The organism is Rhizobium sp. No.120 (assembly GCF_054558365.1).
Genome location: NZ_BAAJNQ010000014.1, coordinates 56,868 through 113,271, shown reverse-complemented (window position 1 = coordinate 113,271; position 56,404 = coordinate 56,868). Strand labels below are relative to the sequence as shown.

Here is a 56,404-nt window from a genome sequence, read left to right as displayed (position 1 = left end):
GTCGCTCCTGCAGCTTTTCGCGGTCGTAGTCGGAGGTGGTTTCTTCGATCTGTGCCTTGATCTGGGCAATGCGGCATTCGATATCCGCTTTGTTGCCCGCACCATCGACGACGGTGGTCGCTTCCTTGGTGATCGAGACCTTCTTGGCGCGGCCAAGCATGTCAAGCGTGACGGTTTCCAGCTTGATGCCGAGGTCTTCGGAGATGACTGTGCCGCCGGTCAGGATGGCGAGATCTTCGAGCATCGCCTTGCGACGGTCACCGAAGCCCGGAGCCTTTACGGCGGCGATCTTCAAGCCGCCACGCAGCTTGTTGACGACGAGCGTCGCAAGCGCTTCGCCTTCGACATCCTCGGAAATGATCAGCAAGGGTTTGCCGGTCTGGACGACAGCTTCGAGGACCGGCAGCATAGCTTGAAGATTGGAAAGCTTCTTCTCGTGCAGCAACACGTAGGCATCTTCCAGTTCAGCGACCATCTTTTCGGCATTAGTGACGAAATAGGGGCTGAGATATCCACGGTCGAACTGCATGCCTTCGACGACCTCGAGTTCGGTTTCAGCGGTTTTGGCTTCCTCGACGGTGATCACACCCTCATTGCCGACCTTCTGCATCGCATCGGCGATATATTGACCAATTTCTTTTTCGCCGTTCGCCGAAATAGTACCAACCTGGGCGATTTCCTCCGACGTATTGATCTTTTTGGCCTTGGCCAGCAGATCCTTGACGACGGCTGCGACGGCAAGGTCGATACCGCGCTTCAGATCCATCGGGTTCATGCCGGCCGCAACGGCCTTGCCGCCTTCGCGAACGATAGCTTGAGCAAGAACGGTTGCAGTGGTCGTGCCGTCGCCGGCAACATCGTTGGTTTTTGATGCCACTTCGCGCACCATCTGGGCGCCCATGTTCTCGAGCTTGTCGTCGAGTTCGATTTCCTTGGCGACGGTGACGCCGTCCTTGGTAATGCGCGGCGCGCCGTAGGACTTGTCGATCACCACGTTGCGGCCCTTGGGCCCCAGCGTCACCTTGACCGCGTCAGCAAGAATATCGACGCCACGCAGCAGCTTTTCGCGTGCATCACGGCCGAATATGATTTGTTTGGCAGACATTAAAAACTCCTGGGCTCTTCGCCCTATGGACTTCATGAAAAAGAAAAAAGATGCGGCCGAAGCTCAGGCTATCACGCCCATGACGTCGACTTCCTTCATGATCAACAGGTCCTCGCCGTTGAACTTGATCTCGGTGCCGGACCACTTGCCGAACAAGATGCGGTCGCCGACTTTCACGTCAGGCGGGTTGAGGTTGCCCCTTTCGTCGCGGGTACCGGAGCCAACGGCAACGATTTCGCCTTCAGCTGGCTTTTCCTTGGCGGTGTCTGGAATGATAATCCCGCCCTTGGTTTTATCTTCGGCCTCAATACGACGAACGACGACCCGGTCGTGTAACGGCCGGAAAACAGTAGTTAACATTTTGGGATCCTTCGACGGGAACGAAACCCAATGGCCGCTCCCGATAGTGTACGTTAGCAGTCTAATGATAAGAGTGCCAGAGAATTCGCATGTGGCGGCTAGCCGAGAGCAATAAATCGCCCGGCACGGCCGAACTGTATGTTACTCGTTCCTAGCAGAATATTTTGGAAGGATATGCAGCAACTCCTCGCCTGCCATAACAGCAAACGCGACGAGGAACGTCGCCCTCCTTCAATGAAGGGATCGCCATGAAGGACCGCTTGCAAAAGCGGAAGCGGCGACAGCGATAGCCGGATGATCGACGCGGTCGAGTGGCCATCCGACGATCGATTGCGAACGGCGGTGAGTAGACCGCTGGATGAACGAAGGCCGGGACGGCAGGCAGACCGCAGCCGTTGGCGCAGCGCCGTCAAGGAGGCCGAGCAGAAAGACTGAGCGCCGCCCGAGCCGATCCCTGTCTTTCATGCTGACGAGCTATTGGCCAACCCGCTGGTGGCAGCATCGTTCAGCAGAGTGGTTAATGCCGTGACGAGCTGCGCATGCACGAAAGGCTTCTGAAGCAGAATGCTATTCGGAACGCCCTGAGCTGCCCATTCCTTGGCGCTGTCGCCTGTCATGTAGATCACTGGCATGAGGGGTTGTAATTCTCGCGCTCGGCGAGCCAAATCCCAACCGTTTGTTTGTCCTGGCATCCTCACGTCGGTTATCAGGGCGCAAAAGCGAGCAGAGTCCTTTTCCAAAGCACGGATAGCCTTACCCGCATTCGATACGGCCATATGCTCGAAGCCTGCTTCCGTCACGACCTCTTCGAGGTTTGCTTTGATGAGGAATTCGTCTTCGGTGATAAGAACAAGCAGCTTGCTCCCGTCGCCGCTGATGATTTTCTGAGATGTCTCGGCTGAGCCATCGACCATGAGCACGTCCTGCATTGGCAGGCGGGAGCTCTAAGCCCTCAGCCGCCAGCGCCTACGAATTCGTTTGCTGACGATGACGAACAGATAGAGCTTTGATGTGATAAGTCCATCCTCAATCCCACGGAGCTTGGGGATATTGGCCAGGGCATTAGGCAGCGTCCTGAGCCGCCCATTCTTCCGGCACCAGGTTTCGACACACGCGCGTAAACGGGGGCGACGTCCACCAAGTAGGCGGCTGATGGTTCTCGTCCCTTCGAGATCGAAGAAGCGGCACAACGTGACAATTGAGCCACCTCAGTCCGATCATTCTATAAGCGCGCGGCCTGCGGCTCGGTCCGCTACTTTGACTTCTACGGCTACGTTCATCGATAGGAAGGCGTCCGTCCCGCCCACGAAGCTTCCTGAAATCGGAACGGCTTGGGCGATATCGCGGGTCACAGCAATTGGGATGAGGTTGGCGCCGCCCATGCTGCGGTTTGTCGGATCGAATGTGATCCAACCGGCACCCGGAACGAATACTTCAGCCCAAGCATGGGTTGATCCACTGTCCATCGAGCCGGTGAGTGAACTGTCCGGGTTGAACAGATAGCCCGAGACGATCCGAGCGCCGAAGCCCAGACTGCGCACCGCCTCCACGAATAGTAAGGCAAAGTCTCTGCAAGAGCCCCAACCCCGGTCAAGAGTGGTCAGCGGCGATTGTGTGCCTTCTTCTTCCCGGCTTTGGTAAGCGATAGAAGATGCGATGCCCAGACTGATATCCTTGAGAAGGGACAGCGTATCCGTTGGCCTTCCCGCGACGAAGCCGCGCGCCCATGTCGCAAGCCGCTGCTCGACGTCTTCATACTGCTGAACCGTCAGCGCTCCGAGGTCAGTCCAGTCGTTGTCGGAGTACAGGAAAGGATAGTTGATTGCCGACGCCGCAATGTCGAAGACGGGCCATGCCGATGCCGTCAAATCGACGGTTGCCATGCTGTCCACCACCAAACTATCGCTTGGGGTCTAGAATGTCGCTGAGGCGATCGCATTGCCGAATACGTCGTTCGACCAGGTCAGCTCAGCCTCGGGGGAAATGGAAATCTCATGCCTCAGCAGTCTGAGCTCGCGGCCTTCACGTGGCCTGAGCATCAGGCGGTGAGGCGACAGCGACACGTTCTTTCGAAAGCTGTAGGTCGTAAGATGATGAATGTTGAGCATCGGCATGAAAAATGACCCTAAAAGTTGATGGCGAGGCCGCCGCCCCTGACACAGGACAAAGGCGTATCTCTCGCGCGCCGCGCCGGCTGATTAACGCATCAGGCCCGCTGCACGAAGCGCATCGTTGATCACCTTGCCGACGCCTCGATCGTCTCGACCTACGGCGTTGTGGGCCAAGCCGGGCTTTGCAAATGCCATTGCCTTGGCGATAACCGCTTCAATGCTTGACGGCGCCCCGCTGTGCTCCAGGCCAAGCTCGAACGCCTCCTCGGCGATGGCGACATCGGCGTCGTCGGCAAGGCCCCATGACCTGGCAATACGTGCAGTAGAGGAAATGCCTGCCTCCAGCATAAACGGCCCCGAATTTCCCAAAGGAGCTTTCGCTGTAAACGACAAGGGAACGCCATGGGCCATGGCCTTGATGAGATTGACCTCGATGACCGGTTTGCCGCTTTCGTCGAGCCAGACCTTACGACTATGGCGATTGATGGACCCGATCACATACGGTGTGTCGGAGACATGGTGCACGCCTGCCCATTGATGGACGATCTGCTCGGCATTGACTGGCTTTACCGTCTGATCGTGCGTGCCATGCCAGACAGAGATGCTTGGGAAAGCCCCCCAGCTGGACGCTGCGGTCGTGAGGGCCGACTGCATCTGACTGACGCTCGGGGCGTTCTGGCCCCGCATCCGCTCGAAGGCCTGCCCCACACCTGAAGCGGTCCCATAAGGAAGCCCGCCGATGATCGCGCCGGCCGCAAACAATTCGGGATAGGTCGCCAGCATGACGTTCGCCATCGCGCCTCCGGCCGAAAGTCCGGTGATGAAGATTTTGCCAGGATCGATCCCGTGCGCCTCGACGACGTGGCCGATCATCTCACGGATTGAAAGAGCCTCGCCTGCATCGCGCCGGATATCGCCCGGCTCAAACCAGTTGAAACACAGGTTGGCGTTGTTGGCACGCTGTTGCTCCGGAAAGAGCAGCGCAAATCCCTTCTCTTCCGCCATCTTCGACCAGCCGGTTCCATGGTCGTAGGTCGCCGCATTCTGCGTGCATCCGTGCAAGACGACGACAAGCGGCGTTTTGGGAGCAAGGATGGTCGGCAGGTAAAGCCAGCACTTCAGCAAGCCGGGGTTGGAACCGAAGTTTCTCAGCTCTATCAGCCGGCGCGAATTCATGTGCTCTGGCACATCCGTCTCCTTTGCCCGTCATGGGCACAAGATCATACATAGGTACGAATGCTGCACTGCACAATTTCTTTGCAAAGATTTCGTGATCGGTGCTGGAAAGATCTCAGGGAGCTTCCCGAGTGAGCCGTGCGATAGAGGCCGCTTCACGAAACGAGACCAATCGCCGGCTTCCTTCGTCCCACAGGACCAACTTCACGCATTGCAAACTTTGCCACAGCGTGATCCTGCCGATTTCGCCGAGTTCCGGATGGTTTCGAAGGACTTCCGGCAGGCGATAGTAGGGAACCTTGCTGGAGAGGTGGTGCACGTGGTGAATGCCGATGTTGCCGGTCAGCCAGCGCAGAGGCCGCGGCAGATCGTAATGCGAAGCTCCTTGCAGGGCGGCTTTTGGAAACTGCCATTCCGGCTCCTTCGACCAGTGTGTCTCCTCGAATTGATGCTGCACGTAGAATAGCCAGACGCCGATCGAACCCGCCAGGAGGACGATCGGCAGATGAACGACTAGAAAGGAGACAGGGCCGATCACCCAGATCAGGAGCGCGGCGATCACCATCACCGCAGCGTTGGTGGCCATCGTGGACATCCAGGGAAGGATACCCTCGCGCATCATACCCATCGGCAGGCGTTGCTGAAACAGGAAGAGCCAGGCAGGGCCAATTCCAAACATCACCAGCGGATGCCGATAAAGGCGATATCCAATCCGTCCCCAGCGCGACCGACCATAATATTCCGTCACGGTGAGAGTGGTAATATCCCCGACACCCCGCTCATCGAGATTGCCGGCCGAAGCGTGATGCGTGGCATGCGCCCTGCGCCAATAGTCATATGGGGTGAGCGTGAGGACGCCGAGGACACGGCCTGTCCAATCATCGAAGCGTCGCCGGGCGAAGAAAGAACCGTGCCCGCAATCATGCTGGATCATGAACAGCCGCAGCAGAAACCCCGCCGCTGGGACGATCAGAATCAGGCCCCACCAGAAGCCGAAATGAACCGCCAAACAGGCTAGCGTCCAGAAAGCTGCGAAAGGGATCGCTGTGACCGTCAACTCGAACAAGCCGCGGCCCGCATGCGGCGTGCGATATTTGGCGAGGATCTTGAGCCAGGCTTTCTCGTCCGAACCATTATCCGTGGATGACTTTGTTTCCACGATCATTGATTCTGGCCGGCTTTCTGCAGGGCTGCCGTGCGATAGAAGTGTTCAGCGTGCTGATAAAGGTTCTCCGCCTCGACCCGGTCACCGGCTTGGGCGGCTTCTCGAGCTGAAACCATATATTGCTCATATCGTCTCATTAGGTACTGCGGGCTCGATATTACTATCGTATCCGCGGTGGCCCGAGCACGGCTGCTGGCAGACGGAATAGAATTTCGGCGAGGTGATTTCAAAAGAATAATTCAAGCCGTCATGAGGCTTGCTCCATAAAGGTCGTGATTTCGGGAATGATTGACGGCGACTAACGCAAGCGAACTCGCCAGTGGTTTCGCCCCTTGGGGCGGCGTCGCAGTCGATCAAGATTTACCCCGGCATTGCGGCCGTTTGATGTTGCCTGGCCTCCCGTGTCGGCTCCAAAGGATGCTAACCCCATGCAGAGAGAGTCAGCCGGTCAGGGTGCCCAGCAGGTCGGCGATCTTGATCGTCGAGAAGTTCGAGAACGTGTCACAGATGGCGTAAGGTAGCACGATCTGATCGTTGTGGCGCATCGCGCCGCATGTGTAGACGACGTTTGGAACATATCCCTCCCTTTCCGACGGCTCCGGGTGAACGAGCGGCTCTTTCGAGCGGGCGAGAACTTTGGACGGATCGCGCTTGTCGAGAAGGGCTGCGCCGATTGCGTATCTTCGCACGGGGCCGACCCCGTGTGTGAGAAGTAACCAACCCTCGTCGAGTTCGATCGGCGATCCGCAATTGCCCATTTGCACGAATTCCCACGGAAATTTCGGGCCGAGAATGATCTCGCCGCCATTCCAGACGTGGAGATCGTTGGAGCGGATGAGATAAAGGTTTTCATTGTCCTGGCGACCGATCATCGCAAATTGGTCGTCGATCTTTCGCGGGAATAAAGCCATTCCCTTGCTCTTGGCGGCTGTCCCGGCGAGAGGCGTCATCCGAAACGACAGAAAATCTTTGGTCTCGAGGAGCTCGGAGCGAATGTCTCTGCCATTATACGCCGTATATGTGGCGTAGTAGGTTTTCCGCCCCGCCTCTTCGAACTCGACGAAGCGAGCATCCTCGATGCCGTTTGACTGAGCGGCGGTCATCGGAAATATCACCCGCTCACTGATTGGCTGCTCGGAGGAAAACGTCAGTTCCAAAGGCTCGTCGGGCGATGAAGGTGAGGGATTGTCGAACGAGGGAATGGACGCAAGCCGCGCCGTGGGTTCGATGTCCACGGTGCCATTCTGATCGACAATTCCCGATCTGAAGGTGAGAGACGAAACATGTCCTTCGCCGACTGCACGCAGGCTTAAGATAAAGCGCTTGCTGCCGCTCGGCACGCCCGACTGATCCGCGTGGGCGACTATGCTCGGGTTGAACAAAGCGGATGCCTCGAAGGAATATTCGTGCATGAAGTATGCGCCGACGAGTTGGCGTTGCACCTTGTTGAAAGTAATGTGGGGCGCGAACGCTTCCTCCATTTCGATAGCGCGCTTTTCGAACGTCGCCAGCAGATTGCGGTGTCGGCCCTCGAAGTTTTCAAGGATCTCGGCAAGTTGCTGCTCTGCGGCCTCGATCTCGAGGCCGAGCACACGATCAACGATGTGATTGGCCCGCGTCTTGTCTGTCGGTTTCAGATCTCGCGGTTCCGTCGCGGGTTTGAAGGGCCGCACCACGACGCGTGTGGGATCGGGTCGTAGGAAAAGTGCCTGGCGGTTGAGAAATGCTGTCTGTGACAAGATGATCTCGATCTGAGTTGAGGCTGCGATGCATTACGCGGTGAGCGCGCGAAGCGGAGCGAGTGTCGAAGGATGACCGCTGGCGCGCGAAAGCTTACGAAACTCCACAAGGCCGAGGAGATAGCAGACCACGGATTCGCCGCCTCTGTTTTCATTGAGACGCGTGGGATGCAGACCGTCGCGGCAACTGCCTGTTTCGAGATCCACGACCGATAATAAGAGATCGTTGCTGCCGAGGAACCAGGCGAAAGCCTTTGCAGCCTCTTCTTTCCATGTGGTGTCGTGGCTGACCCGCCATGCGGCATGACAAGCAGCGATCGTCGCTGTCGCCTCCAGGGGCTGTTGGTCGAAGAGCTTCACCTTTCTCGTCCGATCTGTAAATCCATCCGTGCCGACAGGCCTGAACAGTCCTTCAGGGCTCGTCTGTATCGTCATCAGCCATCGCAAGGATTTGAGCCCTGCTGCCACGCAATCGGGGCGTTCAGCACTCCATCCCGTCGCGATCAGGGCCTGAGACAGTCGGGCATTGTCGTAGGAGAGGTTCTCCTCGAACCAGCTCCAGCCCATTCTCTCGACACGATGGAAGATATCCACCAGCCGGTCGGCCAGTGTCGAACGGATCTGATGGGCGAACACGTCTTGAGGGGAGGCTGCGCAATATCCCACCAGTCCCAGCAGCGCGAACGCCCAGGCGCGTGGCGAGCCGAAACCTTCAACGGTAGGCAATGCCTGCGCAAACAGGCTCGCAGCCCACGCGCGCCGGGATTGGCTTGCGTCGCTACGGGCGCATTCTCCAAGAGCCCAGAGCGTTCGGCCGTGGCTGTCCTCCGATCCCTTGTCTTCCAGCCAGCGTCGGTCGAAACTCATGAAGTTTCTAAAATGTTTTTTGTCGGGGTTCCAAGCGTGCTGCACGAAGGACGCGAAGCGCGCGGTGAGTGCCTCCGGCAGCAGCCGTTCGCCGGGCTCGTTAAGGGCAACCGACAAAAGAAGCGCGCGGGCGTTATCGTCGACACAGTAGCCGTGCGTCCGATCAGGTACCGAATAGACGGCATGCTGAAACAGCCCGGTATCGTCGCACATCGACATGAAGTAGCCAAGCTGCGGCTCGGGGAGGGCAGGGGTCTTTCGCATCACGACATTGATTGGCGGTGCGAGCTGCCGTGCGGGATTTTGAATTGCGACCTGTGAGAACAATGCGAGATAGCGCTCGGCGATCTTTTGCCATGTCATCGGTCGACTGGTTTGGTAGGCGCGCCGACGCATTGCGTCGCGTCTTGCGTCCTCGGTGAGGAGCGACGCGATCTCGCGTCCAATCGCTGTCGCGTCGCCGAATGGGACTAGCACGCCGCGTCCCTCGGCCAGCAGTTCGCGCGCATGCCAGTAAGGTGTAGAGACGACGGCTTTCCCGAGACCGAAGCTGTAAGCCAGAGTGCCCGATGTCATCTGGGCCGCATTGAGATAAGGTGTGGCATAGACATCGCACATGGAGATGAAATCCAGCAGGGTTGCCTTATCGACGAAGCGATCGAGAAACACCACGCTGTCCTCGATGCCAAGGTCATTTACCCGCGTCACGAGGCTCTCGCGATAGGCCTCACCTTGGTCGCGTACGAGATTGGGATGGGTTGCTCCGAGGATCACGTAGACCGCATCGGGCCGACTTTCCAAGATCAAGGGCATGGCATCGATCATGACCTCGATGCCTTTGTTTGGTGAGAGAAGCCCGAACGTGAGGATCACCGAGCGCCTGTCGAACCCCAGGTCAGCTTTTGAGGCTGCCGGTTCCGAAAACGGCATGTCGGGAATTCCATGGGGAACGACCTCTATCTTGCCGGCCGGCACATGATAGACCTCCGACAACAAAGTCCTGCCCTTTTCCGCCATGACCACCACTTTGGCAGACAGGTCGATGATTTCGTTCAGGACGCGGCGCTGGCCGAGACTTGGCTCCGCCAGAACCGTGTGCAGCGTGGTGACGATCGGCATCTTCAACCGCGACAGCAGCGCAACGATATGATCTCCGTCCTCGCCGCCAAAAATTCCGAATTCGTGCTGCAGGCAGGCGACGTCGAAATTGCCGGCGTTCAGGACGTCCGCGGCATGAATATAATCGTCGCGGTTGTTATCGGCTATCGCGAGACGGACCTCCGGCGGGTAGTCGTAGACATGACCATGATCCGTCATAGCCACGATCGCCGTGGCGACACGGGCGGGAGATTTCGAAACGGCCTGCTGCAGATCCGTCGTGAAAGTGGCGATACCACAGCGGCGTGGTAAAGAATTGCCGATGAATGCGATATTTTTGAGCTGATTCATAGCGAAGCTCCTGACGAGCGGAATGGAATGACGCTTCGCCCTTGGCGACCACTTTCCAGCTCAGAACGGGGTTGCGATCGGCCTTCGGCCGGGAGCTGCCTCAGGAGTCCGATCGCGGGCGAGCTCGCTGCGGTGGCAATGAGCAAGACAATTCCGTCAGGCCCGACACGGATGTCGGCACGATCAGCTTCCGCGAAAAACCCATCGCCGATCCTCGCTGTCAGCAATCCTATTGTGCCGCCTCCCGCGACGACCAGAGCCCAGCTTTCGCGGCTCGCGGTCAACTCCCAAACGGTGTCGGCAGGGAGGTCCAACCGTTCGAGGGTGAAGAACGGACAAGACATGAGCTCGGCGCGCTCGACGGTGATATGGCGTGGTAGCTTCCTGCTGCTTGCTGGCTCCAGCCGTGCCACGGCTATGGCTTGGTCGATATGCAGTTCTCGCGAACGTCCGTGATCCCAGATGCGAAACGTCGTCTCGTTGCGTTGTTGGATCTCAGCAATGACCAGACCTGCACCGATGGCATGCACAGTGCCAGCCGGAACATAAAACACGTCACCGGCCGCCGCCTCCTGCCAGTCGAGAAGGCCCTCGATTGATCCGCCGAGCGCAGCCTTCCTGAATTCGAGCTGTGTCAGTGGCCGTTTGAGACCTACGGCGACCTGCGCCCCCTCTTCCGCTGCCAACACATACCAGGCTTCGCTCTTGCCGCTTTTCATCCCCATCGACTTGGCGGCAGCATCATCGGGATGAACCTGTATCGACAGTGTTTCCCCTGTAAACAGGAGCTTCAGGAGGAGTAGACGGTCCGGCCCTCCCTCTTCGCCACAGTCAAACGAGATTTCGCCGACTGGGCTATCCTGATGGTTTTTCGATGCCCATGGCCCGAGATCAAGACGACCCCATGGCTTGAGAATTGTTCTCACACTGGCGCGGTCGATTGTCATGGTGGTCTCCTTGATCTCGCCGCTAAGATCGGGGTGACCTGAGATCGGAGTGTGTTATTGCCGCTGCAGCGCTGTCCGTACGGATCTTGGAAACAGCAAGGGCTGCGAACGTGTCTGCGGCGCCGTGATCTTATCCTGGCTCGGCTGCGACAATTACGCAGCATCCGTGACTCAGCGGGTATGCAGCGGCCTCATGGGTTTCGGCCCTTGCCGGTCGTATCCTGCCCTTGGTTGAGACAAACTTGGCTTGCACGATAAAATTTTCGACCGTTACCAGTTCGTCGGGTCTGACGAGTCTTGAGGTTGCTTAAGGAGCGATAGACGGCGCCAGCGTTTTTTCAAATTCCTCCCTCGACACGGGCCACGCCTCGGTGCGCCCGTTGGAGCTAAGGAGCAAGGTCATTGTCGTATGATAAGCCTCCCATGTGACGTCGATGGGCTCCTCATCAATCTGAAGCTCGAAGACGCCTGGTGGATGAGGTTGCGCCATCCCGGGAAGCTGGAACGGTCGAATGATAGCGATGCTTTTCACTGTTGTCTTCATGACGGCACCGTTCCTGTGGGGAGAATGCTGGAATGCTCTGTGGCGGGCAAGGAGAGCGGAAGCGGCGATAATACCGCCGATCCCTTTATCTGCCGGCATTTCTGAGGAGGTCTATTTCCTTAGCGATTGGGCCCAGGAGCTTCCGCAATCGGTTCTCCTCCACCTGACCGAGGCGAAATCTTTTTGCAAACTCGCTCACAAGCACAGTTTTCGCTGTTCCTGGTTGGAGCGGTGGAGCTGATTTGGCTGGATGATGCACGATCGTATCCTTCAGGATCACGGTATGCTTAACGAAAATGCGCGAGATCCAGCGTAATCGCGCTGGATCGAACTTTGGAATAAGCAGAGGTCGCAGCTTTCAGAATTCTTGGGCGCAACGCATCGAACGCCGTCAAATAATCTGCCTCGGTGGCATTTCGGTGCGATTTCTCGCAGGCCAAGACTTCAGTCGCCAGATAGAATTTGATCTCGAACATCCCGTCGTATCCGGTGAAACGGACACAGCGATTTCTGTCGTCAAAACTACGAGCTTCGTTTGGGAACGAGATTCCCATCAGCGCCCACCCTCATCTTGCCACCGATCAACAGCGCAACCCTCGGGTTGGGGATCAAGGCTTGCTCGTGTCGACGATTGTTTGCGGTTGGCGAGAGAATTCAGGAGAGCCGATTTTGTCCTCACACCCCTGCGGAACTCGGTTGACAGAAAGAACGAGGCTTCACGTTTCGTGTCGGAACTCGCGTCCGACTCAGATCCCCGGAGGCCGGCCGATCTTAAGACTTCCCTGATCAACTTGAAGCCGGCGGGTTCGAGATGCGAGGCTGCTGGATTGGAAGACATCATATCCTCCTTTGTTGGGGCAAGGTTTTGCACCCTTGATGACAGCGCCCTGAATTCGAGCCGTCACTAACATCTTAAGTCGTGCTGAATTATTGGATTACAAGGGGAGGCCGGGTAAGGAGGTTTGGAGCCATAACCAACGACCGTTGAGAACAACTCTCGAAACCAAAAAAGGGGAGAGGATTTCTGGCATCGACGCGCGAAGAAATAGCCGTCCAGAAGTTCAACTCCCATCAAGAGCTGTAATTCACGACGTCAGCTTTCGGCGGCGTCACCTTCACCACTGACACATATAGAAGATGCAGATTCAGTTTCAGCTGGATATCCGCAGAACTGCAATATCGACTTTTGCGGAACGTTCGTTGAATCTCATCTGCCGGCAATGTCGACCGAACCACTATCTGATCGCCAGCACTCGCGCCGGACCGCCAGTCCCGCCACGGTGCTTCGGAGCGCCGACGACAATCGTCGCGCCATGCGGCGGAACCTCGTGGAGGTTGGCGACGCACTCGAGACCCCAGCGCCCCGCCGGCAGCCAAATGCGGTGGGTCGGAAAGTCGGTCGCGTTGCCTGCGTCCAAGGAGAGCGTATCGACGGCAAGGCCAATTACGCTCGTTTCGTCCAGCAGGTATTGAGCGGCCTGTGCGTCCACGCCAGGAAAGTGAAGTTTCCCGTCAACGTCGGCATTTCGGAACTTGTCGTCGCCGACGAACCTTCCCCAGCCAGACAGCATCGCCACGCAAGCGTTGTCAGGGATGGGCCCGTGACGTTGAATCCAAGCCTCAAGGTCCGAGATAGACAGCCGGGCATCAGGATCGATTGCCGCCTTTTCACGGATATCGATGACGCACAGTGGCACGACGAGCTGAGCGGCCGGGACCTCGCTGGCCGATCGCCCGTTTTCGGAGAAATGTAGCGGCGCATCAAAATGCGTCCCCACGTGCTCCGTTGATGTGATCGTGTCGATGTTAATGCCCGCCTTTTCGAAGGCGAGCTGCTTGCGTCGCGAAAACTGCTTCTGCCCGATGAATGTCGGGAAATCCTCGTGCAGCTCGTGCGTCAGATCAATCACACGCTCCGCACCGATCGCCAAGAAACTCATCGCCAATCTCCTGTCACTCCGCCGTCTCCGGTCTTGCGAACCGTCAGCCCAGCGCCGCTCTCTCGGTTTCTGCAGCATGCGGGCCGCACACCACACCTCACCGGACGTGCCTTCCCATGAAGTCGAGGATCAGGCGTGCAATCTCGTCCGTCTTTTCGTCGAGCGCGAAATGACCGGCGTCCAGCAGGTGAACCTCCGCGTCGGGAAGATCCCTCTTGAACGCCGTGGCGCCTGGGGCCACGAATGACGGGTCGTTTGCGCCCCAAGCCACAAGGGTCGGAGGCCGGCGCTCGCGGAGCCAGGCCTGCCACGTCGGGTAAGATGCAACGTTGGTTCGATAGTCGTACAGCAGCGCCGCCTGGATCTCGCGCTGCCCGGGTTGTGAAAGGTGGGCGAACTCGTCGGTCCACGTGTCCGGATTGTAGCGCTCCGGATGGGCGCTACCCGCCGTGTGGCGCTGCTCTGTCGCGGCAAGCGACAAGAAGGCGTCGAGCACCTCCGGATGGCCCTTCGGGTTCGCCCAATATTGCGCGATCTGGGACCACTTCGGGCCGAGCCCTTCCTGGTAGGCATTGCCGTTCTGGGTGATGAGCGCCTGCAGCCGCTCCGGATGCGTCAGCATCATCCGGAAGCCCACCGGGGCGCCGTAATCGTGGATGTAGAGGGTGTAACGGTCGACCTTCAGACTCGTCAGAAGGTCATTCATCACCTGCGCAAGATGGTCGAAGGTGTACGCGTATGCCGAGACCACCGGTGCGTCGCTGTGACCAAATCCCGGGAAGTCAGGAGCGATCACATGATAACGAGGGGCCAAAAGAGGGATGAGCGTATCGAACTCGCGCGACGACGACGGAAAACCGTGTAGCAAGACAATCGTCGGGGCATTGGCAGGCCCGGCTTCGCGATAGAATATACCGGTCCCGTCGACCTGCACGCGGTGATATATCGTGGTCTGGGTGGTCGATTCCAGCGGTCCAGCATAGACCGGCGTGGCGAGAGCAAGCGCCACCGATGTCACGGCGGCCGCGGCGGCCAAGCGGCCCTTTATGCGATCGAATAGTCTTTTGGTCATAGCGAAACTCCACGCGAATCCGCGTTTGCGCTTTGGCGCTCTTGGAAAATGAAGGCCGTCAGAAGCCCAGGTCGGTGAGGCCCGGGTGGTCGTCCGGGCGACGGCCCAATGCCCAGCGAAACCGCCGCTCAGCCTCGGCGATAGGCTGTTCGTTGATGCTCGCGTATCGAACGGCCATCAGGCCGTCGGCGTCGAACAGCCAATTTTCGTTGCCGTAGGCCCGAAACCACCGGCCACCATCGTCGTGGTATTCGTAGGCAAATCGGACAGCGATACGGTTGCTGGTGAATGTCCAAAGCTCCTTGATGAGCCGATAATCCAGCTCGCGCGACCACTTCCGAACGAGGAAATCCTCGATCTCCGTACGGCCGACCGGAAACTCGGTGCGGTTTCGCCACCGGCTATCAGGCGTGTAGGCGAGTACCACGCGGGCCGGGTCACGCGTGTTCCAGGCATCTTCGGCGGCGCGAACCTTCTGGATCGCTGTTTCCTCGGTAAAGGGGGGTATCGGTGGACGGCTCATGTTCATCTCCTGGCGTTGCTTCGCATCGATCTGGCCAGGCGACCTCCGCTCCGACCGTAGATTGCCTCAATTCATCACCGCCCGCCCGGTCACGGAGACCCGAGCGGGCGGGGTTTATGGCTTCAGACGAGTTTTGATTCCCCGCCATCGACCCGAAGGGCGGTCCCGGTCATCCAATGGCTCTCCGGCGCGAACAGGAAAGCTATAGTATTGGCGATATCATCGGGCTCGCCATAGCGAGCGATCCCGATCTCGACCGCAAACTTCTCCGTCGCCTCGTCGAGCCCCAAACCATGCGTATCCGCATATCCCTGCAGCATGGACCGCCGGCGATCGGTCATGACCGAACCCGGAAGGATTGAGTTCACCTGGATCCCGTCCTTGATGCCGCGATCGGCGAATGTCTTGGCGAGTGCGACGATCGCAGCATTGATGGTTCCAACGGCAGCGAGCGAGGCCTTCGGAGTGTAAGCCGATGTTCCCGACGTGATGACCACCGAACCCCGCGACGCCTTCAGCGCATCCCATGCAGACATGGTGAGACGACGCGCGGAGTGGAACTTCAATGCGAGGCCGTCGTCCCATTGTTCGTCGGTCAGCGCGAAGAGGTCGGCCTGGGCGACCGCGCCGGCGATGCAAGCCAACGCGTCAATACGTCCGAAATGTTCGAGCGTTGCCTTGACGACCGCACCGCTTGCTTCGGGCTCCCTCAGGTCATGGGACAGCGCGAGTGGTTCGGCACCGGCCGAGCGAACGAGGTCGGCGGTCTCTCCCAAGGATTCGGCCGAGCGGGCGACAAGCGTCACCGCCGTGAAATCTCGCGCCAACCGGATGGCCGTGCCGCGGCCGATGCCCCTGCTGGCGCCGGTGACGATCGCGACCCGGCTCATGACCGAGCCCCTTCCACAGCCAGGGTGTCGATGTACTGACGAAACCGCGCGATCTGCCCATTCTTGATTGTCCAGACGTGCGCGTAGCGAGCCCGAGCTTCTTTGCCCGTCGTTACGTGTGTGCCGGTGAAATCACCGAGAGACACCACCGTGTCGCCGTCAACGATGAATTCTGTCGGGACCAGCGAATGCTGTGACCACTCCGCCATCAGCGGCTTAAAAATTCCATCGACGATGCCGACCAGGCCAGGGCCCTTGACCTTGTAGTGCCACATGGTCGTCCATTGGATATCCGGAGCGATCAGGTCGAGGACGCCGGCGACATCACCGGCAGCAAGCCTCTCGTAGAAGCTGCGAACGATTTCTTCGGGGTTTTGCATGTCAGTCTCCTAGGGCGGTCGCGATGCCGCCATCTCATTGGTCCAAAGCAGGGGCGCCGCAAAAGCGACGCCCGGCGCGCAGTGACGGTCTCAGCCGACGTGCTTGGCGAGGAATTCGCGCATCGAGGCGCCGATCTCAGCTGCGTGGGTTTCCAGCGCGAAGTGTCCGCTGTCGACGAACCGCACGTCCGCTGACGGAACGTCGCGCTTGAAGGCCTCCGCGCCCGGCGGGATGAAGAACGGATCGTTCTTCCCCCAGACGGCCAGCACAGGCGGCTGATGCTTGCGCAGATAGGCCTGGATCGTGTCGTACAGCGCCACGTTCGACTGGTAATCGAGCAGGAGATCGAGCTGGATTTCATCGTTGCCCGGCCGAGACAGGTAGAAGTCGTCGAGATTGCGCCCGTCGGGCGACACGAGGCTCGGGTCTGCGACACCATGGGTATATTGGAACAGCGTTGTCTCAGGAGCCAGGAAGCCCCGCAGCGCATCGCGATTGGCCTGGGACGGATCGTTCCAGTAGGCCTGTACCGGAGCGAAGGCACTGGATACGCCCTCAAGGTAGGTGTTGCCATTCTGGGTGACGATCGCAGTGATACGCTCAGGATGCTTGACCGCCAGGCGGAAGCCCACAGGAGCGCCGTAGTCAAAGACGTACAGGGCAAACTTATTGAGACCGATCACCTCAGTGAAGCGAGCGATCACCTTGGTAAGATTCTCGAAGGTGTAGTTGAACTTGTCCCGCGACGGCTGCTCGGTCTGGCCGAAACCCGGCAGATCGGGAGCGACGACGTGATATTTGCCGGCGAGTTCAGGGATCAGATCCCTGAACATATGGCTGGCGCTCGGGAAGCCGTGCAGTAGCAGGACAGTCGGTAGGCATGCGTCGCCGGCTTCGCGGTAGAAGAGCTTGAGGCCGTCAACATCGGCGGTCTTGAAACGTACAGTCATGGTCTTTCTCCTTATTGAGGGTGTGCGATAGGTTTCACAGGCGCGCCTTTGCGCCTGTGCTGTTGAGGTCAAAATGTCAGGGTCGTCAGGTTGGCCGACGAGCACCAATTCTTGGGAAGTCGATTTCCGTCCTCAGCGCCTCGTTGACGAAATTGGTGAAGACGTTGAGAGCGACATGCGCGATGATCTCAACGATCTGGGCGTCCGAGTATCCGGCCCGTCTCACGCCGTCGACATCCTGTTCCGTTACATGCCCGCGCTCGCGGACAAGTTTCCTCGCGAACCCAAGAGCCGCATCGACGACGATATCGTTTGATGCGCCATTTCGGTTTGCCGTGATCTCGATGTCATCGAGCTTGCCGAGTTTGCGAACCCGAAAGGTCTGGGCAGACAAGCAGTAATCGCAGCCATTCGCCTCAGCCACCGTCAGCGCGATCCGCTCAGCGACGAGGCTATCCAAAGCGCCGCAATCAAGCGCGGATTGGAAGCTCAGCACCCCTTGAAGCGCGGCCGGGCTATTGGCAACAACGCGATAGAAGTTCGGGACGACGCCGAGCCGACCTTTGACCTGCGCGAGCAGCGGTCGAGACTGCGAGGGCGCTTCATCCACACTGGGCCTCGGTATCTGCGACATTGGATTGTTCCTGACCACGTTCATTCGATTTAGCTGACAGAAAAGAAGTATCGCCTTCCACATTCTGCGATTAGCCACTAAGATTGAAAGCCATACTTCCGCTTTACGAGAGGCTTTATGGATCGATTTGAGGCCATGCGAACCTTGGTTGCCGCCGTGGATGGCGGGAGCCTGACGGCCGCCTCACGCGTCTTGAATATCCCGTTGCCGACGGTCAGCCGCCGTGTTTCCGACCTGGAGACTATGCTTGGCTCGCAACTGGTGGTGCGCACAAGCCGGAAGTTGCTCCTGACCGAAGCCGGATCGGCCTATGTCGCCTCTGCTCGCCGCGTACTTGATGAATTGGCTGAAGCCGAACGGGCCGCCTCGGGCGAGTACCGGGCGCCGCGCGGGGAGCTGCTGATTACCGCGCCGATCATGTTCGGCAAAATGCACGTTGCTCCGGTAATCCATGATTTTCTTGGCGCCTATCCCGAGGTCACGGTCCGGCTGGCCCTGACCGACGGCGTAGTCGATTTGGTTGAATCCCATGTCGACGTCGCGATTAGGCTCGGTAAGTTGCCGGACAGCGCTCTTGTCGCTAAGCGCGTCGGCGAGGTTCGTTGGGTGACGTGTGCAAGTCCTGACTACCTAGCTCGACGGGGTTCGCCTTCGTCTCCGGACGAACTGGCCGAACACGACTGCATCGCCTACGAGGGGCTGGAGCTATGGCGGGATTGGACCTTCGCCGGTCCCCTCGGCGAACATACGGCGATCATTCGTCCACGTTTTTCCGTAAATACGGCTGACGCTGTGATCGCCGGCGCTGCCGCTGGCCTCGGCATAGCCTACATTATTTCCTACCAGGCAGCTGACAGTGTCCGTGACGGGGTCCTGGTGCCAGTCTTGCGCGATTGGGCGCCGCCGCCTTTCCCGGTACAGATCGTGCATACGCCCCGTCCGCACCAGCCTCTGAAACTCAGGGCGTTCCTGGAATTCGTCGCGCCCCGGCTGCAACAGCGGCTACGCGCCATCGGACAGATATACGAGCAGGATGATGGAGCAGTTGTCAGCCAAAGGGCTTAACTGAAAAACGGACGTTATCTCGCTTCCGCCTAGGGCCACGCTGGGCCTTATGTTCACCGCTTGGTCCGGTCACACGTCAGAAGGAGCGGGCAGCCTCATCGAGGCTGCCCGCTCCCCGCGGTGGCGGCGACAGGCGGGCCGATCCCGCTAGCCTCGCATGCCTGCCGCAATCGCCTTCATCCGGTTCGGTGTGTCACCCATCAGCTCGCCCATCTGGGCCATCACGGAATAGCGGATGTGGGTCGGAGCGGTATGCGCATTGCCCGCATTGAACGGTGGGGCCGGCTCGTATTCCAACGCAAGCTGAACGCATTGGGCTGCATCTTCGCCACGCAATTCCGAAATCAGTGTGAGGGCGAAGTCGGCGCCGGCCGTCACGCCTCCACCGGTGATAATATTACCATCACGCACGACCCGTGACTCGTCGGGGATCGCTCCGAAGTCGGGCAGAAGGCTCCGCCACGCCCAGTGGCAAGCTGCCCGGCGCCCCTTAAGGACGCCTGCGGCGCCGAGGATCAACGAACCTGAGCAGACCGAGGTCACATAGGTGGCCCCGTCCGCCAGGCGACGAACCGCAGCCATGAAACGCGCGTTTTCCATCATATGGATGGCGCCCAGCCCCCCAGGCACGCAGAGAACGTCGCACGTCTCAATGGCTTCAAGATCCGCCAACTCTCCAAAAGACAGGCCCTGCGAAGTCACTGGGTCGCCGCCAAGCGATGCGACTACGACCTTGATGTCGGGGATCATCGTCAGAAACTGATGCGGAGCTGTGAAGTCGAGCTGCGTGACTTCGTCGTAGACGGGAATGACAACTGTAGTCATGGAAGTTCTCCTCGAAGAGGTTGGGGTTCATTCACAGTGGAGTCAGGGTTAAGGCAGTGGTTGCTGGTCGTCAGATTCAGCGCCGTAATTGGTCTCGACGACCGGGAAGTCGATCTCAGTCTTGGCGACGGTATTCAGCAGATTGGTGAAGCCGTTTTGAGCCACGACCGCGACGATTTCGACGATCTCGGCATCGTCGAAGCCTGCACGCTTCACGGCTGTGATGTCTTCGTCGCTAACGCGGCCACGATGTCTGGCCACCTTCGCAGCAAAGTTTACCGCTGCGTCAGCGCGTAGATCCTTCGATGCGCCTCTACGATTAAGCGCAATCTCTTCCGGAGCCAGTTTCGCGAAGTTGGTGGCGATGTAGCTGTGTGCCGACAAGCAGTAATCACAGCCATTCACTTGTGCGACCGCGATCGCGATACGTTCCCTCGTCTTGACGTCGAGAGCCTTGGAAAGGCCCGCCTGAAGTGCTGTGAAGGCTTCCAGCGCGGCGGGGCTGCTGCCGAGCAACCGCGCTTCGTTGGGCACGACGCCCAATGTTCGATAAACGGAATCCAAAATTGGCTTGCTGGCGGCTGGCGCGTCGTCACGAGCTGATATTCTGAGGCGTGGCATTGAAATGCTCCGAGTGGCAATGCGTCCGTTCGCAGCCAGCGCTAGTCGTCTCTAAGGGTGCCCCAGCCGAACACGCGTCCCTCAAAAGAGGCACGTGTGGCCGGCCGGTGGCATCTGGTTGAAGGGTGTCGCCGCTGCTTACTGGACGTTCGTCAGGTACTTCTCGAACGGAACAGACGCGCTCTTACGGGTCTGAAGCGGCGGGAAGGTCGCGTCGATCTCGGTCTTGAAGGTGTTGTTGAAGATGTTGGTGATGAAGCTGAACGCGGTCTCGGCGACGATGTCGACGATCTCAGCCTCACTGAAGCCAGCGGCTCGAACCGCCTCGACATCTGCGTCCGAGATGTGGCCGCGACCAGTAGCAACCTTGTAAGCGAACTGGAGCGCAGCGTCGGCCTTGGGGTCGGTCGAGTGACCTTCGCGGTTCAGTTCCATGTCTTCAGCGCTCAGGCCCTGGAGCTTGGCGCCGAGATAGGTGTGCGCCGAGAGGCAGTAGTTGCAGCCGTTCACCTCGGCGGTCATGACGTGGATGCGCTCGCGGGTCTTGTGGCCGAGGCTCTTGCCGAGCGCTGCATGCATATCTGCGATCGCCTTCAGCGCGTCCGGCGACTGTGAGATCATTGCAAAGAAGTTCGGGACGAGGCCGAGCACCTTCACGTAGTTCTGAAGGATCGGCTGAGACTTGGCGGGGGCTTCGTCGATGGTGGGGATTGCGATGCGGGCCATTTTCATTCTCCTTTGTTTCCGAGCCACCTCGGCTTCGGTGAGGAGAATATGCGGCATTACATTCCATCGAATAATGCACCGATTTCAAGAGTGTAACTTCCACCCAGCGTAAGGTTCGCCATCTTGCCTTTCACTTCAGCTTAGACAGAACCGAGCGTAACTGGTTGGCCGCAAAGTCGAGGAACACCCTCATTTTAAGAGGCAGCATTCCGTGTGCCGCGTGAACAAGGTGAACCGGTATGGGGGCCACATCGAATTCCTGCAACACTTGAACGAGCGAGCCGGCTCTCAGCTCGTCGGCACAATGATAGCGGAATACTCGCGTCAGGCCGGTGCGCCGCAGCGCCGCCTGGATCGCCGCCTCTGCTCCTGTAACCGATAGCCGAGGCGTGATGTTAACCTCGAACTTCTGCTTGGACTCTGGGTCCTGAAACGACCAGGTGGTCGTCGACGGGCCCGCAAACACGACGCAGGGAAGTGCCTCTAGATCTTTAGGATGCTTCGGTACGCCATGAGCGGCGAGCAGGTCCGGCGATGCGCAGACTAGGGTGTCCATGGAGCCGACACGGGTCGCGATCATGCTGCTGTCTGGCAGTGCGCCGAGCCTGACCGCCATGTCGACATGGTCGTCGTAAAGGTGAAGGTTCTGGTCGGAGAGGAGCAGCCGAACGTTGATCTCTGGATACGCAGCGAGGAAGTCGGTCACGATCGGCAGAATATACATCTGTCCGAACAGCATCGGCGCCGTGAGAACCAGTTCGCCGCGTGGCGTCGTATATTCGCCCGACGCGGCTCGCTCGACTTCGTCTATATCCTCCATGATGCGCCTGACCCCGCTCACATAGTTTTCACCGGCGTCGGTCAGCGTCAACTTTCTGGTGGAACGTTGAAGCAGCTTGGTGCCGAGATAGGCCTCCAACTCGCTGACCTTCCGACTTACAGTCGGAAGCGGCATGTTCAGCGCCTTCGCCGCAGCCGTGAGGCTACCTTTCTCCACCGTCAGCAAGACGATCGACATCGCCTCCAATCTATCCATCGCTCCTTCCGCCCTTTGGAAATCAGTTGGGGTCAGGCGGCACATTATTCCTTTGAGCGGAACATCGCAATTGATCGGCAGCCCACCCCAGTAGAGAGCGCGGGCAATATCCTGCTTCCGCTTTGCGGAAGTGAGACTGTCAAAATCCCCGTCTTATCCGTCGCGGTCCAATGCGCAATTTTTGGCGACGCAACTCAATTGCCACCAAAATGAAAGCGAAAGATAGTGTCTCACGAAAACAATCAGGCCGCCGCAGCCGATGACGAGTTAAAGCTGGACAACCAACTCTGCTTCGCCCTCTACGCGACGGTTCACTCCTACAACAAAATATACAAGCCTCTGCTTGATCCCATGGAGCTAACCTATCCGCAGTATCTGGTGATGCTGGTGCTGTGGCAACGCGACGATCTGACCGTTAAGGAATTGGGGCAAAGGTTGCTGCTTGATTCCAGCACCTTGACGCCGCTGCTCAAGAGGCTAGAGACGGCTGGTCGTGTCCGACGCACGCGCGATCTGGAAGACGAACGGCAAGTCCGCATTACCCTGACCAGCGAGGGGCGCGCCCTAAAGGACTTGGCAGCTCCTATCCCGCAAGAGATCAACCTGGCCACGGGGCTTGGGGCGCAGCGCATCGCAAGTCTGCGGGCGGAGCTCAACATCCTCCGAGCCGGACTCGAGACCGGACTTGGCGGCGACGCGGCGTCGAAGAGCTGAGGGTAAATGGCTGCCTTTTGCTAATGTCGGCGGGATCGGCGGCGCCTCAGTCCTGGAGCCGTCGCATCGACCAGCGTAGCACCCGACCCGCTCGGACCGGGTGCGGGATCGCCGTATCCTACCGCTGATACCCGAGTTGTTGTCGCTTTATCCCGCCCTTCAGGTGGATCTCGTTCTTTCGGATTTCGTGCGAGACATGGTGGAAGATCGTATCGACCTGGCGATCAGGGTAGGGCCTGTCGAAGACTCAGACGCGGTTGTCCGCCGGGTGGCGGTCACGCCCCTCGTTTGTGTCGGATCCCGTCGCTATTTCGAGAAGCATGGGATGCCGAAGTCCCCCGCAGACCTGAGTGAGCACAATTGCCTTTTATACGGTGGCCTAACTGAATTGGCGAAATGGCCCTTCGCAGGTCCGGAAGGACGTTTCAGCGTGCCCGTTCGCGGCAACTTATCGTCCAACAGTGTCGAAACGATCCGGGCTGGAGTTCTAGCCGGCGTCGGAATTGGCCTCTTCGCCAAGGTCTCGCTCGCCGATGAGCTCAATCATCCTGACGTGATCACGATACTCGACGACTTTCTCGACGACGTCAGAGACATCAGCCTCGTCTGGCCGAAGCGTCGGTTCGTGCCGGCACGCGTGCGCCGCGCGACCGACTTCTTTGCAGCAGCCGTTCCGCAGCGCCTCTAGCCCAAGCCGAAGTAACGCCGATCGGCGCTGGTGCATCGATCGCAGTGCGAGCGGAATCCGGTCTTTGATGCTGCGGCTATGCGGTAGCTTTTCCGCACCGGACGGATTTCGGGCGTGCACATGCCAGCATTCGATTGAGGACGGTGCAGCCGATGGCAACTTCCGTCTGCTGTGCTGCGAATGAGCGAGCTCGCAGTCGGCGGCCAATGATCAACTTGTAACGACAGATCGCGGTCTCGACCAGTGATCGTCTCCCGTAGCCGGTCGCGACCTGCCACTTCATCCGGCCATCGGCGTTGATCGCCGCAATGTGTCGGTCTCGCTGACTTGGGCAATCACTGTTTGGTCGTTCCAGTGCATTGGCGCGGGGTGGAATGACCACCGCCGCTTCGGGACTGTGCCTGGTGACGGCGTCGTAGGTCGGGTTGCCGTCATAGGCTCCATCGGCAATGAATTGCCCGATCGGCATGCCGATCTGGTCAAGCAGCGGCTCCACCTGCGAAGCGTCGGCGGCATCCTGGTCCGTCATGACGTGCGCGATGATATCGCCGCTGTCGGCATCGAGTGCCAGGTGTAGTTTGCGCCAGTTGCGACGAGATTTGGCGCCATGCCTTTCCTCCAGCCACTGGCCCGCCCCGTAGATCTGCAACCCTGTGCTATCGATCAGGACGTGGACAGGCCCTTTTTCAGGGATATGATTACTTGGCCGTTTGTCCGGAACTGTCGACTTACTGGCCCGACGGCTCAGCGTCGTGTGATCGGGAGCAGCGAGCTCCAGGCCGACCAGTTTCAGCACGGAGGTCAAGAAGCCTTCCGTCTGACGCAGCCGCAGGCCGAACACCAGCCCCAGCGTCAGGGCAGTTTCAATCGCCAGATCGGAATAGCGCGGCTGTCCACCGCGCGTCGTCCGCTTCGACGCCTGCCAGGACGACAAGGCCTCCGGCGTTATCCAAAGTGTAAAGCTGCCACGCCGACGAAGGCCTGCTTCGTATTCCGCCCAGTTCGTAACCTTGAACTTCATCTTGCCGATACGATGGCGACGGGAGGCATTGTGTTTGAATGGCATCGTTGATGGAGACCGGTTATTGCGATTGCCGATCACCTACGACAACGCCATTAACGATCCGCGCACCAACGCCGCTCGGGACGGAAAGCTTGACCCCGTGATCGGTCGCGACGAGGAGATCCGGCGCACGGTCCAGGTTCTGTCGCGCCGGACCAAGAATAATCCTGTCCTGATCGGCGAGCCGGGTGTCGGCAAGACTGCGATCGTCGAGGGGCTGGCGCTTCGTATCGTCAATGGCGACGTGCCCGAAAGCCTGCACAACAAGAAGCTTCTGGCGCTCGACCTCGGCGCTCTGATTGCCGGCGCGAAGTACAGGGGTGAGTTCGAGGAGCGGCTGAAGGCCGTTCTGCAGGAGGTTACCTCCGCGGAAGGCGGCATCATCCTGTTCATCGATGAAATGCATACCCTGATCGGTGCGGGGAAGACCGATGGCGCCATGGACGCCTCCAACCTGCTTAAGCCGGCGCTGGCGCGTGGCGAATTGCACTGCGTCGGTGCTACCACGCTGGATGAATACCGCAAGCATGTCGAGAAGGACCCGGCGCTGGCGCGGCGCTTCCAGCCGGTCTTCGTGCCGGAGCCGAGCGTTGAGGATACCATCTCGATCCTGCGCGGCCTGAAGGAAAAATACGAACTGCATCACGGCGTCAGGATTTCGGATGCGGCGCTGGTGGCGGCAGCCACCCTGTCCAATCGATACATCACCGATCGTTTCCTGCCCGACAAGGCGATTGATCTCGTCGATGAAGCCGCAGCGCGCCTGAAGATGCAGGTCGATTCGAAGCCGGAAGAACTGGACACGATCGACCGCGATGTCATTCGTCTGAAGATCGAGCAGGAAGCGCTGAAAAAGGAGAATGACAAAGGATCGAAGACCCGGCTCCAGGCGCTGGAAAAGGAACTGGCCGACCTGGAAAAGAGATCGGCTGACCTGACATCCAAATGGCAGGCGGAAAAGGGCAAGCTTTCCGATGCGCAGAAGATCAAAAGCGAGCTTGAGCAGTATCGCACCGAGCTTGCGAATGCACAGCGCAAAGGCGAGTTCCAGCGCGCAGGCGAGCTTTCCTACAGCACCATCCCGGAACTGGAAAAGAAGCTTGCCGCCATCGAGGCGAGCGAAACCTCCTCGATCAGCGAGACGGTAACCGCCGACAGCATCGCCCAGGTTGTATCGCGGTGGACCGGCGTGCCGGTCACCAAGATGATGGAGGGTGAAAAGGATAAACTGCTTCACATGGAGGAAAAGCTCGGCGAGCGCGTCGTCGGCCAGGCGCAGGCTGTGCGCGCGGTATCGACCGCCGTGCGCCGTGCCCGTGCCGGTTTGCAGGACCCCAATCGTCCGATCGGCTCCTTCATGTTCTTAGGGCCGACCGGCGTCGGCAAGACCGAACTTGCCAAGGCTCTTGCGGAATTTCTCTTCGATGACGAAACCGCGATGGTTCGTATCGATATGTCCGAATTCATGGAGAAACATTCGGTTTCGCGGCTGATCGGCGCGCCTCCCGGTTATGTGGGCTATGATGAAGGCGGCGTATTGACCGAAGCCGTCCGCCGGCGGCCTTACCAGGTGGTTCTCTTTGACGAGATCGAGAAAGCGCATCCGGATGTCTTCAACGTCCTGCTTCAGGTGCTTGACGATGGGCGCCTGACTGACGGCCAGGGCCGGACTGTCGATTTCCGCAACACGCTGATCATCATGACCTCGAATATCGGCGCCGAATATCTCGTCAACCAGCCGGAGGGTGAAAAGACGAGTGTGGTTCGTGAAGAGGTCATGGCGATGGTCCGCGTTCATTTCCGTCCGGAATTCCTCAATCGCATCGATGCAATCATCTTGTTTCACCGTCTCCAGAAGACCGAGATGGGCCGCATCGTCGACATTCAGTTCGCACGCCTCAAGAAGCTTCTCAGCGATCGAAAGATAAGCCTGTCGCTCGACACGAAGGCGCAGAACTGGCTTGCCGAGAAGGGATGGGACCCGGCTTTTGGGGCGCGCCCGCTGAAACGGGCCATTCAGCGCTACGTCCAGGATCCTCTCGCAGAGTTGCTTCTTGGGGGAGAGATCCATGATGACTCGACCGTGAAAATATCCGTCGGGAAAGACGGGCTCACTTTCGATGGGAAGGCCGTCAAGATCATGGATGAGGAAGAGTAGGACGTCCGCCGGGTACCATTCTCGTTTAACTACGCTGTTTCAAGTGCAACCGACTGGGCCCCAGTCCACCACCAAAGGAGAAGAAGAGTGACAAGTCATCAAATCAAAAAGGGAATGGAAGTAATTGGCGCCGATGGCGTCCATGTCGGGACCGTTGATGAACTGGAGGGTAATCGCATCAAGCTCATCAAAAGCGACAGCGGCGACGCTTTTCACAAGGGGAGGCATCATCATTACATCGAACTTGGTTTCGTCGCGGGCGTGGAAGGGGACAAGGTTCGCCTTTCCGCGAACGCCGATATTGCCGTGACGCTCGAGGAAGAGCGGTCAGGCCGTCCCGTCCCGGAGAATGAGTGATCGCGGCTTTTGATCGATTGCCTCGTGGCGGCTGCCCGGGGCGATCGATCGCAATGAGGCACGCTTGATTATTGCAGGACTATTGTGGCGCGAAGCCTATTCGTGAGGACTATCTCATTGTCGAGGGCGGTGCTCTTGCCGGCACAGGCGCGCGCTCCTACAAATTGAGGTAGAAATCCCAAGACCAAAAACTGTGTGCGTTAATGTCATTCCTCACCCTGATGCCAGGCGCGACATTTGAAAGATTTAACGGACGGATTATGGTGGCAGACGAAACAAAACCAATCCCACAGCCTGTTGTTGCCCGCCTGACGCGCGCGGCGATTTTTCTGGTTCTGACCATCAATCCCGGCCCGGACAACGAAAGAGCCGTACGATCGCTGTGCGCCGATCTTGGCGGACTGCTTCGCGCGGTTGGGTTCCGCGATCTGGAGGGCAGATTATCCTGCGTGATGGCCTTTGGATCCGACGCGTGGGATCGCCTGTTTGAGGGGCAAAGGCCGAAAGATCTGCACCCTTTCAAGGAAATCCACGGTGTGCATCACGCGGTTTCCACTCCGGGCGATGTGCTCTTTCACATTCGCGCTGCCCGCATGGATCTCTGTTTCGAGCTCGCGATGGAGATCATGTCGCGGCTTGGAGATGCGGTGGCAACCGCAGATCAGGTCCAGGGCTTCAACTATTTCGACGACCGCGATCTGATCGGTTTTGTCGATGGGACGGAAAACCCGGTCGATCAGGCAGCGGTCGATGCCGCGATCATCGACGACGAAGACCCGGCCTTTGCCGGCGGCAGCTATGTGATCGTCCAGAAATACCTGCACAACCTGAACAAATGGAACGCTATACCCATCGAAGTCCAGGAGGGTATCGTTGGCCGCAAGAAATTCTCCAACGTCGAGCTCGATGACAGCGTCAAACCGAGCTACGCACACAATGCACTGACGACGATCGTCGAGAACGGCGAGGAGCTCGATATTGTCAGGGATAATATGCCCTTTGGCGATGTCGGGAAGGGTGAATTCGGGACCTACTTCATTGGCTATGCCCGATCCCCGGCGCGTATGGAACAGATGCTCGTCAATATGTTCGTCGGCCGTCCGCCGGGAAACTACGATCGTCTGCTTGACGTCAGCCAGGCGATTACCGGCAGCCTCTTCTTCGTCCCGTCGGCAACCTTTCTTGACAATGTCGAGCCCGATGCAACCCCTCCACCGGTTGCCGAAGCTGCTTCCACAGTTCAATCAGACAATACGAACTCCGCTCCCCGGAATGAAAATACGGACGGCTCCCTCGGGATCGGTTCCCTAAAGAAAGAGGTTTGACATGGACAATCTTCACAGACACCTCGCACCTATCTCGGCCAAGGCATGGGAGCAGATCGAGGAAGAAGCGAAGAGGACGCTCAAGCGTCACCTAGCCGCACGGCGTGTGGTGGATGTCGACGGTCCGAAGGGCGCCGAATTTTCCGCCACCGGCACGGGGCACCTTAAACAGGTTACGAGCCCGGGCGAGGGCGTCCAGGCCTCCCTGCGTGACGTCAAGGCGGTTGTCGAGCTGCGCGTTCCCTTCGAACTTTCGCGATCCGCGATCGACGATGTCGAGCGCGGATCGGAGGATTCCGACTGGTCGCCGGTCAAGGAGGCCGCCCGCAAGCTGGCCTTCAGCGAAGACCGCGCCGTCTTTGACGGCTTCGCCGTGGCCGGCATCCAGGGAATTCGTGAGGGCAGCAGTAATACTGCCCTGAACCTTCCTCCGAGCCTCAAGAACTATCCCGATGTCGTTGCGAAAGCTGTCAGCCAGTTGCGTCTCGCGGGCGTTCAAGGTCCGTATGCGCTGGTCCTTGGCGAAGAAGAATATACCGCCGCAAGCGGCGGAAGTGACGAAGGCTACCCGGTGTTCCATCATATCGAAAAGGTTGTCGATGGCGGGATCATCTGGGCGCCTGCAATAAAAGGCGGCTTCGTCCTGACGACCCGGGGCGGAGACTTCGAGCTCGATCTCGGCCAGGACATCTCCATCGGCTATCTCAGCCATTCGGCGACGGCAGTCGAACTCTACTTCCAGGAAAGCTTTACCTTCCGGATGCTGACCGCCGAAGCGGCGATCGCTTTGCTGCCTGCGCAGGCTGAGGGGGGCAAGAGCGCGTAGGCGACTGCCAAGGGCGGATGTGACTATGGAGCGGCTTGCCTCCTCCCGGGTTTTACGAGGCAAGCTATCCTCGCTCAATGGATTTTCGCGGGGCAGAAAGCGGCGGCCGATGCACAGGCATGACCCATGCAGGATGACATCCATCCGCAGTCTTCAAAGCATCAGAGAAGGATCGATTCCACCGGCACAGGCATTTCCGGAAGATCTTCCTCTCCCAAAGCCTCTCTCAAGGTAATTTCGATCGACTTGGCGATCGCAGCAATCGGCAAGTCATTGGGCATGGTCCCAAATGGCGTCTCCAATTCATCCCCAAGAGCATCAAGCCCGAAAAATGTGTAGGCGATGATGCCGGCGGCCAGCGGCGTAATCGGTCCGAGCATATTGGCGAGACCGAACGGCAGGAGGAAGCAGAAGAGGTAAGCTGTTCTGTGAAGCAGAAGCGTGTAGCCGTAGGGAACCGGCGTATTGCGAAGGCGTTCGCAGCCAGCGATGACTTCGTTCATGCCCGAGATCGTGCGGTCGAGGATGCTAAATTCAATGTCCGTGAGGTAGCCTTTAGCGGAAAGGGCGGCGAGACATTCACCCATCAACTGCAGGATATAGTTGGGCGAATTGAATGCTTTGAGGAGCCTGGCTCTTTCTTCATTCGAGAGCAGGGTTTCGACATTATCGCCTAACCGATCTCCGTAACGCAGGTGGCGTACCAGATCCTCGACAAGGACGATGTTCAGCCGGATCAGCCGTTCACGCTCTCTGGTCGCTTGATCGCCGCTCTGCAGCAAAATGATCGTCTGACGGGCGAGATCGCGGCTATGTGCGATAAGATGACCCCAGAGCCTTCGTCCTTCCCACCAGCGGTCATAGCAGGCGTTGTTGCGAAACCCGAGGAAAATGGAGAGTGTGAGGCCGATCAGGTAAAATGGAGCCCCGTCGACCAGCGGAACCAGCGCGGGGTGTCGCGTGTGCGCCCAGACGACGATCGCCGACATGAACATGACGATGAGGACGCGGGGATAGATGCGTCTGATCACCGATCCTCGAATCTCAAGGAAGAGACGGAGCAGGTTCGGGGTTTCTCGGACGATCATGTCTTACCTGACTGCCATGGCCTGATTGCTGTGGAATTGCGTTTTGCGGCGAAGACGAGTGACTTCACTGCAGCAAGGGAGAGCGAAACATCTCGCGTCTCGCACCAGGTTCGCTCTGCAAGAACCGTACCATTTCGGTTGGATAGCATTGTCAAAGGCTTAGCAAGAAGAACCCACCGCAAAATGGACAAATTGTCCCTGGGGGCGAGACAAATTGTCCATGGAAAACAAGGAGATAACGTGTTCTACTGGCAATAGTGATACAGCGGCGGAGTGTGGGCTATGAGTGACAAGAAAGCGGAGTATAAAACCTATCACCATCCGGCGGGTGGATGGGGGGCCGCGGCTGCGACAGCGAAAGTGCTGCTGGAGCAAAGTGTCGTGACCAAGGGGTCGCGCGCGCTCCTTGCCATGAACCAGCCTGGTGGTTTCAAATGTCCAAGCTGCGCCTTCCCGGATGCTGACTGCAAGAAGACGCTCGAATTCTGCGAAAACGGTGCCAAGGCACTGGCGCATGAAGCGACCAAATTCCGGGTCACGCGGGACTTCTTCGCCAAGCACACGGTCTCCGAGCTCATGGAACAGTCGGACTACTGGCTCGAGATGCAGGGCCGTTTGACGGAGCCGATGCGCTACGACGCCGCGACAGACAAATATGTGCCCTGCGACTGGGACACCGCCTTTGCAACGATTGGCAAGCATCTCAGATCGCTCGAGAGCCCGCATCAGGCCGAATTTTATACTTCGGGGCGCACACCGAACGAAGCGGCCTTCCTCTACGCCATCTTCATCCGGGCGTTCGGCACCAACAATTTCCCGGACTGCTCCAACATGTGCCATGAGCCCACGAGCCGCGGTCTGCCGCCTGCGATCGGCGTCGGCAAGGGCACGGTGATTCTCGAGGATTTCGAACATGCCGAGGCGATCTTCGTTATCGGCCAGAACACCGGCACGAACTCGCCGCGCATGATGACGAATCTCGTTGAAGCACGAAAGCGCGGCGTTCCGATCGTCGCCGTCAATCCCATGCCGGAACGTGCGCTGATACGCTTCACCGAACCTCAGGATATGATCCAGATGGCGACATTCGGCTCCACTCCGATCGCCAGCGAATTCGTCCATATGAAAATCGGCGGCGACCTCGCTTTCCTCAAAGGCATCATGCGCGTGATGTTCGAGCGCGAGGCCAAGGGCCAGACGATCCTCGACCATGACTTCATCGCCAGGCACACGGTTGGTCTCGACGCCATTCGCGACGAGGTGATGACCCATGATTGGCCCGAACTTGTCAGGGCGTCGGGACTGGATGAAGACCAGATCCGCCGTTGCGCCGAAATTTATATCCGTTCGAAAGCAACGATGATCTGCTACGGCATGGGGCTCACCCAGCATCAGGATGGGTCGCGTCTGTTGCAGCAGGTCGCAAATCTGTTGCTGCTGAAGGGCAATTTCGGAAAGCCGGGAGCGGGCATTTCACCGATCCGCGGACACTCGAATGTCCAGGGCGATCGTACAGTCGGGATCGATGAAAAGCCGACGCAGGACTATCTCGACAAAGTCCGAGACGTTTTCGGCTTTGAGCCGCCCCGCGAGCACGGCCATCATACGGTTGAATCGGTGGAGGCGATGGAGAATGGGACCGCCAAAGTCTTCATCGGCATGGGTGGAAACTTTGTTCGCGCGATCCCCGACACCGAACGATCCTACGCGGCAATGCGCAATCTGGCGCTGACCGTCGGCATCACCACCAAGCTCAATCGCGGCCATATTGTACATGGGAAGGAAGCGCTCATATTGCCGGTCATCGCCAGATCCGAGTGGATCCGTACGTCGCACGGCGAACAGTTCGTAACAATCGAGGACTCCATGTCGAACGTTACGGCCTCGCGTGGCGTGCTGACTCCGGCCGGCGAGCACCTGAAGCCGGAGGTGGAGATCGTATGCCGCATGGCCATGGCGACGCTTCCCGACAGCAAGATCCCGTGGGCGAGCTATATCGAGGACTATAACCTTATCCGTGACAAGATCGCCGCCGTCTATCCCGAAATCTATACCGACTTCAATGAGAAGATCAAAAATCCCAAGGGCTTCCACCTGGACGTTCCGCCGCGCCGGCTTGTCTGGCCGACACCGAACGGCAAGGCGAACTTTCTTCTGCTGCCTGGCCTGGAAGTGAATGCACCGATCGCGGACCCGGCTATGCTGAGGCTTGCGACAGTGCGTTCACACGACCAGTTCAACACGACCATCTACAGCTACAACGATCGCTATCGCGGCGTCTATAACGACCGCATGGTCCTGTTCATGAACGAGGACGATCGGAAGCAACGCAACCTCGAAGCGGGCGCACGCGTCTCTTTGGAGACGATCACTGAAGACGGCGTGCAGCGTCGGGTCGATGGTCTCACGGTGCTTGACTATCCGATGCCGCGGGGCTCGGTTGCCGGCTATTACCCGGAGCTCAACCCGCTTCTTCCGCTCGAATATTACGACAAGATCAGCGGTACTCCGGCAGCGAAGTCCATCCCTGTCAGGGTATTGGCTGCATAGTCAACTATCAGGAGCAGGCACTTTCGAACCGATCTTAGCCAGGGAGACGGACGTTGTTTGAGAACCTAGATGCGGTGATTTTAGCGAGAGCCCAGTTCGCATTCACTGTCTCGTTCCATTTCATGTTTCCGGCCTTTTCGATCGGGCTTGCGAGTTTCCTCATGGTGCTCGAGGCGCTCTGGTTGCGAACGGGAGACGGTGTCTATGCCAATCTCTACCGCTACTGGCTGAAGATCTTCGCGGTCGTCTTCGGCATGGGCGTGGTCTCCGGTGTGGTCATGTCCTATCAGTTCGGCACCAACTGGTCCGTATTCTCTCAAAAGGCAGGGCCTATCATCGGTCCGCTAATGGCCTATGAGGTCCTCACGGCATTCTTCCTCGAAGCCGGATTTCTGGGGGTCATGCTCTTCGGAATTAACAAGGTCGGCAAAGGGTTACACTTCTTTGCCACGTGCATGGTGGCGCTCGGAACGCTCATTTCGGCAACGTGGATCCTCTCGGTCAACAGTTGGATGCACACGCCGACCGGCTTTGAGATCAATGCGAACGGACAGTTCGTGCCGGGAGGATCATGGCTGGCGATCATATTCAATCCGAGTTTCCCTTATCGCCTCGTGCATACGGTGCTGGCAGCCTACCTGACGACGGCCTTTGTCGTTGGCGGTGTCGGAGCATGGCATCTGCTCAAGGACTATTCCAATCGCGGGGCCAGGAAGATGTTCTCGATGGCGATGTGGATGGCCGCGATCGTCACGCCGATCCAGATTTTCGCCGGAGACGCCCACGGTCTCAACACGCTGGAACATCAGCCGGCCAAGATCCTCGCAATGGAAGGCCACTATGAAGCACATGCCGAAGGCGCCCCGTTGATCCTCTTCGGCCTGCCGAGCAATGAGGAAGCGCGGGTACGCTACGAGATTGCCATTCCGCATCTCGGATCGCTGATCCTCAAGCATGATCCTTTCGCGCCGATGCAGGGACTGAACGACTTTCCGCCTGATCAGTGGCCACCGGCTCCTATCATCTTCTGGTCGTTCCGCATCATGGTGGCTCTCGGATTTGCGATGCTCGGCATCGGCCTGTGGAGCCTTCTCGCCCGTTACAGACGGAAGCTCTACGAATGGGTTTGGCTGCATCGCGCCGCCGTGTGCATGGGGCCGGCGGGATTTGTCGCCGTAATCGCGGGATGGGTCACGACTGAGGTCGGCCGTCAGCCCTTCACCGTCTACGGGCTGTTGCGCACGGCGGACTCCCATTCGCCGCTTGCTGCCCCGGCCATCGCGGTTTCGCTTCTGGCCTTTGTGATCGTTTACTTTTTTGCCTTCGGATCGGGCATTTTCTATCTGCTGCGGCTGATGTCCAAGCCACCGGAACCGCATGAAGGCGAGCCGCCCCAGGTGCCGCAGCGCGCAGCCGGCATCACGCCCGCCCCAAGTCTCGGCGCCGCGCTGCCTTTGGAGGATTGATCATGACCGAATATCTGGATCTCACCATCGTCTGGGCCATGATCATCGGTTTCGCGGTCTTTGCCTATGTCGTCATGGATGGTTTCGACCTTGGGATCGGCATATTGTTCCCGACATTTGCTGTGGGCGATGAGCGCGATCAGGCGATGAACTCGATCGCGCCCGTCTGGGACGGTAACGAGACCTGGCTTGTGCTTGGGGGAGGAGCGCTCTTTGCGGCCTTCCCGCTCGCCTATGCGATCATTCTGCCGGCTACCTATCCGCTTGTCATCGCCATGTTGCTGGGATTGGTGTTTCGTGGTGTGGCGTTCGAGTTTCGTTGGCGTCATCCCCGGCATAGAGCATTCTGGGATGCTGCCTTTTCCCTCGGGTCTCTGGTGGCTGCGTTCTCGCAGGGCATCATGCTGGGCGCTATCTTGCAGGGAGTCCATGTTGAAAATCAGGCCTATGCCGGCGGGTGGCTCGATTGGCTTAGCCCCTTCAGTCTCCTCACCGGTGTCGCGCTGGTGATCGGATATGCGCTGCTCGGGGCTTCATGGCTGGTCTGGAAGACGGAAAGCACCAGCTTAGCCCATGCCCGCAAACTGGCCTTCTGGCTCGGTGTCGCAACGCTTGTTTCGCTTGCGGCGGTGAGCATTGCCACTCCCTTTCTCACTTACGACTATTGGCGCCGCTGGTTCGCCATGCCGGGAGTGTTGTTGACGGCGCAGGTTCCGCTTCTCGTCGTGATTTCCGCTGCCCTATTTTTCTGGAGCCTCAAGCGCGGCATGGAGCGGGTGCCGTTCGTCATGGCGCTCGCGATCTTCCTGCTGGGGTTTGCCGGGCTCGGTATCAGCATCTATCCCTATATCGTGCCGCGGTCCGTAACGATATGGGATGCCGCTGCACCACCGCAAAGCCAGTGGTTCATGCTGGTCGGAGCGATGATCATCATCCCGATCATCCTGATCTACACGGCCTGGGCCTATTGGGTTTTCCGCGGTAAGGCGGGCGTGCACGGATATCACTGATGCCGGCTGAAACCTCTTCGATCTGGAAGCGCCTTGGGTGGATGATCGCGATCTGGGCTGCCAGCGTGATGTCCCTGGCTGTCGTCGCGTTCCTGCTTCGGCTCATCCTGAAAACTGATAGCTGACCTGTGCGGAAGTTGGCCGAACCCTTGTGGAAGTGTTTGCGTGGATGACGATTTGACGACTTATCTGAGGAGTTGCTCTACCGGTGATAGCAGCGTGCCGATTAGTCCCGACGCGGCCGCGGCCAAGGCAGTTGCACTCGTCCTGCCAGTAATGAAAACGGAGCACCTCGAGCTTTTGGCCGCAGCGGGTCGAATATTGGCAGAGGCGCCCGTAGCTGAAACCGCAGTGCCACCGTTCGACAATTCGGCTATGGATGGTTATGCGATCAACGCCGGCGAATTGATTGGCTCCGGTCCGTGGACAGTGCCGATTATCGGTACGGTTGCCGCGGGTACAGTTATCCGACCAGAATCAGGCCCTTGCCGAGCCATCCGCATCCTCACTGGAGCAGCCCTTCCACCAGGCTTCGATACGGTCGTCATGCAGGAACGATGTGAGCGCACGGGCGATACCGTGACTATCTTCGAACGGCCTCGACCCGGACAGAATGTCAGAAGGGCAGGGGAAGACGTTGAGAAGGGACAGACTTTGCTCGAAATTGGCGATGTGCTGACGCCTGAGCGCCTGGCACTTCTTGCTGGAGCTGGCGCTGCGAGTGTCGAGGTGTTCCGAAAAATTCGCGTCGCTGTCCTATGCACGGGATCTGAGCTAAGGACTCCTGGCACGCCACTCGGGGACGGCCAGATCTATAATTCGAACGGGATTCTTGTCAGCGCAATGTTGCGGGAACATGCGTGGATCGAGGTGGAAGAGATCGGCATCGTTCGAGACAATCGACAACTGATAACAGAGATCCTTCAAAAGGCCGCACGGAACTACGACGCGATTATCACCACTGGCGGCGTCTCCGCGGGTGACGAGGATCACGTTGCGGCCGCGGTGATTGAAAGCGGCGGCTCGCTGGATGTCGTGAAGGTCGCGATGCGGCCCGGCAAACCCCTCAAGATCGGCCGCATCGGGATCAGCCTTTTTGCTGGTCTGCCCGGGAATCCGAATGCAGCGCTGGTCTGCCTGCGATACATCGTTTTCCCTGCCTTGCGCCAAATGGCAGCCATGCGCGAATTCGACACACAATGGTTTCCCGCACTCTCGGCCTCTACTTATCCCAAGAAGGTGGATCGAACTGAATTCGTGCCGTTTCGTATCGCGGGCTACAATCCGAATGGCCTTCCGCTTATCGTGTTTCTGGGACAAGGCTCATCCGCCAGCCTTTCGGCGATTGCAATGGCTGAAGGCTTTGCCCGATTGCCAAGCGAGCTCCCGGCAATGGAGCCGGGTGTTCGGATTGACGTGAACTTTTTCAGGCGCAGTTAGTGTGGCGATTGAAATCGAGCCTATGTGATTTCCCGATCGTTTCGATACCGAATGGCAACAATGGAACGTTCTTTGTCGATGATGCAATTCTTAAGTCCGGAGCGAATTTCGGGTGCTCTTTTGCTGGCCGCGTTCTTTATCGCGCAGGGTCTGATTCTGTCCTGGCTTGTGCGAAAAGTTTTCCAGGCTGTGCTGCGTCATGATCAGACTGCCCGCGTCGATGAGATCACCCTCTCGTTTCTGAGCCATCTTGCGGTCCTGCTGATCTGGGTGCTGTTGGCGACATCTTACGCCCACTTGATCCCTGCCTTGAACAAGCTCGGCACCGCCTTGCTTGCCGGTGTAAGCTTGGCGTCGGTGATCGTCGGTTTTGCTGCCCAAGCCACCCTGGGAAATCTTGTTTCCGGGATCAGTCTTGTTCTCTACAAGCCGTTCCGACGTGGCGATCGCCTGCAAATACAGGCTCCGACAGGCCTCGAAGTGGGTGAGGTGGAGGATATCTCGCTCGGCTATACGTTTCTTCGAACTGACGATCAGCGGCAGATCATCATCGCCAATTCGACCATGGCGCAACAGACGATGATCAAGTTGTCGCAAGCTTCTTCAGAGAGCTCGTCTAAGACTTGAATATAAGAGAATGGAAGCGAAGCTGGCGACGAGGTGCGGCTTTACGCGCAGTCATGCTTTTCCAGGAAGGAAGGTCGCGTCCAAAGATGATGGCCGCCTGAGTTCTTGTCCTAGGACATTTTGGCCGTGCCAGTTTCGATAAATTGTCCTTCGCAGATATTGTGTATGATTTAAGCTATTGATTTATATAGATTAATATAATGGCACGTCATTTGCTTATGTAATTTTGCAAAGCATTCGATCTTAATTTCTCTGCATCGGACGCTTTAATACTTAAAGGAATTGAGGGAGCCGAAATGAGCTGGGATCGAGTTGAGAAAAATTGGAAGGCCGTCAAGAGCGCAATCGAAGCAACTTTGGGCACGCTGAATAACAATGATATCGATGTCATTAATGGCGGCAGAGAGCGGTTGAATCTCCACGGTTTTGACAAGGAGCAGGCTCGTAAGGAGGCTGAGAGATGGGCACAGGAAGCCATTGATCAACGTGTGCTGTGGGGTCGTAAGCCAGACAAGAGTGCATAACTTGGTATGGAGGATTCTAAAATGTCCAAGGATCATGACAGAGCATCGCATGGATCACAGGACGCTCGGCGTCATAAGATCGATCACCAAACGCGCGATCAATGGCTTGACAGAGATTCCGGCCTGCAGTCGGCGTGGCGTGCTTCCGGACTGTCGCGCGATGAGTTCATCCGACGCAATGAAGGTCTGATCGACAAGGTTATTGCCGATAGCCGCGATCAGAACTGATAGAGATATCGATCATAGTCCCATCGGATACGCGAGGAGATAATTTCCGCCGCATGCGACGATCCTGGCAATGCTAACTGCTGAGAGTGAACGAAGGGACGTGACCGGAATGGACGAAAAACAGGCTCAATTTTCCGCCGCGCTACTGTCAGCAATAGCAAATCCAATAAGGTTCAAGATTTTGCAGCTTCTTGTCCAAGGGGAAACTTCGGTCAGCGCCATCGCATCTCATGTAGGGTTAAGCCAATCGTCAGTGTCGCAGCACTTATCACGGTTGCGAATGCAGCAACTCGTCTCAACCCGAAGAGAAGCCCAGACGATCTATTATTCTTCTGAATCGCCAGCCGTGCGTGCTCTTCTTTCAGCGGTAAGCAACATCATCAAATGCGGGTAAGTGCCGCGGTAATGCGCGAGCATTTGGACTATGACGGCCGCTGAAACATATCTGCGGACGCCACCATGAATATAAGAGGATTTTTCAGGCAGGTTTTTGAGTATCGCGAGAATCTGACCCACTTTTTCATTTGGCGATGGTTCAATCGGACCGTTAACGCCGGCAAACCTGGCAAGTGGATGATCCCGGTGCCTGCCACCTATGTCATCGACCGGCTCGGTAAAGTGGTGCTGGCGGCAATCGATATCGATTATCGCAACCGGCTCGATCCCACCGAATTGCTCTCGGCGTTGCGGCGGCTTGGAAGTCGGGTCCAGCCCGACCATGGCAAATAACGCTCAGGGCGTTGCCGCTGTCACTGCAACGGATAGACGATCCGCTGGCTCTAATATCAAGGCCTAATCAATTCAACAACGGAGCTTTCAATTCGAGGGGGATAATTTGCCGCCGATCGGCTCGTGAGTGCCAAGTGTACGTCTTTCCAGCAGGCGAAGCCCCGCGGTGCCACGGTCGTTTGGTGATAACGCGACAGCAAGATGGGTGCTACCGCCTAATGTCGTCTAGTCGCGCCAAGCCGAACCAACGCATATCCGGAGCCACCAATCTCAACCAAAAGGTCTGATCTCATTTCCCCATCTGTGACGACCTTGATTTTCGTCCATTTGTCTATTCTGGTGTCGGGCGGGAGGGGCAATCCTTCTCGCAGCAGGAGGGTCAGCTCTGGTGCTGTCTCCGACTTATAGATACAAATCCTCATCGCACGAACCCCGACCGCAGAGATCTGTGACAGTCATATTGCAGCGCGTTATTAACTATTGCAATGCCGCGAAATCATCTTTGTAATGTGCCGAGGTATATTCCGTCCTCCTGTCCATATCCTCACGCTTCTTCCGGCGATGCCTATGAGATAACGGTAGATCAATTAGTACCACACCCGGTTAGACGCCGCGATCAACCGCCTCTTGGCTCGCGACCGGACTCACGGAAGTCTTGACAAAGGGCACTACGTCCACTGGCGCCAAGCTTCGTTGTCCCAGCCTTCATCGCGAGCTATTTTTAGTGGCCTACATCATAAAAACAGTGATTGCGTGCCGGAAATTGCGGGTTGATAGTTCGATTCCCGTCAAGAGCACTAAAGACTAACTTTCGGGCAGCCGCTTCGCCCGACATTTCATCGGTTTCATCCTTTTGGTTGCCGGCAGCGAACGGGCCAATCTCCCGTACCATGGCGAGAGTCATGGTACGGCTGTCACGGATCATCGCCTAAATGCCGAGCCCGTCCACACTCATTTAAAGCGGTGTGGCTACACTGTGAAATTGAGCGAAACACGCGCCGCATGATCGCCCCGTGCCCGCCGACCTATCGTTCGCGCCCTCAGTCGTTTTCTCCATAATGAACGGTCGAAACGGCGGGCGTGGCGGCAGGTCCTTCAGCCGCGCGATCTCGTCACGCAAAAGCTGGTTCTTGGCCTTCAGACGGGTCTTCCCTAAACGAAACTCCGTGTTCTCTAATAGGCGCCGCTATTCCCCTTCAAGCCCAAGCGCCCGAGCAATTGCAGTTGTCGGATCCCGAACGCCGTCCGCCGACAGCGGCACAGGTATCCGGTCGTGATTAAAATACGCGACACATTTCCACGCGGGTGGCTGGTCATTCAGGCCGCAGCCGATGATCGGCATCGGAAACCACGAGAGCGGAGAATACCAACCGTTGTCTATCGCGACCTGATTTCCGTTCGGAGCAGCCAGGACGATCCGATTGGCTGCTACGGTGCTGTCTCCCGCCCTTTCATCTTCGCCAAATTTGATGTTCACGATCGGCCCGGCATAGGCCTCTCGGTGGTGCGCGATACATGAATCAAAGAGGAGAGAGCGTCGTTGATATGCGTAACGATCGGATCTAGCGGAGATGCCTTGGCGGTCAGGTGTGCAGTCGGGCTTCAATCGATAGACATCAGCGAGTCCGTCTTTGCCGATGCCACCACGTATGACGGTGGGCACTCCGTAGCGCGTGAGAAGATTGGCTCCGATTTCATCACCTGAAAGATCTACATTGATCGCAACATCTTTGCGATCGAATTTGAGGCGATCGATAGGTCGCGAAGCGAATGCCGCGATTTCTCGGTCAACTTCGATGTGCTGGAAAGCCGTTTCGGTGTAATAGCCTCCGAAATAGAGCAGGGGAATGATGACCGCCCATCGCGGAATATGACCCATAATGGCTTCGAAGAGCATTGCTAGAAATCCTGCGTTAATCAGGATAACCGACCAAAAGGGAGCCATCAGAAACATGAGGAAAATGCCGGTGAATGGAATCCATTGTAATACCGCCACCACTGCTGTCGCGATGAAGCATGCCAGTGAAAGCCGCAACGGATGTTCCTCAGAAATAGTGTCTCGTTGGTCAAGATTAGCCGCAAAATTCCAAATGTTTGCAAAGGAACGCAGTTAACCGCTGCGAAAGGCTTCTGAGCGGTGAACGTGGTCAAAAGGACCGATGCTGGGCAAAAGCGGGCGTATTGTTTTATTTCGTGTAAGTTGGGTAAATTATATGTTTGCGGGCGCCGCCGCTCCTTGGCCATAAGCGTCGGCAGTGCTGAGACAGAATTGGGCTATTGGCTGCAGCCGAGCAGCTGAACCTATCTCCGCCCTCTGAACCGATCGAATGCCGTCAGACGTTGAACCGGCGGGTCGGCATCTTCCCAGCGGTAGATCTCGTTTCGCAGAAACTGAAGCTCGTCTTCCGTGGCCTCTTCGCCGATTTCGATCCACCAGGATTTCGGCCGGCCGTCGCTACCATCAGACCAGCGATATCCACGTTCCTTCAGCCGATCCTTGAGGTCGAACGGTGAGTTCTCCGCGAAGATGCGAACGCGCGAGCGCTGGCTTGCCTGATAAAGCTCGGCAAAGGGTGTCTGATTATTATCGCCCTGAGAAAGTGCCAATACCTCCAGCAGCGCAAAGCAGTCATCGACGGCCCGGTGCCCGACATGAAAATACCCACTCTGGTTGATGAGGTATCCAAGCTTGGTTCCCTCATAGCCCCTGGCATTCCAATCGATCTCGGAATTGGAACAAGCCCAGGCCTTGCGGACAAAGATCGGGGAGAAGGCTTCGCAGAACGGTCGATCGAAGCCGGCATTGTGGGCCATGACGAGATCGGCGGGCTCGATGAGCGCACGCACCGCCGGCATGTCGATCATCTGGCCATGAACCATGGCGTCGGTGATGCCGGTCAGCCGGGTGACGTCGGCCGGGATCGGAATGCTCGGTTGCCGCAGTCCGCCATAGATGCCGGTGACATCGCCGATCTCGCCGTCCTCATTGAAGGTGAAGCCGACCAGCCCGATTTCGATGATCTCATCTTTCCTCGCGTCGAGCCCTGTGGTCTCGGTGTCGAGGATGACGCCTCGGAGCGGATAGCCAGGCCTGGGAACAGCGGCAATCGGGCGAGCTTCGAGCTTTCTCAAGATCTGATAGCGCCCGGTTGCTTCCAGGATCCGCACCATTTCAGTCTCGTCGGGCGCTGCTGCGACCTGCCGAACGCGCAGGCTTGGCGCCGACGCTTTGCGGACGGACAGTGCATTCTCCGAAAACATGTCCAGCTGAGACGTCATGGCCCATCCGACGAAAACGATCAGCGCGAACTTAAATTGTTTGTTGCCCTATGAGAAGCTTCCGAGCGAGCCGGCAAGCGATACCCACGGATATTGCGAGTAAAGGGCTTATTGAAGAGGAGAAAACTTTGATTGGCTTGATTGGGTAGCGTTGCTGTATTGAAAGTCCGAAACGACACTCGCTAAAGTAGGCCGCAGGGACTGACCAATCACGTGTGAGGTAAAGCGCCACTGGCCTGCCAGCGGCTCAATACCAGCGGACCGCCTAAGGGATGACTTCGCCCTCAAAATGGGGCCATTCAAAATCACCCATCAAAAGTCTCGCTGCAAATTGACAGCGCTCTTTCGGGCATCAGCGGAATATTTGCAAAAGAGCCGGCTAGGGCGCCATTGAAGATTCCGATCAGCGATGATATATATTGCCGATATCATATATCGGAGTTTCTTATGAGAACATTGGTGGATATCGGCGACCCAGAAGTCAAAGCGCTGGATCGGCTGGCACAGCGGGAAAAAGTCTCAAGGGCAGCCCTGATCCGCAAGGCGATTGATGATTTTCTGGCAAGGAACAATACCGAAAGCGCAGCGGATGCATTCGGGCTCTGGGGTGATCGGCAAATCGATGGATTGACGTATCAGGAGAGCCTGCGCGGCGAATGGTAAAGTCTCTCTTCGACACTAACATCTTGATCGACTATCTCAATGCGGTACCGCAAGCGCGAGACGAACTGACACGATACCACGAAAAGGCAATCAGCATCATTACGTGGATGGAGGTTCTCGTAGGCGCTAGGCCAGAGGTGGCGATCGGAACGCGCGCATTCTTGGCGGGTTTCGCGGTCTTAGCTGTCGACGACGCCATCGCCGAACGAGCGGTATCTTTAAGGCGACTACATCGCATCAAGCTCCCAGATGCTATTATCTGGGCAACTGCCAATGTCCACTCGATGTTGCTGATCACCCGAAACACGAAGGATTTTCCTCGCGAAATGCCGGACATACGAGTGCCTTATAACATATAGCAGTTTTTCGGCGAGTGAGCAGGCAAGCCCCGTCAGATACCAGTGGTTCGAAACCTCTCAAGAGCGCTAAGGGCGAAATCGATGACTTCACACGATATGCCGTTACGCGAATGGCGCTAGGCGCGCCACCAGTTCCCATCACCACCATCGAGAATCATTTAACGACGCATCGCGTCCGAGAGCGTAGCCAATCGCGAAGGCGAGGGCGCCGATCGTGAGGACAATCCCGGTCGCTGTGTGCGGATGCTCAACGGCGCCCGCAACCACGGCGGTGCTTTCACGGACAACAGCGTCCCTCGCGTCCTTTGCGACTTTCCGTGCACCCGTCGGCGGTTCCACGGGTGTCCCTGTGAAGCCAGCACTGAGTTCGTCGGTCATGATGTTCCTCCTTCTTCTGTGGGAAGGAGAACCCGCACCGGCCAGGGAAGTTCCAGCGACGTGGCCGGCTGGAACAGGTAGGTTAGCGGCATCTGCAAAAATCACTCGAAGTGGCAAGACCCTCGCGGCATGGCTCCTCTTTTGTAGCGGACAAACTAGCACCGGTCGTTTGTTGCGCGGGAAGCGCTTGTTCCGCCCCATGAGATCGCATAAGTTGCAGACAGGGCGTTTGGAAGATTCGATGAGTTCGAGCGCCCATGTCGACTGTCGCTCGATTCGTTTTATGATCAGGCGCATCAGCGGCCGCGGTGGAGGGGCATGAGGCTCCTTCCGTTTGTCGAAATCGGGGCTATTTCGGAGCTTCAACAGCTACTTAGTGCTCAGCTCAGCTTGCAAACGTATCGCGCATCGCACGCAGAATGATCACGGCCGAAGCCGCACCGGGATCGATATGCCCAAGGGACCGCTCTCCCAGCCGAGCGGCCCGACCGCGAGCGGCCACCATGGAGCTTGTCGAATTAGCTCCAGCTTCGGCAGCGTCGACGATGGAATTCCACATCGTCACGACTTCGTGCGAATTCGCCTTGGCGTCGATTGCCGCCTCGGCAGCAGGGATCCAGGCGTCGAGCATGGTCTTGTCGCCGCGCTGACCTTTGCCGCGCTGCTGGATGCCGGCCCGCATCTCGTCGACGATCATTGCCTGGCAGGCGAGCGATAAGGATTCGTCCGCCTTCAATGACTGTGAAGCGCGGCGGAAAGCGGTGGCATAGAGCGGGCCGGTCGATGCGCCGACGGCATCCAGAAAGGCGGAGGCTGCTGCGGAGAAGATTTCGGAGGGTAATGCCTGCGCAAGATCGAGCTTTGCAAGCTCCGCGTTCACCGCCATGAAGCCGAGAGACATGGTGATGCCGTGATCGGCGTCGCCAATTGCGCCATCCAGCTCCGAGAGGCGATCTTTTTCGGCATTGATCGCGATCGATATGCGCTGAAACATGGTGCCCAGGCATCGGGCGGCTTCTTCCGACATCGTCTTCCTCCCGGTCCCGGCCATGTCTATTGTCGCCGGGCACGTTTTTATAACTTCATCCGACCTTAAGCGCGAAGGTGTCGCACGGATGGTAGAGCATATCAGTCAGTTCCTGATCGAGATGCAGGATGGATATGGAGGCGCCGACCATATCCAGCGACGTGCAATAATGTCCCACCCAGTTTGCCTCGATCTTGATGTCCTTCGCGCTCAGCCTCTGCTCGACGCGCCGGAACAGAATATAGAGCTCCATCAGCGGCGTTGCGCCGAAAGAATTGATGAGCACAGCCACTCGGTCGCCTGCAATCGGCTTCATTTCGGAGAATATCCGGTCCATCACCCGATCGGTAATCTCGTCGGCGCTCATCATCTTCTCGCGGGTCACGCCGCGTTCGCCGTGAATGCCCATCCCGAATTCGATATCGTCAGGCCCGATTTCGAAGTTATGGCGTCGAGTCTGCGGTAGGGAACAGGGCTCGAGCGCAACGCCCATGGTGAAGGTGCGATCATTGGCCTTGCGCGTCACTGCTTCGCAGGCATCGAGCGACAGGCCCTTGTCGCAGGCAGCGCCCGCGATCTTGAAGATGAAGAAATTGCCGGCAACGCCGCGTCGTCCCTCGCGATCCTCGATCGGAGAGGAGGAGATATCGTCTGTGGTTAGCACCGTACGAACGTCGATCTGCTGTTCCTGTGCCATCTCGGCGGCCATCTCGAAGTTCATGACGTCGCCGGCATAATTGCCATAGACGAAGAGCACGCCTTCGCCGCCAGACGAGGCTTTTGCGCATTCGAGGATGGGGGTTGGCGGAGGCGAGGAAAAGATGTTGCCGATGGCAACGGCATCGGCAAGCCCCTTGCCGACATAGCCAAGAAAGCTAGGCTCGTGCCCGGTACCGCCGCCAATCACCAGGCCGACCTTTCCCAGCCTCGGGCCGGTTCGCGCCATCAGCGCGCGGTTCGATCCCTTGATCGGCGTGATATGCGAGGCATGTGCCTTGACGATGCCTTCGAGCATCTCGTCGACGACATCGTCGGGATTGTTGAGGAATTTCTTGATACGCGTTCGATAGCTGCTGGGCAGGGCAATGCTGTTGTCGGTTTTCGGACGCTGCTGGGCTTTCTGATCGAACTCGGTGACACCATCGGCATTCAGAATGCCGCGCCCGGTGGCTGCATCGGTGATCAGCACGTTGATATAGCCGCCGCGCAAGGCGGCGAGAATTGCGGGCACCTTGTCGAAGCCGCCGGCGACGGCGATGCGTAGCCCGATGGATTTCAGCATGTCGAGGGATATGCCGATGGTGCGGTCGTCGAGCGGCCCTGCAACCGGCAGACCCTTGGTGTCGATGAAACGGCCGGCAAGAACGCCAACAGCATTCTTGGCCAGATAATCCTGCAGGGAGACGGACTCAAAGAAACCGCTGCTGTGAACCGTCGAGTTCGGCCGCAACGACGCCACGCCGAAGATAGCTTTGTTGGCTTTGGCAAGGGTAGCAAATTGATCCTCAACCAAAGGTTCGCGCAACAAGATCTGCCGAACTTCAGGAGCCGAAACGATCGCAGGGGCCGTAATATTGATCAGTCTGCCGCCTGTCACATTGGCAAAGGCACTGGCACAGAGTTCCGGCGTGTAGGCAAAGAGTGCACGGGTGCCACCGGTTGCCTGGACGATGGTAACATCCTGCAGGTTCGGCACATTGGCTTGCTCCGCGACCGCGAGAACCGTGCGGCCCCAGGCAACGGCAAGCGTATCGCCGGATTTCAGCAGGCGGGCGATGGCCTGCGCGCCGGCGGTTCCGAGGCGGTCGATAAGCGGCCGCGAACCGTCGTCGCTAGGCACCACGAGACAGTCGTGCAGGCCGAAATGGCGCTTGAGTTCTTGAGCGATGGAGAGCGAACTCAGGCGAGAGGGCTCGAGTGAGATATTGACGATGCCGCGGCTGCGGGCATCGGCGAGATAGCTGTTCACGGTCGCCCGCGAAATGCCCATAATCTCGGCGATGTCGCTTTGGGTCTTGCCATCTTCGTAATAGAGCCAGCAGGCCCAGACATAGGGGTCGTCGCCGTAGCGCAACGGCATGCTATCGGTCGCATCCGGCACGCCCGCCTTGCTTGCACTGTTCTTGCCGACCGAAGATGCCTTGCCTGTCATGATGATTCACTGTTTCCCGTTTTCGCCAGAAGATGAAAGCAATGACGCATGTTTGCAAATGCTTCTTCTTGAGGGAGGGCGGCGCGCGACCCCGTGGTGGAGCACGGGATCGCGCAGCCTTGGGAGAGCCCTGTTATTGCAGTCGTGCGCGAGCGCCGAGGGAAAGTTCCTTCAGGATGATGGCGCAGGAAGTCGCACCGGCGTCGAGAACGCCGAGCGAGCGCTCGCCCAGCCGGCTGGCGCGGCCGATCTTGGCAACGAGATTGAGGGTGGAGTCGCGGCCGGCCTCGGCTGCAGCAACCAGAGCATCGAGCGCCTCCGCAAAGGATTTGCCGGTTGCATTCGCAGCATCGAACGCCTTGATTGCCGGAACCAGCGTGTCCAAAAGCGTCTTGTCGCCGACTTTGGCGGAACCGATCGACTGGATACCTTCAAGCCCGGCATGCAGCGCCTTGCTATAGGCTGCGCTACCGATGGCCTCGATGCCGTTGAGCTTTTCGGCAATCTCGGTGAACATGACGCCGTAGAGCGGGCCCATGGAGCCGCCGATCTCGGTCATCAGCACCGTGCCCAGCGTATCGAGCGAGGTTGACAGCGACTGGTTCTTGCCCTTCAGGCGTTCCGCGGCCATTCCGAAGCCCTTGGCCATGTTGACGCCATGGTCGCCGTCGCCGATCTTGCCGTCGATCTCGCTGAGATAGGCGCGGTTCTCGACGATGCGATCGGCCATCGCCAAGACGATATCGCCCGATGTTGCATTGTTGAATGTCTGCATGCGTGCGTCTCCCTCAGAGCAGCGTCGTGCACTCGACCTCGACGTCGAGAAGCTCTTTCAGCTCCTCGTCGAGTGCCATCACGGTCAGCGTCGCGCCGACCATTTCGAGCGACGTGAAGTAGTTGCCGATATAGGTCCTGTAGATATTCAATCCCCGTTCGGAGATCTTCGTCTCGATCGTGTCGTTGAGGATGTAGAGCTCGTTGACCGGTGTCGCGCCGAGGCCTGACACGAGGACGGCCACTTGCGTTCCAGCGGCCAGATTATGATCATCGAGCACGATCTGGCACATATCCTCGGCTATCTCCGCTGCCGTCTTCAGCGGCTCGACGCGAACGCCGGGTTCGCCGTGATGGCCGATGCCGACTTCCATCGTGCCGGGTTCGATCTGGAAATTCGAATGACCGACGGCGGGCAGGGTGCAGGGACCAAGGCCGATACCGACGGAGCGGCAGTTGTCGATCGCCCTTTGCGCGGTCACGCGTACTTCCTCCAGGTTCGCACCCTTGGAAGCCTTGGCGCCGCCGATCTTCCACATGAAGATTTCGCCGGCCACCCCGCGGCGCTTCTCGCGCTCCTCCGGTGGTGCCGAGCAGACATCGTCGTTGGCGACGACGGTCGCGACTTCGATGCCGTCCTTGGCGGCAAGCTTCGTCGCCATCCTCACGTTCATGTTGTCGCCGGCATAGTTGCCGTAAAGGCAGATAACACCACGGCCACCATTGGCCTGGCGGATGGCGTCGTGGAAGCTCTTGGCCGTTGGGGACGAAAAGAGCTCGCCGACTGCGACCGCATCCAGCATATTCTTACCGGTATAGCCGATGAAGGCCGGCTCATGGCCGGAGCCACCGCCGGTGACCACGCCGACCTTGCCGGCATACGGCGCATCCTTGGCGACGACGACGCGCGGATTGTCTGCCAGACGAACGATATCCGAATGCGCCTTGATGAAGCCTTTTACAGTATCTTCAACGACTTCATCGGGATTGTTGATGAACCGCTGCATGGTCTCTCCTGTCGAAATTGTCGAGCGCTTGCACTCAAAGAATGGTGTAGCCGCCGTCGATCAGCAGATCGGCGCCGTTGATCATGTCCGCGCCGGGCGAGGAGAGGAAAACAGCCGCGGCTGCAATCTCCTGCGGGAAGGCGAAACGGCCTGTCGGGATGCGCTTCTTGGCGGCTTCGCCTTTTTCACCGGCCCAGGCCTTCTTGCCGAGTTCGGTCAGCACGATGGTCGGCGAGATGGTGTTGACGTTGATGCCGTGTTTGCCCCATTCGGCGGCAAAGGTCTTGGACATGCCGATCACGCCGAACTTGGAGGCGCAGTATGCTACATGCTCTTCGATGGCGACCGTGCCGGCCTGCGAGGCGAGATTAACGATCTTGCCACCCTTGCCGGCGGCGATCATCGCGCGACCGACAGCCTGTGTGACCAGGAACGTTCCCTTGAGGTTGATGTTGATCGTCTTGTCCCAATAGTCGAGCGGCAGATCCTCGGCGGGAGCAAGGAAGACGACACCGGCGCTGTTGACGGCGATATCGATGCCGCCGAAATGCGATACGACATCGCTGACGGCCTTGCCGACCGAGGCCGGATCGGACACGTCGCAGACGAATGCTTCAGCGCCGCCGCCGATTTCTGATGCCTTGGTCTTCGCCATGTCGACATTGATATCGAGAACCGCGACCTTCGCGCCCTTGGAGGCGAATGCAGCCGCGACCGCAGCCCCGATGCCGGAGCCGCCGCCTGTGACAAGCGCCGTCTTGCCTGAAAGCGGGAAGTTCAAATCAATGTCTGGGGATGTCTCGGTCATCTTTTTCAAGCCTCTGTTTTCGGGGTGTGGCGAGGCGATGGTTCGCCCCGCCACATTGGTCCTACTTGCGGGTTTCGAGCAGCTTGTCGACGTTCTCGGCCGTTACCGGGGTCCACGGAACATTGTAGTTCTTGTCCTTGCCGTCGTTGAACGGCATGGCCGGATACTGTTCCCAGATCTTGGATTCCGGCTTGTAGTTGCCCTTCTTGGCGGCAAAGATCGCCAGATCGAGGGCGCCCTGAGCCTGCGCGCTGGCGTCCTGCAGGATCGAGGTCATCGTACCGGCCTTGACGGCATGGAGCGCATCGGTGATGCCGTCGATACCGGCAATGGCGAAGTCTTTGACGTTCAGCTTGGCAGCCTTGATCGCTTCGATCGCGCCGAGCGCCATCTCGTCGTTCTGGCCGATGACGCCGTTGATCTGGCCGGGATGAGAGGTCAGCCAGTTTTCCATGAGGGTCTGGGCTTCAGCACGCGACCAGTTAGCGGTCTGGTCTTCCAGCACCTTCACATTCGGGCACTCGGCAAGCGCCTTCTTGTTGCCTTCGAGGCGCGAGATCTGAGCGGACTGACCGATCGGGCCTTCGAGGATGACGACATTGCCCTTGCAGCCGATCTTGTCGAGGACGCTCTTGGCCTCCATGTAGCCGGAGATCGTGTCGTCGGAACCGACATAAGCAGTCAGCAGATCGGAATTGACGCGGGTGTTCGAGCCGACGACGGGGATACCGGCGTCATGGGCGGCCTGTACGGCGGTTGCTGCGGCCTCGATATCGATCGGTACGAAGATGATCGCGTCGAACTTCTGCGTGATCATCGTGTTGACCTGCTCCTGCTGCACGAGCGCGTCATAGCGGCCGTCGAAGATGGTCAGATCGACATCGCCATTCTTGACGGCGGGGTGTTCCTTCAGCGCTGCCGACCAGATCTGCATGAATTCGGCATTCAGGCCGTAGGGAGCCGCGCCGATTTTCAGTTTCTTGTCCTGGGCGAGGACAGGTGAGGCCAGAATTGCTGTCGCTGCAGCAAGTGCAATCAATAATTTCTTCATTATAGGTCTCCTCCGTTGAAAGTCCGGCCGTCGTCTTGACGAGCCGTTGGGTTTTCCGAGTGTGGACGCTGGAATGTCTTCGGGCTCAGCCGCCCAGGTTTCTCTTTTGGTCGAGCATGACGGCGCCGACGATGAGCGCGCCCTTGAGGACCTGCTGGTAGTAGGACTGGATGCCCATGAGATCGAGGCCGTTGTTCAAGACGCCGATGATCAGCGCGCCGATCAGCGTGCCCGTGATGCGGCCGACGCCGCCGGAAAGGCTGGTGCCGCCAATGACGACGGCTGCAATCGCGTCCAACTCATAGGCGATGCCGGCCTGTGGCAGAGCAGAGCCGGTGCGCGCCGCAAGGATCATGCCTGCCAGACCGGAGAGGCCACCGGAAATGAGGTAAACGAGGAAGCGCAGCTTGCTGACGTTGATACCGGAGGTAACGGCTGCATGCGGATTGCCGCCGACAGCATAGATATAGCGGCCGAAGCGGGTGCGGTTCAGGACCCACCAGGCGATGATGAAGACGATGGCAAGCAGAACGACCGGCATTGGGATGGACAGGATGCCGCCGGTGCCGATCCAGCGGAAGTCAGGCGTGAGAGCTGGAACCGGCTTGCCGCCGCCATAGATCAGCGTCAGGCCGCGGGCGGCAGAGAGCATGCCGAGCGTTGCGACAAAAGCGGGAACGGCAAAGCGCGAGACGATAAGGCCGACCACGGCGCCACAGGCGACACCGACCAGCAGGCCGACGACGAGTGCGACATAAGGCGGGTAGGGTGCACCGATGATCCCGGCCGTCGCCGAGGTCGTCGCGAAACTGGCGCTGACGATGCCTGTGAGTGCGACCACGGAGCCGACGGAAAGATCGATGCCGCGCGTCAGGATGACGAATGTCATGCCGATTGCCAGCACCCCGTTGATCGAGGTCTGCAGCAGCACGTTGGAGATGTTGCCGGCCGTCAGGAAGTATTGGTTCGAAACGGAGAGGACAGCTGTGAGCAGAAGGAAGGCGAGAAAGATCCCGTATTCCTGAATGATCAATCGGCGCCGGTCCGAGCCGAACCAGGAATTGGACGGATTATTGTCAGTGGCGGACATTGCATATACCTCTTGTTGCCGGACGCGTTCTTTTGAGCTTCGTGCCTGCTGTGTTCAGGTCGACAGATGCACGAGCGATTGCGCGTCGGCCTCCTCCCTCTTGAGAATTCCGGCGGACCGTCCCTGGCGCATCACCAGGATGCGGTCCGACATGCCGAGAACCTCGTCTATTTCGGATGAGATCATGATCACGGTGCCGCCTTGGGCGGCGAAGTCGCAGATTATGCGATAGATCTCGCGCTTGGCGCCGACATCGACGCCGCGCGTCGGCTCATCGAGCAGCAGCACTTTCGGCTTGCGCAGAAACCATTTGCCGAGCACCACCTTTTGCTGATTGCCGCCCGAAAGGCCGGAGACCGGCATGCGGTCGCGTGCAGCCTTGATGCCGAAGCGCTGGATCATGTCCCGGCTGGCGTTGGCCTCGGCCCGGCGATCCATCGAAAAATTGGGGCTCATTTCGGGTAGGCTCGCAAGGCAGATATTGTTGCGAACGCTATCGATCAGGTTGAGGCCGGTCAGCTTGCGATCTTCGGTGACGAAGGCGATGCCATGCTGCATGGCTTCGGCCGGTTGGCGCACGGTTATGGGCTCGCCAGCAAGCTTGATCTGGCCGTTGCTGACGGCATCGATGCCGAAGATGCAGTTGAAGATCTCGGTACGGCCGGATCCCATCAGGCCGTAAATGCCGAAAATCTCCCCCTTGTGAGCGGTAAACGAGATGTCGTTGACTTTGCCCTCTGCTGTAAGCCCGGCGACTTCCAGCCCCGGCGTTACCGTCGGGACGTTGGTCTTGATGTATTCTTCGCCAAGTTCGCGGCCGACGATCAGGCGGATGAGGCCCGGCCGGTCGATATTGGCAAGCGCGCCGCTGCCGACATAGGACCCGTCGCGAAAGGCCGTGTAGGAATCGGCGATCTGGAAGATTTCGGACAGACGGTGCGAGACGTAGACAACGCCTTTGCCTTCAGCCTTCAGCCGCTCGATGGTCGCAAACAGCTGCTGCGCTTCCTTCTCGCCGATCGCGGAGGTGGGCTCGTCCATGAAGATCACTTCGGCATCGTGGCTGAGCGCCTTGGCGATCTCGACCAGCTGAACTTGCGCGACCGAGAGGTTCATCATGAATTGCGTGGCGCGGATGTTGAACTGCAGCCGGTCGAGGAGCGCCTGCGCGTTGCGGTTCATTGTCTTGAAATCGATGCCGCCAAAGCGCGCCAATGGCTCGCGGCCGAGATAGATGTTCTCCGCAACCGTCATGTGCGGGATGGGGCTGAGCTCCTGCTCGATGATGGCAATGCCGGCGGCGAGCGCTTCGGCGGGACTGGCGTAATCCACATCCTTGCCGCGGCGGCGAATGGAGCCGGCATCGCGCTTGTGAATGCCCATCAGGATCTTGAGAAAAGTCGATTTGCCGGCGCCGTTGCCGCCGCAGAGAGCGTGGACAGAACCGGGGCGCAAACGAAAGCGCCCGTCGCGCAATGCAGCGACGCCGCCAAAGGACTTTTTCAGTCCCTCTACCTCAAGCAGGAATTCCACTCTCTCCTCCGCATTCCTGATACCGGAACGAGCTTCGACGATGCAGTTGACCATCGCTCGGCATCAGTTTTGACAATATTCGAATTGCTTTCGACAAATGTCAATATGCTGGTTTTGAGATGCCTTCAGTGATGCGCATGAATGCGGCACTTCTAGTCGAGTTCGCATTTTTGAATTAAATCTAACCCACTGAAATATAATCTCGTTTTACTTTACACGAGAAATTCGGCAGGCGACCGGTGAAAGCTTCATAATAAATGCGTGTCCCTTGAAAGGCACATGACACGGTACATTAGAAATAATCAGAGGGGTCTGCTTCGATCCCTTTCAAGAGCAAGGAACCGCAAAGTTAGTCCAATAGGCGCCCCAACCAAGCAAAGTTTGAATGAGGTCTTTTCCGATCACGCGAGCAAGGGCCACGGCCGTGACCCGCATCTATCGACAGAAGCGCTAATGAATAGTTCGTGCGCCGCATTGCTCTTCGCAACGCGCGCTTATGGTTCGGATCAGACTGGAAACGAGTGCTGCGATAGATCAGGGGTCAATGGCAGAGCTACCGCTCTCGAAGTCGGGATCAAAGATATCGAGGGCCTCCAGGACAGCGTTGTTTTTGGAATAGCGCCGCTTCAGGCGCTCAAGTTCGATATCGCTTCCCTTGCAAAGTCGGATCACTTCCCTGTCTATTTGCGCCTGACGATCTTTATCGGGAGAAGCCTCGCCACGGAAATGATCGCAGTCTTCCCGGCGGCTGATGAATGCGCGGACGTCCTTGGGAAGGGAGATAGTTTCAGACAGCGATGGTGTGGTGAGGCAAAAGAGGCCAAGTAGGATGCTCGTATGAATTATGACGCGCCGAGCCTTCATTCGATATGCTCCTCGAGTTGCTGCGCGACTCACCTTGTGAGTCAGCTGTTTCGCCCTGTTGGCGGACGCTTAGCCAGCGGGACATGCATCCGGGAAGGCGGTTAAGGGCGGAAGTATGCCTCGCGGTCCAAATCGGCCAGTAGACCCGGATGAGTCGGTCGCCATCCCAGCCGTTCCTGGGTCCGCTGGCTGGAGGCCGGGTTGTCGTAGGCGGCGAACGCGGCAAGCCAACTCAGGCGACGCTTCGCCTCATCGGGCGTGAGGCTGACCGCGGGCAGGTTCAGTCGCCGTCCGATGGTTCTGTCGCAAACTTTTTTGAAAGGTCATTTGCTGCATGACGCTTGCTCCTTTTTCGTGGGAGTTTGACATGTTCAAAGGCCGCCATTTTGATCGATCCGTGATCTTGCTGTGCGTTCGCTGGTATCTTGCCTAGAATCTCAGCCTGCGTGATCTGGAAGAGATGATGGCCGAGCGCGGCGTGAGCGTCGATCATTCAACTGTACATCGTTGGGTCGTGCGCTTCTCGCTTGAGCTGCTGGACCTGTTCAACCGACGCAAGAGGAGCGTCACTGGAAAGTGGCAAATGGACGAGGCCTACATCAAGGTCCGCGGCCAATGGATGTATTTTTATCGCGCCATCGAGAGCCTTGGCGATACGGTCGAATTCTTCTTCAGCGAAAACCGTGACCTGCCGGCGGCCAAACGCTTCTTACGGAAGGCCTTGCAGCGCCATGGCAGGCCGGAACGTATCGTCATCGACGGCAGCCAGACCAATCACGAGGCCATCCGATCTTGCGATCTTGAAAACCGCCTGCGAGATTAATCGAGACGAGCACTGAAGCCAATCAAAATCCTCAAGAGCCAGTATTTCAACAACCGCATCGAACAGGATCATCGGCGCATCAAGCGCCGCGTCCGGCCCATGCTCGGCTTCAAATCAACGAAAACTGCCGAGATTATCCTCTCGGGCATCGAGATGGTTCATATGATGCGCAAACGACAGGCGACGTTTGCCTACGATCCGACACCCTCCATTGCCAGGCAGTTCGAAATCCTTGCCGCATGAGCGCCGTGTGACACTCCACCCGCCTTTGCGACCTCAGCTAGAGTTTGCGACAGAACCGTCGCGGATGCGGCCGGTATTCAGCGTGAGGAAGGGAGCTTCCGACCGAACGGCTTGAAGTATCAGAGGGCAACCAGATGGCCGGAAGAGACTGTTCGATACTCGCGCGACTTAACGAAATAATCGACGGGCCGGATCGGGCTCTTCAATTCGTCGCTCGTCGCCATGCGCTTTTCGCGTCGGCGATCGGGGTCCGGCACCGGAACAGCCGCCATCAGCTTCTTCGTGTAGTCGTGCTGCGGATTGCCGAAGACGGCCGCGCGCGGGCCGATCTCGACGATTTCGCCGAGATACATGACGGCGACGCGATGGCTGACGCGCTCGACCACGGCCATGTCGTGGGAGATGAACAGGAAGGAAAGGTTGAGGCTCTGCTGCAGGTCGAGCATTAGGTTGATGACCTGCGCCTTGATCGAGACGTCGAGCGCAGACACGCTTTCGTCGGCGACGATCACTTTCGGCTGCAGTGCCAGGGCACGGGCGATGCAAATACGCTGGCGCTGGCCGCCGGAGAATTCGTGCGGATAGCGGCTTGCCATGTCAGGCGTCAGGCCCACCTTGCGCAGCATATCGGCGACGACCTCTCTTGCCTCCCTTGCCGTTCCCATCCGGTGTTCGAGATAGGGCTCGGCGATAGCCTGCCCGACCGTAATGCGGGGATTAAGGGAGGCGAAGGGATCCTGGAAGATCATCTGCACGGATTTGCGCATCTCGCGCATGTCACGTTTGCCAAGCGAGAGCACATCGCGGCCGTCGACGATGACGGAGCCGGATTGCGGCTCGATCAGCCGCATGATGGCGCGCCCGGTGGTCGACTTGCCGCATCCGGATTCACCGACAAGCGACAATGTTTCGCCGGCAAAGAGATCGAACGAGACGTTTTCCACCGCATGTACCCGGCCTCTGAGTTTTCCAAAGAGGCCCGAATGAATGTCGAAGCGCTTGGTGAGGTTCTTCACCTGCAAAACCGGCTTTTCCTTTGCGACCGTGTCGGGCACCTCGGCAGGCGTGTCGGATTCTCCTGTTGTCGTTTTGACGACGGGGAAGCGCAGCGGCCGTTCATAGGATTGCATCGAGCCGAGTACCGGCACGGCCGACAGCAGCGCGCGGGTATAAGGATGCTGGCCGCGATGAAAGATGTCGGCCGTCGCGCCTGTCTCCACCTGCTCGCCGCGATACATGACGACCGTGCGATCGGCGATCTCCGCCACCACGCCCATGTCATGCGTGATGAACAGGACGGACGTTCCTTCTTCATCCTGCAGCATCTTGATGAGGTCGAGGATCTGGCCCTGGATCGTGACGTCGAGCGCCGTCGTCGGCTCGTCGGCGATCAGCAGCCTCGGCTTCGAGGCGAGCGCCATGGCGATCATGACG

General features: G+C 58.3%; 55 protein-coding genes and 3 pseudogenes (2 of these 58 only partly in view). 19 read left to right on the top strand and 39 right to left on the bottom strand.

Annotation, left to right across the window (positions count from 1 at the left end; translation table 11 throughout):
• The 19 genes and pseudogenes from groL to ACYJRZ_RS27185 form a co-directional block, all read right to left on the bottom strand.
• A protein-coding gene (gene groL / locus ACYJRZ_RS27275; protein WP_459463937.1) for a chaperonin GroEL crosses the window boundary here: on the bottom strand, nucleotides 1–1,105 show its 5' portion. 521 nt of this gene lie to the left of the window's left edge; 1,105 of the gene's 1,626 nt are visible here — the first part of the coding sequence; its start codon is at nucleotides 1,103–1,105; its stop codon lies off the left edge, out of view.
• Between the two features lie 63 nt (nucleotides 1,106–1,168).
• Nucleotides 1,169–1,465 (bottom strand): co-chaperone GroES, encoded by a 297-nt coding sequence (locus ACYJRZ_RS27270; protein WP_459463935.1) that lies wholly within the window; start codon nucleotides 1,463–1,465, stop codon nucleotides 1,169–1,171.
• Nucleotides 1,466–1,926: 461 nt separating this feature from the next.
• Nucleotides 1,927–2,379, bottom strand: coding sequence for a response regulator (locus ACYJRZ_RS27265; protein WP_459463933.1), 453 nt, complete (start codon nucleotides 2,377–2,379; stop codon nucleotides 1,927–1,929).
• 303 nt (nucleotides 2,380–2,682) lie between these two features.
• Nucleotides 2,683–3,579, bottom strand: a pseudogene (locus ACYJRZ_RS27260) (transglutaminase family protein).
• 84 nt (nucleotides 3,580–3,663) lie between these two features.
• Nucleotides 3,664–4,764 carry an extracellular catalytic domain type 1 short-chain-length polyhydroxyalkanoate depolymerase gene (locus ACYJRZ_RS27255; RefSeq protein WP_459463931.1) on the bottom strand — a complete coding sequence of 367 codons (1,101 nt, stop codon included), beginning with the start codon at nucleotides 4,762–4,764 and terminating at the stop codon, nucleotides 3,664–3,666.
• A 103-nt stretch (nucleotides 4,765–4,867) separates the two neighbouring features.
• Nucleotides 4,868–5,917: a fatty acid desaturase gene (locus tag ACYJRZ_RS27250; protein WP_459463929.1), complete on the bottom strand. Its 1,050-nt coding sequence runs from the start codon at nucleotides 5,915–5,917 to the stop codon at nucleotides 4,868–4,870.
• Nucleotides 5,914–6,033: a DUF4167 domain-containing protein gene (locus tag ACYJRZ_RS27245; RefSeq protein ID WP_459463927.1), complete on the bottom strand. Its 120-nt coding sequence runs from the start codon at nucleotides 6,031–6,033 to the stop codon at nucleotides 5,914–5,916. The genes ACYJRZ_RS27250 and ACYJRZ_RS27245 overlap by 4 nt, the downstream gene beginning before the upstream one ends.
• A gap of 324 nt (nucleotides 6,034–6,357) precedes the next feature.
• Nucleotides 6,358–7,656: a glycoside hydrolase family 130 protein gene (locus tag ACYJRZ_RS27240; RefSeq protein WP_459463926.1), complete on the bottom strand. Its 1,299-nt coding sequence runs from the start codon at nucleotides 7,654–7,656 to the stop codon at nucleotides 6,358–6,360.
• Nucleotides 7,657–7,689: 33 nt separating this feature from the next.
• Nucleotides 7,690–9,972 carry a glycosyltransferase family 4 protein gene (locus tag ACYJRZ_RS27235; protein WP_459463924.1) on the bottom strand — a complete coding sequence of 761 codons (2,283 nt, stop codon included), beginning with the start codon at nucleotides 9,970–9,972 and terminating at the stop codon, nucleotides 7,690–7,692.
• Entirely contained in the window at nucleotides 9,969–10,919 is a 951-nt protein-coding gene (locus ACYJRZ_RS27230) for a class I mannose-6-phosphate isomerase (RefSeq protein ID WP_459463922.1), read from the bottom strand. Before ACYJRZ_RS27230 ends, ACYJRZ_RS27235 begins: the two co-directional genes overlap by 4 nt.
• 307 nt (nucleotides 10,920–11,226) lie before the next feature.
• Nucleotides 11,227–11,463 carry a hypothetical protein gene (locus ACYJRZ_RS27225; protein ID WP_459463920.1) on the bottom strand — a complete coding sequence of 79 codons (237 nt, stop codon included), beginning with the start codon at nucleotides 11,461–11,463 and terminating at the stop codon, nucleotides 11,227–11,229.
• Between the two features lie 287 nt (nucleotides 11,464–11,750).
• Nucleotides 11,751–12,017, bottom strand: coding sequence for a DUF1488 family protein (locus tag ACYJRZ_RS27220; RefSeq protein WP_459463918.1), 267 nt, complete (start codon nucleotides 12,015–12,017; stop codon nucleotides 11,751–11,753).
• A 681-nt stretch (nucleotides 12,018–12,698) separates the two neighbouring features.
• Complete coding sequence (locus ACYJRZ_RS27215; protein WP_459463959.1) at nucleotides 12,699–13,403, bottom strand: cyclase family protein; 705 nt, start codon at nucleotides 13,401–13,403, stop codon at nucleotides 12,699–12,701.
• Nucleotides 13,404–13,500: 97 nt separating this feature from the next.
• A complete protein-coding gene (locus ACYJRZ_RS27210; RefSeq protein WP_459463916.1) occupies nucleotides 13,501–14,475 on the bottom strand; it encodes an alpha/beta fold hydrolase in 975 nt (324 codons plus the stop codon).
• 58 nt (nucleotides 14,476–14,533) lie between these two features.
• Nucleotides 14,534–14,998 (bottom strand): nuclear transport factor 2 family protein, encoded by a 465-nt coding sequence (locus tag ACYJRZ_RS27205; RefSeq protein WP_459463914.1) that lies wholly within the window; start codon nucleotides 14,996–14,998, stop codon nucleotides 14,534–14,536.
• A gap of 122 nt (nucleotides 14,999–15,120) precedes the next feature.
• A complete protein-coding gene (locus ACYJRZ_RS27200) occupies nucleotides 15,121–15,888 on the bottom strand; it encodes an SDR family oxidoreductase (protein ID WP_459463912.1) in 768 nt (255 codons plus the stop codon).
• On the bottom strand, nucleotides 15,885–16,268 hold the full coding sequence (locus tag ACYJRZ_RS27195; RefSeq protein WP_459463911.1) for a nuclear transport factor 2 family protein: 384 nt from the start codon (nucleotides 16,266–16,268) through the stop codon (nucleotides 15,885–15,887). The genes ACYJRZ_RS27200 and ACYJRZ_RS27195 overlap by 4 nt, the downstream gene beginning before the upstream one ends.
• 90 nt (nucleotides 16,269–16,358) lie before the next feature.
• Nucleotides 16,359–17,219 carry an alpha/beta fold hydrolase gene (locus ACYJRZ_RS27190; RefSeq protein ID WP_459463909.1) on the bottom strand — a complete coding sequence of 287 codons (861 nt, stop codon included), beginning with the start codon at nucleotides 17,217–17,219 and terminating at the stop codon, nucleotides 16,359–16,361.
• 85 nt (nucleotides 17,220–17,304) lie between these two features.
• Nucleotides 17,305–17,853, bottom strand: a complete 549-nt coding sequence (locus tag ACYJRZ_RS27185) for a carboxymuconolactone decarboxylase family protein (protein WP_459463907.1) — start codon at nucleotides 17,851–17,853, stop codon at nucleotides 17,305–17,307.
• Between the two features lie 117 nt (nucleotides 17,854–17,970).
• Between ACYJRZ_RS27185 and ACYJRZ_RS27180 the strand changes: the two genes are divergently transcribed.
• A complete protein-coding gene (locus ACYJRZ_RS27180; RefSeq protein ID WP_459463905.1) occupies nucleotides 17,971–18,918 on the top strand; it encodes a LysR family transcriptional regulator in 948 nt (315 codons plus the stop codon).
• A gap of 147 nt (nucleotides 18,919–19,065) precedes the next feature.
• Here ACYJRZ_RS27180 and ACYJRZ_RS27175 read toward each other — a convergent pair whose 3' ends face one another.
• The 4 genes from ACYJRZ_RS27175 to ACYJRZ_RS27160 all read right to left on the bottom strand — a co-directional run bounded on the left by ACYJRZ_RS27175 (nucleotide 19,066) and on the right by ACYJRZ_RS27160 (nucleotide 22,126).
• On the bottom strand, nucleotides 19,066–19,743 hold the full coding sequence (locus ACYJRZ_RS27175) for a DJ-1/PfpI family protein (RefSeq protein ID WP_459463903.1): 678 nt from the start codon (nucleotides 19,741–19,743) through the stop codon (nucleotides 19,066–19,068).
• 48 nt (nucleotides 19,744–19,791) lie between these two features.
• A complete protein-coding gene (locus ACYJRZ_RS27170) occupies nucleotides 19,792–20,364 on the bottom strand; it encodes a carboxymuconolactone decarboxylase family protein (RefSeq protein ID WP_459463901.1) in 573 nt (190 codons plus the stop codon).
• Nucleotides 20,365–20,502: 138 nt separating this feature from the next.
• Nucleotides 20,503–21,090, bottom strand: a complete 588-nt coding sequence (locus tag ACYJRZ_RS27165; protein ID WP_459463899.1) for a carboxymuconolactone decarboxylase family protein — start codon at nucleotides 21,088–21,090, stop codon at nucleotides 20,503–20,505.
• A 130-nt stretch (nucleotides 21,091–21,220) separates the two neighbouring features.
• Entirely contained in the window at nucleotides 21,221–22,126 is a 906-nt protein-coding gene (locus ACYJRZ_RS27160) for a LysR family transcriptional regulator (RefSeq protein WP_459463897.1), read from the bottom strand.
• A 225-nt stretch (nucleotides 22,127–22,351) separates the two neighbouring features.
• On the opposite strand from ACYJRZ_RS27160, the gene ACYJRZ_RS27155 reads away from it, so the two are divergent.
• The gene (locus ACYJRZ_RS27155) at nucleotides 22,352–22,840 is read left to right on the top strand and encodes a MarR family winged helix-turn-helix transcriptional regulator (RefSeq protein WP_459463895.1); all 489 of its coding nucleotides are present in this window, start codon (nucleotides 22,352–22,354) and stop codon (nucleotides 22,838–22,840) included.
• Nucleotides 22,841–22,940: 100 nt separating this feature from the next.
• Complete coding sequence (locus tag ACYJRZ_RS27150) at nucleotides 22,941–23,528, top strand: substrate binding domain-containing protein (RefSeq protein WP_459463893.1); 588 nt, start codon at nucleotides 22,941–22,943, stop codon at nucleotides 23,526–23,528.
• Nucleotides 23,529–23,604: 76 nt separating this feature from the next.
• Here the strand turns inward: ACYJRZ_RS27150 and ACYJRZ_RS27145 are convergent, their stop codons facing one another.
• A complete protein-coding gene (locus tag ACYJRZ_RS27145; RefSeq protein WP_459463891.1) occupies nucleotides 23,605–24,594 on the bottom strand; it encodes an IS5 family transposase in 990 nt (329 codons plus the stop codon).
• 64 nt (nucleotides 24,595–24,658) lie between these two features.
• Here ACYJRZ_RS27145 and clpB point away from each other — a divergent pair.
• The 4 genes and pseudogenes from clpB to ACYJRZ_RS27125 form a co-directional block, all read left to right on the top strand.
• Nucleotides 24,659–26,749, top strand: a pseudogene (gene clpB / locus ACYJRZ_RS27140) (ATP-dependent chaperone ClpB); the annotation flags it as partial.
• A gap of 114 nt (nucleotides 26,750–26,863) precedes the next feature.
• Nucleotides 26,864–27,106: a DUF2171 domain-containing protein gene (locus ACYJRZ_RS27135; protein ID WP_459463957.1), complete on the top strand. Its 243-nt coding sequence runs from the start codon at nucleotides 26,864–26,866 to the stop codon at nucleotides 27,104–27,106.
• A gap of 260 nt (nucleotides 27,107–27,366) precedes the next feature.
• A complete protein-coding gene (locus tag ACYJRZ_RS27130) occupies nucleotides 27,367–28,431 on the top strand; it encodes a Dyp-type peroxidase (RefSeq protein WP_459463889.1) in 1,065 nt (354 codons plus the stop codon).
• Between the two features lies 1 nt (nucleotide 28,432).
• Entirely contained in the window at nucleotides 28,433–29,257 is an 825-nt protein-coding gene (locus ACYJRZ_RS27125; RefSeq protein ID WP_459463887.1) for a family 1 encapsulin nanocompartment shell protein, read from the top strand.
• 161 nt (nucleotides 29,258–29,418) lie between these two features.
• Here the strand turns inward: ACYJRZ_RS27125 and ACYJRZ_RS27120 are convergent, their stop codons facing one another.
• Nucleotides 29,419–30,345: a bestrophin family protein gene (locus ACYJRZ_RS27120; RefSeq protein WP_459463885.1), complete on the bottom strand. Its 927-nt coding sequence runs from the start codon at nucleotides 30,343–30,345 to the stop codon at nucleotides 29,419–29,421.
• 282 nt (nucleotides 30,346–30,627) lie between these two features.
• On the opposite strand from ACYJRZ_RS27120, the gene ACYJRZ_RS27115 reads away from it, so the two are divergent.
• The 9 genes from ACYJRZ_RS27115 (at nucleotide 30,628) to ACYJRZ_RS27075 (ending at nucleotide 38,584) form a co-directional block, all read left to right on the top strand.
• Nucleotides 30,628–32,895 carry an FdhF/YdeP family oxidoreductase gene (locus ACYJRZ_RS27115; protein ID WP_459463883.1) on the top strand — a complete coding sequence of 756 codons (2,268 nt, stop codon included), beginning with the start codon at nucleotides 30,628–30,630 and terminating at the stop codon, nucleotides 32,893–32,895.
• Between the two features lie 53 nt (nucleotides 32,896–32,948).
• Nucleotides 32,949–34,361 (top strand): cytochrome ubiquinol oxidase subunit I, encoded by a 1,413-nt coding sequence (locus tag ACYJRZ_RS27110; RefSeq protein ID WP_459463881.1) that lies wholly within the window; start codon nucleotides 32,949–32,951, stop codon nucleotides 34,359–34,361.
• A 2-nt stretch (nucleotides 34,362–34,363) separates the two neighbouring features.
• Nucleotides 34,364–35,371: a cytochrome d ubiquinol oxidase subunit II gene (gene cydB / locus ACYJRZ_RS27105; RefSeq protein WP_459463879.1), complete on the top strand. Its 1,008-nt coding sequence runs from the start codon at nucleotides 34,364–34,366 to the stop codon at nucleotides 35,369–35,371.
• Entirely contained in the window at nucleotides 35,371–35,496 is a 126-nt protein-coding gene (locus ACYJRZ_RS27100; protein WP_459463877.1) for a DUF2474 domain-containing protein, read from the top strand. Before cydB ends, ACYJRZ_RS27100 begins: the two co-directional genes overlap by 1 nt.
• Before the next feature lie 40 nt (nucleotides 35,497–35,536).
• On the top strand, nucleotides 35,537–36,811 hold the full coding sequence (locus ACYJRZ_RS27095) for a molybdopterin molybdotransferase MoeA (RefSeq protein WP_459463875.1): 1,275 nt from the start codon (nucleotides 35,537–35,539) through the stop codon (nucleotides 36,809–36,811).
• Nucleotides 36,812–36,871: 60 nt separating this feature from the next.
• Nucleotides 36,872–37,438 carry a mechanosensitive ion channel family protein gene (locus ACYJRZ_RS27090; protein ID WP_459463873.1) on the top strand — a complete coding sequence of 189 codons (567 nt, stop codon included), beginning with the start codon at nucleotides 36,872–36,874 and terminating at the stop codon, nucleotides 37,436–37,438.
• A 296-nt stretch (nucleotides 37,439–37,734) separates the two neighbouring features.
• Nucleotides 37,735–37,962 (top strand): CsbD family protein, encoded by a 228-nt coding sequence (locus ACYJRZ_RS27085; RefSeq protein WP_459463871.1) that lies wholly within the window; start codon nucleotides 37,735–37,737, stop codon nucleotides 37,960–37,962.
• 21 nt (nucleotides 37,963–37,983) lie between these two features.
• Nucleotides 37,984–38,190, top strand: a complete 207-nt coding sequence (locus tag ACYJRZ_RS27080) for a hypothetical protein (protein ID WP_459463869.1) — start codon at nucleotides 37,984–37,986, stop codon at nucleotides 38,188–38,190.
• A 109-nt stretch (nucleotides 38,191–38,299) separates the two neighbouring features.
• Complete coding sequence (locus ACYJRZ_RS27075) at nucleotides 38,300–38,584, top strand: ArsR/SmtB family transcription factor (RefSeq protein ID WP_459463867.1); 285 nt, start codon at nucleotides 38,300–38,302, stop codon at nucleotides 38,582–38,584.
• Here ACYJRZ_RS27075 and ACYJRZ_RS27070 read toward each other — a convergent pair.
• The 3 genes from ACYJRZ_RS27070 to ACYJRZ_RS27060 form a co-directional block, all read right to left on the bottom strand.
• Nucleotides 38,515–38,910: a hypothetical protein gene (locus ACYJRZ_RS27070; RefSeq protein WP_459463961.1), complete on the bottom strand. Its 396-nt coding sequence runs from the start codon at nucleotides 38,908–38,910 to the stop codon at nucleotides 38,515–38,517. The genes ACYJRZ_RS27075 and ACYJRZ_RS27070 overlap by 70 nt on opposite strands.
• A gap of 1,195 nt (nucleotides 38,911–40,105) precedes the next feature.
• Nucleotides 40,106–40,954, bottom strand: coding sequence for a hypothetical protein (locus ACYJRZ_RS27065; protein WP_459463865.1), 849 nt, complete (start codon nucleotides 40,952–40,954; stop codon nucleotides 40,106–40,108).
• Nucleotides 40,955–41,220: 266 nt separating this feature from the next.
• A complete protein-coding gene (locus ACYJRZ_RS27060) occupies nucleotides 41,221–42,198 on the bottom strand; it encodes a 3'-5' exonuclease (RefSeq protein WP_459463863.1) in 978 nt (325 codons plus the stop codon).
• Nucleotides 42,199–42,645: 447 nt separating this feature from the next.
• Here ACYJRZ_RS27060 and ACYJRZ_RS27055 point away from each other — a divergent pair, with 447 nt between their 5' ends.
• On the top strand, nucleotides 42,646–42,861 hold the full coding sequence (locus ACYJRZ_RS27055) for a ribbon-helix-helix domain-containing protein (RefSeq protein ID WP_459463861.1): 216 nt from the start codon (nucleotides 42,646–42,648) through the stop codon (nucleotides 42,859–42,861).
• Nucleotides 42,855–43,220 carry a PIN domain-containing protein gene (locus tag ACYJRZ_RS27050; RefSeq protein WP_459463859.1) on the top strand — a complete coding sequence of 122 codons (366 nt, stop codon included), beginning with the start codon at nucleotides 42,855–42,857 and terminating at the stop codon, nucleotides 43,218–43,220. Before ACYJRZ_RS27055 ends, ACYJRZ_RS27050 begins: the two co-directional genes overlap by 7 nt.
• A gap of 138 nt (nucleotides 43,221–43,358) precedes the next feature.
• On the opposite strand, the gene ACYJRZ_RS27045 is transcribed toward ACYJRZ_RS27050, so the two are convergent.
• The 10 genes from ACYJRZ_RS27045 to ACYJRZ_RS27000 form a co-directional block, all read right to left on the bottom strand.
• Entirely contained in the window at nucleotides 43,359–43,598 is a 240-nt protein-coding gene (locus tag ACYJRZ_RS27045) for a hypothetical protein (protein ID WP_459463857.1), read from the bottom strand.
• Between the two features lie 385 nt (nucleotides 43,599–43,983).
• A complete protein-coding gene (gene dhaL / locus ACYJRZ_RS27040; RefSeq protein WP_459463855.1) occupies nucleotides 43,984–44,625 on the bottom strand; it encodes a dihydroxyacetone kinase subunit DhaL in 642 nt (213 codons plus the stop codon).
• A 55-nt stretch (nucleotides 44,626–44,680) separates the two neighbouring features.
• A complete protein-coding gene (locus tag ACYJRZ_RS27035; RefSeq protein ID WP_459463853.1) occupies nucleotides 44,681–46,777 on the bottom strand; it encodes a bifunctional sugar-binding transcriptional regulator/dihydroxyacetone kinase subunit DhaK in 2,097 nt (698 codons plus the stop codon).
• Between the two features lie 133 nt (nucleotides 46,778–46,910).
• Nucleotides 46,911–47,552 carry a dihydroxyacetone kinase subunit DhaL gene (gene dhaL / locus ACYJRZ_RS27030; protein ID WP_459463851.1) on the bottom strand — a complete coding sequence of 214 codons (642 nt, stop codon included), beginning with the start codon at nucleotides 47,550–47,552 and terminating at the stop codon, nucleotides 46,911–46,913.
• A 13-nt stretch (nucleotides 47,553–47,565) separates the two neighbouring features.
• On the bottom strand, nucleotides 47,566–48,558 hold the full coding sequence (locus ACYJRZ_RS27025) for a dihydroxyacetone kinase subunit DhaK (protein ID WP_459463849.1): 993 nt from the start codon (nucleotides 48,556–48,558) through the stop codon (nucleotides 47,566–47,568).
• Nucleotides 48,559–48,592: 34 nt separating this feature from the next.
• Entirely contained in the window at nucleotides 48,593–49,366 is a 774-nt protein-coding gene (locus ACYJRZ_RS27020; RefSeq protein ID WP_459463847.1) for an SDR family oxidoreductase, read from the bottom strand.
• Nucleotides 49,367–49,427: 61 nt separating this feature from the next.
• Nucleotides 49,428–50,417 carry a substrate-binding domain-containing protein gene (locus tag ACYJRZ_RS27015; protein WP_112342815.1) on the bottom strand — a complete coding sequence of 330 codons (990 nt, stop codon included), beginning with the start codon at nucleotides 50,415–50,417 and terminating at the stop codon, nucleotides 49,428–49,430.
• An 85-nt stretch (nucleotides 50,418–50,502) separates the two neighbouring features.
• Nucleotides 50,503–51,507 (bottom strand): ABC transporter permease, encoded by a 1,005-nt coding sequence (locus tag ACYJRZ_RS27010; protein WP_459463845.1) that lies wholly within the window; start codon nucleotides 51,505–51,507, stop codon nucleotides 50,503–50,505.
• A 54-nt stretch (nucleotides 51,508–51,561) separates the two neighbouring features.
• The gene (locus ACYJRZ_RS27005) at nucleotides 51,562–53,040 is read right to left on the bottom strand and encodes a sugar ABC transporter ATP-binding protein (protein WP_459463843.1); all 1,479 of its coding nucleotides are present in this window, start codon (nucleotides 53,038–53,040) and stop codon (nucleotides 51,562–51,564) included.
• A gap of 534 nt (nucleotides 53,041–53,574) precedes the next feature.
• Entirely contained in the window at nucleotides 53,575–53,904 is a 330-nt protein-coding gene (locus ACYJRZ_RS27000) for a hypothetical protein (RefSeq protein WP_459463841.1), read from the bottom strand.
• Between the two features lie 367 nt (nucleotides 53,905–54,271).
• On the opposite strand from ACYJRZ_RS27000, the pseudogene ACYJRZ_RS26995 reads away from it, so the two are divergent.
• Nucleotides 54,272–54,970: pseudogene (locus ACYJRZ_RS26995) on the top strand (IS6 family transposase).
• A 119-nt stretch (nucleotides 54,971–55,089) separates the two neighbouring features.
• On the opposite strand, the gene ACYJRZ_RS26990 reads toward ACYJRZ_RS26995, so the two are convergent.
• Nucleotides 55,090–56,404, bottom strand: partial view of an ABC transporter ATP-binding protein gene (locus ACYJRZ_RS26990; RefSeq protein WP_459463839.1) — the 3' portion only. It continues 518 nt past the right edge of the window; 1,315 of the gene's 1,833 nt are visible here — the last part of the coding sequence; its start codon lies beyond the right edge, outside the window — the gene reads right to left on this strand; it ends in the stop codon at nucleotides 55,090–55,092.

Coding starts and splice junctions, on each gene's coding strand:
- ACYJRZ_RS27055 (WP_459463861.1), top strand. CDS start 42,646: ATGAGAACATTGGTGGATATCGGCGACCCAGAAGTCAAAGCGCTGGAT.
- ACYJRZ_RS27210 (WP_459463916.1), bottom strand. CDS start 14,475: ATGACCAAAAGACTATTCGATCGCATAAAGGGCCGCTTGGCCGCCGCG.
- ACYJRZ_RS27145 (WP_459463891.1), bottom strand. CDS start 24,594: ATGCCATTCAAACACAATGCCTCCCGTCGCCATCGTATCGGCAAGATG.
- ACYJRZ_RS27180 (WP_459463905.1), top strand. CDS start 17,971: ATGGATCGATTTGAGGCCATGCGAACCTTGGTTGCCGCCGTGGATGGC.
- ACYJRZ_RS27045 (WP_459463857.1), bottom strand. CDS start 43,598: ATGACCGACGAACTCAGTGCTGGCTTCACAGGGACACCCGTGGAACCG.
- ACYJRZ_RS27010 (WP_459463845.1), bottom strand. CDS start 51,507: ATGTCCGCCACTGACAATAATCCGTCCAATTCCTGGTTCGGCTCGGAC.
- ACYJRZ_RS27235 (WP_459463924.1), bottom strand. CDS start 9,972: ATGAATCAGCTCAAAAATATCGCATTCATCGGCAATTCTTTACCACGC.
- ACYJRZ_RS27205 (WP_459463914.1), bottom strand. CDS start 14,998: ATGAGCCGTCCACCGATACCCCCCTTTACCGAGGAAACAGCGATCCAG.
- ACYJRZ_RS27160 (WP_459463897.1), bottom strand. CDS start 22,126: ATGGATAGATTGGAGGCGATGTCGATCGTCTTGCTGACGGTGGAGAAA.
- ACYJRZ_RS27230 (WP_459463922.1), bottom strand. CDS start 10,919: ATGACAATCGACCGCGCCAGTGTGAGAACAATTCTCAAGCCATGGGGT.
- ACYJRZ_RS27265 (WP_459463933.1), bottom strand. CDS start 2,379: ATGGTCGATGGCTCAGCCGAGACATCTCAGAAAATCATCAGCGGCGAC.
- ACYJRZ_RS27115 (WP_459463883.1), top strand. CDS start 30,628: ATGAGTGACAAGAAAGCGGAGTATAAAACCTATCACCATCCGGCGGGT.
- ACYJRZ_RS27135 (WP_459463957.1), top strand. CDS start 26,864: ATGGAAGTAATTGGCGCCGATGGCGTCCATGTCGGGACCGTTGATGAA.
- ACYJRZ_RS27270 (WP_459463935.1), bottom strand. CDS start 1,465: ATGTTAACTACTGTTTTCCGGCCGTTACACGACCGGGTCGTCGTTCGT.
- ACYJRZ_RS27015 (WP_112342815.1), bottom strand. CDS start 50,417: ATGAAGAAATTATTGATTGCACTTGCTGCAGCGACAGCAATTCTGGCC.
- ACYJRZ_RS27085 (WP_459463871.1), top strand. CDS start 37,735: ATGAGCTGGGATCGAGTTGAGAAAAATTGGAAGGCCGTCAAGAGCGCA.
- ACYJRZ_RS27060 (WP_459463863.1), bottom strand. CDS start 42,198: ATGACGTCTCAGCTGGACATGTTTTCGGAGAATGCACTGTCCGTCCGC.
- ACYJRZ_RS27090 (WP_459463873.1), top strand. CDS start 36,872: ATGGAACGTTCTTTGTCGATGATGCAATTCTTAAGTCCGGAGCGAATT.
- ACYJRZ_RS27190 (WP_459463909.1), bottom strand. CDS start 17,219: ATGACTGTACGTTTCAAGACCGCCGATGTTGACGGCCTCAAGCTCTTC.
- ACYJRZ_RS27245 (WP_459463927.1), bottom strand. CDS start 6,033: ATGGTTTCAGCTCGAGAAGCCGCCCAAGCCGGTGACCGGGTCGAGGCG.
- ACYJRZ_RS27075 (WP_459463867.1), top strand. CDS start 38,300: ATGGACGAAAAACAGGCTCAATTTTCCGCCGCGCTACTGTCAGCAATA.
- ACYJRZ_RS27195 (WP_459463911.1), bottom strand. CDS start 16,268: ATGCAAAACCCCGAAGAAATCGTTCGCAGCTTCTACGAGAGGCTTGCT.
- ACYJRZ_RS27165 (WP_459463899.1), bottom strand. CDS start 21,090: ATGGCCCGCATCGCAATCCCCACCATCGACGAAGCCCCCGCCAAGTCT.
- ACYJRZ_RS27125 (WP_459463887.1), top strand. CDS start 28,433: ATGGACAATCTTCACAGACACCTCGCACCTATCTCGGCCAAGGCATGG.
- ACYJRZ_RS27080 (WP_459463869.1), top strand. CDS start 37,984: ATGTCCAAGGATCATGACAGAGCATCGCATGGATCACAGGACGCTCGG.
- ACYJRZ_RS27120 (WP_459463885.1), bottom strand. CDS start 30,345: ATGATCGTCCGAGAAACCCCGAACCTGCTCCGTCTCTTCCTTGAGATT.
- ACYJRZ_RS27100 (WP_459463877.1), top strand. CDS start 35,371: ATGCCGGCTGAAACCTCTTCGATCTGGAAGCGCCTTGGGTGGATGATC.
- ACYJRZ_RS27200 (WP_459463912.1), bottom strand. CDS start 15,888: ATGAGCCGGGTCGCGATCGTCACCGGCGCCAGCAGGGGCATCGGCCGC.
- ACYJRZ_RS27170 (WP_459463901.1), bottom strand. CDS start 20,364: ATGCCACGCCTCAGAATATCAGCTCGTGACGACGCGCCAGCCGCCAGC.
- ACYJRZ_RS27035 (WP_459463853.1), bottom strand. CDS start 46,777: ATGACAGGCAAGGCATCTTCGGTCGGCAAGAACAGTGCAAGCAAGGCG.
- dhaL (WP_459463851.1), bottom strand. CDS start 47,552: ATGCAGACATTCAACAATGCAACATCGGGCGATATCGTCTTGGCGATG.
- ACYJRZ_RS27215 (WP_459463959.1), bottom strand. CDS start 13,403: ATGAGTTTCTTGGCGATCGGTGCGGAGCGTGTGATTGATCTGACGCAC.
- ACYJRZ_RS27070 (WP_459463961.1), bottom strand. CDS start 38,910: ATGGTCGGGCTGGACCCGACTTCCAAGCCGCCGCAACGCCGAGAGCAA.
- ACYJRZ_RS27250 (WP_459463929.1), bottom strand. CDS start 5,917: ATGATCGTGGAAACAAAGTCATCCACGGATAATGGTTCGGACGAGAAA.
- ACYJRZ_RS27130 (WP_459463889.1), top strand. CDS start 27,367: ATGGTGGCAGACGAAACAAAACCAATCCCACAGCCTGTTGTTGCCCGC.
- ACYJRZ_RS27175 (WP_459463903.1), bottom strand. CDS start 19,743: ATGACTACAGTTGTCATTCCCGTCTACGACGAAGTCACGCAGCTCGAC.
- ACYJRZ_RS27225 (WP_459463920.1), bottom strand. CDS start 11,463: ATGAAGACAACAGTGAAAAGCATCGCTATCATTCGACCGTTCCAGCTT.
- cydB (WP_459463879.1), top strand. CDS start 34,364: ATGACCGAATATCTGGATCTCACCATCGTCTGGGCCATGATCATCGGT.
- ACYJRZ_RS27020 (WP_459463847.1), bottom strand. CDS start 49,366: ATGACCGAGACATCCCCAGACATTGATTTGAACTTCCCGCTTTCAGGC.
- ACYJRZ_RS27000 (WP_459463841.1), bottom strand. CDS start 53,904: ATGAAGGCTCGGCGCGTCATAATTCATACGAGCATCCTACTTGGCCTC.
- ACYJRZ_RS27050 (WP_459463859.1), top strand. CDS start 42,855: ATGGTAAAGTCTCTCTTCGACACTAACATCTTGATCGACTATCTCAAT.
- ACYJRZ_RS27220 (WP_459463918.1), bottom strand. CDS start 12,017: ATGGGAATCTCGTTCCCAAACGAAGCTCGTAGTTTTGACGACAGAAAT.
- ACYJRZ_RS27025 (WP_459463849.1), bottom strand. CDS start 48,558: ATGCAGCGGTTCATCAACAATCCCGATGAAGTCGTTGAAGATACTGTA.
- dhaL (WP_459463855.1), bottom strand. CDS start 44,625: ATGTCGGAAGAAGCCGCCCGATGCCTGGGCACCATGTTTCAGCGCATA.
- ACYJRZ_RS27185 (WP_459463907.1), bottom strand. CDS start 17,853: ATGTCGCAGATACCGAGGCCCAGTGTGGATGAAGCGCCCTCGCAGTCT.